The sequence below is a fragment of the Kluyvera sichuanensis genome (genome assembly GCF_040930405.1).
GTDB classification, from domain to species: domain Bacteria; phylum Pseudomonadota; class Gammaproteobacteria; order Enterobacterales; family Enterobacteriaceae; genus Kluyvera; species Kluyvera sichuanensis.
In genome coordinates, this window is the sequence record NZ_CP162271.1 from 4,748,261 (window position 1) to 4,805,931 (window position 57,671).

At 53.7% G+C, this 57,671-nt stretch carries 42 protein-coding genes and 5 pseudogenes (2 of these 47 running past the window's edge); 35 read left to right on the top strand and 12 right to left on the bottom strand.

Going from position 1 to position 57,671, the window contains the following annotated elements; all coding sequences use genetic code 11:
* From tssM to AB2B48_RS22705, 23 genes and pseudogenes are all read left to right on the top strand, one after another.
* A protein-coding gene (gene tssM / locus AB2B48_RS22595) for a type VI secretion system membrane subunit TssM (protein ID WP_368300295.1) crosses the window boundary here: on the top strand, positions 1 to 3,158 show its 3' portion. It extends 712 nt beyond the left edge of the window; only the last 3,158 of its 3,870 coding nucleotides appear in the window; its start codon lies beyond the left edge, outside the window; it ends in the stop codon at positions 3,156 to 3,158.
* Positions 3,158 to 3,931, top strand: a pseudogene (locus tag AB2B48_RS22600) (TagF domain-containing protein). Before tssM ends, AB2B48_RS22600 begins: the two are co-directional and overlap by 1 nt.
* A complete protein-coding gene (locus AB2B48_RS22605; protein WP_368300296.1) occupies positions 3,928 to 4,767 on the top strand; it encodes a hypothetical protein in 840 nt (279 codons plus the stop codon). Before AB2B48_RS22600 ends, AB2B48_RS22605 begins: the two are co-directional and overlap by 4 nt.
* Complete coding sequence (locus AB2B48_RS22610; RefSeq protein WP_368300298.1) at positions 4,757 to 5,017, top strand: hypothetical protein; 261 nt, start codon at positions 4,757 to 4,759, stop codon at positions 5,015 to 5,017. Before AB2B48_RS22605 ends, AB2B48_RS22610 begins: the two co-directional genes overlap by 11 nt.
* Positions 5,018 to 5,630: 613 nt before the next feature.
* A pseudogene (locus tag AB2B48_RS22615) lies at positions 5,631 to 7,541 on the top strand (type VI secretion system Vgr family protein); the annotation flags it as partial.
* A gap of 14 nt (positions 7,542 to 7,555) precedes the next feature.
* On the top strand, positions 7,556 to 7,999 hold the full coding sequence (locus AB2B48_RS22620) for a DcrB-related protein (protein ID WP_368300300.1): 444 nt from the start codon (positions 7,556 to 7,558) through the stop codon (positions 7,997 to 7,999).
* Between the two features lie 21 nt (positions 8,000 to 8,020).
* Complete coding sequence (locus tag AB2B48_RS22625) at positions 8,021 to 12,061, top strand: RHS repeat-associated core domain-containing protein (RefSeq protein ID WP_368300301.1); 4,041 nt, start codon at positions 8,021 to 8,023, stop codon at positions 12,059 to 12,061.
* Between the two features lie 405 nt (positions 12,062 to 12,466).
* Positions 12,467 to 13,720: pseudogene (locus AB2B48_RS22630) on the top strand (RHS repeat-associated core domain-containing protein); the annotation flags it as partial.
* 320 nt (positions 13,721 to 14,040) lie between these two features.
* The gene (locus AB2B48_RS22635; protein WP_368300303.1) at positions 14,041 to 14,652 is read left to right on the top strand and encodes a hypothetical protein; all 612 of its coding nucleotides are present in this window, start codon (positions 14,041 to 14,043) and stop codon (positions 14,650 to 14,652) included.
* A gap of 144 nt (positions 14,653 to 14,796) precedes the next feature.
* Positions 14,797 to 14,877, top strand: a pseudogene (locus AB2B48_RS22640) (RHS repeat-associated core domain-containing protein); the annotation flags it as partial.
* A 33-nt stretch (positions 14,878 to 14,910) separates the two neighbouring features.
* Entirely contained in the window at positions 14,911 to 15,153 is a 243-nt protein-coding gene (locus AB2B48_RS22645; RefSeq protein ID WP_368300305.1) for a hypothetical protein, read from the top strand.
* The gene (locus tag AB2B48_RS22650; RefSeq protein WP_368300306.1) at positions 15,125 to 15,742 is read left to right on the top strand and encodes a hypothetical protein; all 618 of its coding nucleotides are present in this window, start codon (positions 15,125 to 15,127) and stop codon (positions 15,740 to 15,742) included. The genes AB2B48_RS22645 and AB2B48_RS22650 overlap by 29 nt, the downstream gene beginning before the upstream one ends.
* A 519-nt stretch (positions 15,743 to 16,261) precedes the next feature.
* A complete protein-coding gene (locus tag AB2B48_RS22655) occupies positions 16,262 to 16,465 on the top strand; it encodes a TNT domain-containing protein (protein WP_368300307.1) in 204 nt (67 codons plus the stop codon).
* A 258-nt stretch (positions 16,466 to 16,723) separates the two neighbouring features.
* A complete protein-coding gene (locus AB2B48_RS22660; RefSeq protein ID WP_368300309.1) occupies positions 16,724 to 18,313 on the top strand; it encodes an RHS repeat domain-containing protein in 1,590 nt (529 codons plus the stop codon).
* Between the two features lie 11 nt (positions 18,314 to 18,324).
* Positions 18,325 to 18,588, top strand: coding sequence for a hypothetical protein (locus AB2B48_RS22665; RefSeq protein WP_368300311.1), 264 nt, complete (start codon positions 18,325 to 18,327; stop codon positions 18,586 to 18,588).
* A 171-nt stretch (positions 18,589 to 18,759) separates the two neighbouring features.
* A pseudogene (locus AB2B48_RS22670) lies at positions 18,760 to 19,776 on the top strand (RHS repeat domain-containing protein); the annotation flags it as partial.
* A 323-nt stretch (positions 19,777 to 20,099) separates the two neighbouring features.
* Positions 20,100 to 20,477, top strand: coding sequence for a hypothetical protein (locus tag AB2B48_RS22675; protein ID WP_368300313.1), 378 nt, complete (start codon positions 20,100 to 20,102; stop codon positions 20,475 to 20,477).
* A gap of 239 nt (positions 20,478 to 20,716) precedes the next feature.
* The gene (locus AB2B48_RS22680) at positions 20,717 to 21,055 is read left to right on the top strand and encodes a hypothetical protein (RefSeq protein ID WP_368301996.1); all 339 of its coding nucleotides are present in this window, start codon (positions 20,717 to 20,719) and stop codon (positions 21,053 to 21,055) included.
* A 33-nt stretch (positions 21,056 to 21,088) separates the two neighbouring features.
* A complete protein-coding gene (locus AB2B48_RS22685; RefSeq protein WP_368300315.1) occupies positions 21,089 to 21,403 on the top strand; it encodes a hypothetical protein in 315 nt (104 codons plus the stop codon).
* Positions 21,404 to 21,997: 594 nt separating this feature from the next.
* On the top strand, positions 21,998 to 22,369 hold the full coding sequence (locus AB2B48_RS22690; RefSeq protein WP_368300317.1) for a hypothetical protein: 372 nt from the start codon (positions 21,998 to 22,000) through the stop codon (positions 22,367 to 22,369).
* A gap of 93 nt (positions 22,370 to 22,462) precedes the next feature.
* On the top strand, positions 22,463 to 23,065 hold the full coding sequence (locus tag AB2B48_RS22695; protein ID WP_126851095.1) for a hypothetical protein: 603 nt from the start codon (positions 22,463 to 22,465) through the stop codon (positions 23,063 to 23,065).
* A complete protein-coding gene (locus tag AB2B48_RS22700; protein WP_368300319.1) occupies positions 23,062 to 24,045 on the top strand; it encodes a hypothetical protein in 984 nt (327 codons plus the stop codon). The genes AB2B48_RS22695 and AB2B48_RS22700 overlap by 4 nt, the downstream gene beginning before the upstream one ends.
* Before the next feature lie 30 nt (positions 24,046 to 24,075).
* Positions 24,076 to 26,022, top strand: a complete 1,947-nt coding sequence (locus AB2B48_RS22705) for a toll/interleukin-1 receptor domain-containing protein (protein ID WP_368300320.1) — start codon at positions 24,076 to 24,078, stop codon at positions 26,020 to 26,022.
* A gap of 192 nt (positions 26,023 to 26,214) precedes the next feature.
* Here the strand turns inward: AB2B48_RS22705 and AB2B48_RS22710 are convergent, their stop codons facing one another.
* The gene (locus tag AB2B48_RS22710) at positions 26,215 to 26,967 is read right to left on the bottom strand and encodes a DeoR/GlpR family DNA-binding transcription regulator (RefSeq protein ID WP_368300321.1); all 753 of its coding nucleotides are present in this window, start codon (positions 26,965 to 26,967) and stop codon (positions 26,215 to 26,217) included.
* A gap of 82 nt (positions 26,968 to 27,049) precedes the next feature.
* Between AB2B48_RS22710 and AB2B48_RS22715 the strand changes: the two genes are divergently transcribed.
* On the top strand, positions 27,050 to 27,637 hold the full coding sequence (locus tag AB2B48_RS22715; RefSeq protein WP_368300322.1) for an NUDIX domain-containing protein: 588 nt from the start codon (positions 27,050 to 27,052) through the stop codon (positions 27,635 to 27,637).
* Between the two features lie 151 nt (positions 27,638 to 27,788).
* Here AB2B48_RS22715 and AB2B48_RS22720 read toward each other — a convergent pair whose 3' ends face one another.
* The 9 genes from AB2B48_RS22720 to AB2B48_RS22760 all read right to left on the bottom strand — a co-directional run bounded on the left by AB2B48_RS22720 (position 27,789) and on the right by AB2B48_RS22760 (position 39,202).
* A complete protein-coding gene (locus AB2B48_RS22720; protein WP_126851100.1) occupies positions 27,789 to 28,133 on the bottom strand; it encodes a hypothetical protein in 345 nt (114 codons plus the stop codon).
* Between the two features lie 69 nt (positions 28,134 to 28,202).
* Positions 28,203 to 29,420: a hypothetical protein gene (locus tag AB2B48_RS22725; RefSeq protein ID WP_368300324.1), complete on the bottom strand. Its 1,218-nt coding sequence runs from the start codon at positions 29,418 to 29,420 to the stop codon at positions 28,203 to 28,205.
* 598 nt (positions 29,421 to 30,018) lie between these two features.
* Positions 30,019 to 32,313: a formate C-acetyltransferase gene (gene pflB / locus AB2B48_RS22730; protein WP_333010046.1), complete on the bottom strand. Its 2,295-nt coding sequence runs from the start codon at positions 32,311 to 32,313 to the stop codon at positions 30,019 to 30,021.
* A gap of 29 nt (positions 32,314 to 32,342) precedes the next feature.
* Entirely contained in the window at positions 32,343 to 33,551 is a 1,209-nt protein-coding gene (gene tdcD, locus AB2B48_RS22735) for a propionate kinase (RefSeq protein WP_368300326.1), read from the bottom strand.
* A gap of 26 nt (positions 33,552 to 33,577) precedes the next feature.
* Complete coding sequence (tdcC, locus tag AB2B48_RS22740) at positions 33,578 to 34,909, bottom strand: threonine/serine transporter TdcC (protein WP_185667244.1); 1,332 nt, start codon at positions 34,907 to 34,909, stop codon at positions 33,578 to 33,580.
* 31 nt (positions 34,910 to 34,940) lie between these two features.
* Positions 34,941 to 35,930 (bottom strand): bifunctional threonine ammonia-lyase/L-serine ammonia-lyase TdcB, encoded by a 990-nt coding sequence (tdcB, locus tag AB2B48_RS22745; RefSeq protein ID WP_185667243.1) that lies wholly within the window; start codon positions 35,928 to 35,930, stop codon positions 34,941 to 34,943.
* Positions 35,931 to 36,029: 99 nt separating this feature from the next.
* Complete coding sequence (gene tdcA, locus AB2B48_RS22750) at positions 36,030 to 36,968, bottom strand: transcriptional regulator TdcA (protein ID WP_185667242.1); 939 nt, start codon at positions 36,966 to 36,968, stop codon at positions 36,030 to 36,032.
* Positions 36,969 to 37,643: 675 nt separating this feature from the next.
* Positions 37,644 to 38,270, bottom strand: a complete 627-nt coding sequence (locus AB2B48_RS22755; RefSeq protein WP_185667241.1) for a LysE family transporter — start codon at positions 38,268 to 38,270, stop codon at positions 37,644 to 37,646.
* Between the two features lie 95 nt (positions 38,271 to 38,365).
* Positions 38,366 to 39,202: a LysR family transcriptional regulator gene (locus AB2B48_RS22760; protein WP_368300329.1), complete on the bottom strand. Its 837-nt coding sequence runs from the start codon at positions 39,200 to 39,202 to the stop codon at positions 38,366 to 38,368.
* Positions 39,203 to 39,298: 96 nt separating this feature from the next.
* Here AB2B48_RS22760 and AB2B48_RS22765 point away from each other — a divergent pair, with 96 nt between their 5' ends.
* From AB2B48_RS22765 to urtA, 5 genes are all read left to right on the top strand, one after another.
* Positions 39,299 to 40,033: an SDR family oxidoreductase gene (locus AB2B48_RS22765; protein ID WP_185667239.1), complete on the top strand. Its 735-nt coding sequence runs from the start codon at positions 39,299 to 39,301 to the stop codon at positions 40,031 to 40,033.
* A gap of 271 nt (positions 40,034 to 40,304) precedes the next feature.
* Positions 40,305 to 42,107: an allophanate hydrolase gene (gene atzF, locus AB2B48_RS22770; protein ID WP_368300331.1), complete on the top strand. Its 1,803-nt coding sequence runs from the start codon at positions 40,305 to 40,307 to the stop codon at positions 42,105 to 42,107.
* Positions 42,100 to 45,717, top strand: coding sequence for an urea carboxylase (gene uca, locus AB2B48_RS22775; RefSeq protein WP_368300333.1), 3,618 nt, complete (start codon positions 42,100 to 42,102; stop codon positions 45,715 to 45,717). The genes atzF and uca overlap by 8 nt, the downstream gene beginning before the upstream one ends.
* A gap of 10 nt (positions 45,718 to 45,727) precedes the next feature.
* Positions 45,728 to 46,426 (top strand): GntR family transcriptional regulator, encoded by a 699-nt coding sequence (locus AB2B48_RS22780; protein ID WP_333498935.1) that lies wholly within the window; start codon positions 45,728 to 45,730, stop codon positions 46,424 to 46,426.
* A 65-nt stretch (positions 46,427 to 46,491) separates the two neighbouring features.
* A complete protein-coding gene (gene urtA / locus AB2B48_RS22785; RefSeq protein WP_185667235.1) occupies positions 46,492 to 47,763 on the top strand; it encodes an urea ABC transporter substrate-binding protein in 1,272 nt (423 codons plus the stop codon).
* A 159-nt stretch (positions 47,764 to 47,922) separates the two neighbouring features.
* Here the strand turns inward: urtA and iutA are convergent, their stop codons facing one another.
* Complete coding sequence (gene iutA, locus AB2B48_RS22790; RefSeq protein WP_368301997.1) at positions 47,923 to 50,133, bottom strand: ferric aerobactin receptor IutA; 2,211 nt, start codon at positions 50,131 to 50,133, stop codon at positions 47,923 to 47,925.
* Between the two features lie 445 nt (positions 50,134 to 50,578).
* Here iutA and urtB point away from each other — a divergent pair, with 445 nt between their 5' ends.
* From urtB to urtE, 4 genes are read left to right on the top strand one after another with little or no spacing between them, the layout of a single operon-like run.
* Positions 50,579 to 52,168 (top strand): urea ABC transporter permease subunit UrtB, encoded by a 1,590-nt coding sequence (urtB, locus tag AB2B48_RS22795; RefSeq protein ID WP_185667322.1) that lies wholly within the window; start codon positions 50,579 to 50,581, stop codon positions 52,166 to 52,168.
* Positions 52,168 to 53,244 carry an urea ABC transporter permease subunit UrtC gene (urtC, locus tag AB2B48_RS22800; protein WP_185667234.1) on the top strand — a complete coding sequence of 359 codons (1,077 nt, stop codon included), beginning with the start codon at positions 52,168 to 52,170 and terminating at the stop codon, positions 53,242 to 53,244. The genes urtB and urtC overlap by 1 nt, the downstream gene beginning before the upstream one ends.
* Complete coding sequence (gene urtD, locus AB2B48_RS22805; RefSeq protein ID WP_185667233.1) at positions 53,237 to 54,028, top strand: urea ABC transporter ATP-binding protein UrtD; 792 nt, start codon at positions 53,237 to 53,239, stop codon at positions 54,026 to 54,028. The genes urtC and urtD overlap by 8 nt, the downstream gene beginning before the upstream one ends.
* A gap of 1 nt (position 54,029) precedes the next feature.
* A complete protein-coding gene (gene urtE / locus AB2B48_RS22810) occupies positions 54,030 to 54,728 on the top strand; it encodes an urea ABC transporter ATP-binding subunit UrtE (protein WP_368300336.1) in 699 nt (232 codons plus the stop codon).
* A 58-nt stretch (positions 54,729 to 54,786) separates the two neighbouring features.
* Here the strand turns inward: urtE and AB2B48_RS22815 are convergent, their stop codons facing one another.
* The gene (locus AB2B48_RS22815; RefSeq protein ID WP_368300338.1) at positions 54,787 to 55,695 is read right to left on the bottom strand and encodes a LysR substrate-binding domain-containing protein; all 909 of its coding nucleotides are present in this window, start codon (positions 55,693 to 55,695) and stop codon (positions 54,787 to 54,789) included.
* A gap of 136 nt (positions 55,696 to 55,831) precedes the next feature.
* On the opposite strand from AB2B48_RS22815, the gene AB2B48_RS22820 reads away from it, so the two are divergent.
* Positions 55,832 to 57,025, top strand: coding sequence for an MFS transporter (locus AB2B48_RS22820; RefSeq protein ID WP_220440520.1), 1,194 nt, complete (start codon positions 55,832 to 55,834; stop codon positions 57,023 to 57,025).
* A 12-nt stretch (positions 57,026 to 57,037) separates the two neighbouring features.
* On the top strand, positions 57,038 to 57,671 hold the 5' portion of the coding sequence (locus AB2B48_RS22825; protein WP_368300341.1) for an amidohydrolase. Its footprint extends 548 nt past the window's final position; the window shows 634 of its 1,182 coding nt (coding positions 1-634); it begins with the start codon at positions 57,038 to 57,040; the stop codon falls past the right edge of the window.

Genomic DNA, 57,671 nt, shown 5'->3' on the forward strand with positions numbered 1-57,671 from the left:
GGTTTACCAATGAAGCGGTGTTGATTGACACCGCCGGACGCTATGCCCGCCACGATGACGGCGGTGAAGCGAGTGCGGTGCAGCGCAACGCTGGAGAGTGGCAGGGGTTTCTCGGCCTGCTGCGCAAACACCGCCCCGCCGCGCCGCTTAACGGTGTGATCCTGACGCTCAACGTGGCGGATTTAACCGCGCAGTCAGCGGCGGAACGCCTGGCGGCCTGCGCGGCCTTGCGTGCTCGGCTAGCCGATTTGCGCGAGACGTTGGGCATTCGCTTTCCGGTGTATCTGGTGGTCACCAAAATGGATCTGTTGCCGGGCTTTAGCGAGTATTTTCGTACGCTGAACAGCCATCTTCGCGCACAAATCTGGGGATTTACACTGCCGTATAACCGCAGGAGAAAAGCGGGTGACCCACAGGCGCTGCACGCTGCCTGTGAGCAGGAACTGGCGCGCTTGACACAGCGGTTGGATCAGGGCCTGGATACTCGGTTACAGGAAGAATATGACCTTAAAAGCCGCCAGCGACTGTACATCTTCCCGCGCGAATTCGCCGCCCTTGGCGCACCGCTACTGGAGGCCATTGAGCAGGTTTTCCTCGATTCGAAATTCGATGCTACGCAATTGAACAATACGCTGCGCGGCGTGTTCTTCACCAGTGCCGCCCAGGCCCAGGCGGATGCTGTGGCTGACCAGTTGAGTATCTGGCAGCGTTTTGCCAGGGCGATAAAAACGGCTCGCGGCGAATCCTCCGCTTCCCGCCCGCCTGTGTTGCCGGATGGTAACCGCAGCTATTTTCTGCATGACCTGCTGACGCAGTTTATTTTCCGTGAAGCGCATCTGGTTGAACCCAATCTCCAGTGGGCCTGGCGTTATCGCCTACTGCGCCTGAGTGGGCACCTGCTGGTGCTGGTGATGGCCTTCTGGCTGTGGCAGGGGATGCAAACCAGTCAGCACACCAACGGTGACTATCTAAATGAAATTAGCGCCCGCACGGCCCGACTGGACGGTGAAGTGAAAGCCTACATCAGTAAACCGGCGATGGCCCCGGTACCACCGCTGCTGGACAGCGCAAGAGAACTGTCCGCCTGGCCGGAGCTGGATCCGGATGCGCCGCCGCTGAGTTGGCGTTACGGTCTGTACAGCGTACCACCGGTAACCGACAGCGTGGCGTCGCTGTACAATCGCCTGCTGGATCAACTTCTGCTGCCGCCGCTGGTGAAACGGATGGAGTATGTGCTGGCGGACGCCATTGCTCGTCAGGATAGCAAATCTGCGTATGATGCCCTGCGCGTCTATCTGCTGCTTAATCTTGATAAAGATCAGGAAGATAAATACAACGCGGCGGAGATTCTGTCGTGGGTGGTGAACGATCTGGGGAACCGCGACAGCGTGGCCGGGTTCGGCGGGCGTGCCGCCGTGCTGACGCATATCGAAGCACTGTTTGACGGCAGCCGGGTAGAACATTCACCGTATGAGAAAGATGATGCGTTGATCCGCCAGGCACGGGCATTCCTTGACGGTCATACCAGTACCGAGCGTATCTATGCGCGGGCGCTGGCGGCGATGGAGAGTGAAGCGCCGCAGGAGTTCACGCTGGTGCGTGCCGTCGGCGCGGATGCGGGAACGGTGTTTGTGCGCAGCAACGGCGCGCCGTTGGATCGGGGCGTGCCGGGTATTTTTACCCGTGAAGGTTATCGGGATTTGTTCGACAAACGACTGCCGGAATTTGTGGCGGCGGCGACGATGAACGATGACTGGGTGATGGGACGGGAGAGTACGCCAAAAAAGCGGACTGACAGCCTGCGCAGCCAGATACCGGGGCAAGAACAGTCTGTCGCCCGCGAAGTCCGGCGTTTGTACCTGACGGAATATACCCGCCGCTGGCAAGATTTTCTGGACAGCATCCATAGCATCAACAGTGCCGGGGAAGAAGGGGGCGTTGGGCTGGCGTATGACTTACAGGTGCTGCGCACCCTGGCTTCACCGGACTCGCCGCTTATGCGACTGGGAAAGGTAGTGGTGGAGCAAACCACGCTGGTGTCACCGCTGGATCCGCAGGCAAAACAGAAGCAACTGGCGCAGCGTACAGCAGTCAGCGCGGAAAAGGCGCTACAGACGGCGAAGCTATTCCAGGATATTCACCCGGAAGAGCGGCTGGAAAAAACGCTGGTGGATGACCGTTTCGCTGCGTTGCGCGAAGTGATTTCCGGGCGGTCAGACGGTGGGCAGAGCGGTAATGGCACAATGCAGATCAATTCTCTGCTGACGGTGCTCAATGAATATTATACCCAACTTACCATTGCCGATACGGCGCTGGCAGGAGGGGCGTTACCCGCACGCATAACTGCCGCAGACAAACTGCAACTGGAGGCGGCGAAACTGCCCGCGCCGCTGAAAAATATCCTGCTGGATCTGACGAAGCAAGGAACGCGCAAAATCAACGCCGGAACCGGCAACGTACTGAATGCCCAGATGGAGGCAATGATTGGCGACGACTGTCGCGATGCCATTGACGGGCGCTACCCATTCAGCAACAGTCCGCAGGAGGTTAGTGCGGAGGACTTTAACCGCATCTTCGCCAGCGGCGGCATACTGGATGTCTTCTGGAACAAACAACTGGCCCCGTTGGCGGACACCGCCAGCGACCCGTGGCGCTACAAACCAACCGAAGGCAACATGGCATTGCAGGGGCCGGATTTAACGCCGTTCCAGCGGGCGAAACACATTCGCAGCGTATTTTTTAACGGCGAGGGCGGGAAAAAATTTTCCTGGTCGGTGCTGGTTAGCGTGGTGGACATGGACCCGGCTATCACGGAACTGGTGATTGATATTGACGGTCAGGTGTTGCGCTACGCTCATGGCCCGGACCGGCCAATGAAAGTGAGCTGGCCGGGGCCACGCAATGGCTCGATGGCGGAAATTACCGCCAGTCCACGTATCCGCCAGAATACCTCGACGCTGCTGACCGGCGGGCCGTGGGCGCTGTTCCATCTGCTGGACGCCGGAGAGGTGCAGGAAACGGCGGTGCGGGGGGAGCAACTGGTTGAATACCGTTTTGACGGTCGGCGGGTGGTACTGAAAATCACCGCCGGGCGGGATTTCAACCCGGTCAGCCGGGAGCTGTTGCAGGATTTCAGTTGCCCAGAGAGGGCGCTGTAATGCGCCGGGCGGTGACGGTATCGGCTCCGGCGATGTTTGGCAGACTGCCGGACCAGCGTGACTACGTGCGCTGGCGGGTGAGTGCAGATGAGGGGCAAATATGGCAGGACTGGCTGAATCGCCAGACGTGGGTGGGCAGTGGGCGGCATATCGTATCGCCGGAAGGCCAGTTCGTCGACGAAGAGTGTGATGGCTGGATGCGCCTGACGCCGCCGGAAACGCAAACACCAGAGCACCATCCGCTGCCGTGGAATTTCGTGATGTCGCCGGGTTTTTTGCCCATGGGGAGGAAGAATGACTGGCTGGCGGGAGTGCTGATGGCGTCTCGTGACAGCGTGGGACGCCCGTGGCCACTGGTGATCTACCAGCGCTGCAGCCAGGAGTGGCTGGATGAAAGCTTGCAGGAGACGCAGGGTTGGCTGTACTGGCTGGCGCAACTGGCGGCGTAGCATATCACTCCGGACACGATGCGACGCGGGCGACTGACGGAGCAGGTGGAACACCTATGGGGGATATGGCAACCGGGACCGTGGTGGTTGAAGTGGCTTTGTGAATTACAGCGTACTTCGCAGCGCAGTCGGGAACTGACCGGGCAGACAGATGACGCGCCGCTGATAGAATTACCGGGCGTGCGTTATCTGCCGTGGCCAGGCTGGCCGGGTAAGGCGTTGGCGCAGGCAACATCGGGGCAGGGCTGGTTCTGGCAGCAGAACAGCGAAGGGCGGTATGTGGATGCGTTGCGGTTGGTGGAGAATAACAGGAGGGAAGAGTGAAAGACTTATGGCAGACAGCACTGAATACGCAAGAACAGAATAATTTCGCTGCAACCTGTAAACCAGAAGATAATTTGCTGTTGAATGGCGTGTTTCTATGGGTTGAAACCAGGGGGGTAGGCCATGCTTTTGTCTCAGTACATATGAACAATTCGGTTTATCTGTATACGTATGGGCGATATGGACGAACTGACTCCAGCGCGACAGTCGGGGATGGTATTTTGAATTTCTTTGAAGATGAAGATGCCCGTTCTTACTATCGCTATGAACTATATGAGCAGGAAGGTCATGTGTTTAAAATAAATGATGCGAATCCGATACTGGTGCGTGAGTTTTTTGAAAAATTATGGAATGCGGCAAAACCCGCTGTCCCTACAACTTCAATGACAGACAGGATAAAACGACGGGGACGTGCAATTGATATTTATGACGTAACGGGCAATAATTGCACGACTCACTCCGTTGAGGGGATTAAATATTCTGGCTCAAAGATATTTGAGACAAAATATATATTACCTGTCACACCGTTACCATCCGGGATATCTGCCTCACCGCAGTCAATTATTGACACTGAGATAGATTTCACTATCCCTTTTTCATTACACAAATATCTTGTCGAGAAAAGCGCTGATTTTTCATCAATGTTAGTGATGGATATGACCGGTGAATTCAGACAACAGTATTATAATCTTGGGGATAAAAGTGCATCGGCACTGGGGTCGAGTGCTGTATTGATGGGCGTGGGGGCAGAAAGTTCTGCTTCATCAGGAAGTCCGTCACCGTATTCTGGTGGCTCATTCGGCGGTTCACTGGGGAGTTCATATAATGAAAAATAAATTCTGTATACGCTGGGGTATTATCTTATTTATATGTGCTATTTATTTAATTGTTGATTTGTACTTTAATTTTATATTTGCATTGGACTATTCAGAAACGGCGAGCATGGGCGGTGGTTTTACTTCGTCTCAGTGTGACTGGTTTGCTAAGCAGTTATTAATGGATCATAACCGTGTGGCAATTGTTTCAATTTTAGGCTTTTTAATCTGCGTGCCACTTATCTTACTAGTCTTTAAAAAAGTAAGATAATATTTCCATTCTGCTTTACATGATTATTTAAAATCAAGGAGTGTATTGTGTTTATTTTAAATGTATCTGCGCCAGTGGAGATATTTCTGGGTTGTGGTGGAAAGGCTAAATGAAATGTTTGTTGATACCACTTTTTCTCTTGAGGGCTTGAAATAATGAGATGCGGTTTTATTTTTTTTCTTTCTGCTCTGGAGTGTGACTTCAGTATGTATTTCTCACACTTTTGAATCACCTCTCAATTTTGAATACTACAATAATCGAAATGAGGTGAAGTTAGGCGATAGCGAAAGCATTCTTGTGGGGGAATATGGTAACCCTGAACATCAATTTATAAATCCCCGACATGAATTTGTTGGTGTTTATTATAGGGGGATAGAACGAGTTTATCCTTCAAAAAATCCTGAGTATAAAAATATCTCCATTAAAGAAATGTTCTGGCACCTGAAATATGATCTAAATTTAACATGTTGGTTGCATTACAAAGACGGAGAGTGGATCGTTATTTCTTATGTTTTCTGGCCGCCTGGATCTGTATTTTAATTCAGAATTAAAGGAGCTGGCATCATGAATTTTGTTTCCATGAGCAAAAACTCCGATATAGGAGGAGATCATGCATAATGTTACCGTCAGCGGTAGCGCCGTGCCGCCGCAGATGCTGTTGTTCGCAGGTCTGAAAGGTTCGGAAGAGCTTGGGTATCTGTTTTCTTACACCGTACAGCTTAAAACTCCAGACAGCCTGAATCTGGGTTATGTTTCTCCCGCTGCCAATCTGTCGCTCAAAGATATGGTGGGAAAAGATCTGTGCGTTAACATCGAACTGGATGATGGCGGCACACGGTACATCAGCGGGCTGGTGACGGCCGCACGGGTGCTGGGCCAACAGGGGCGTTCAGTCACCTATGAACTGCGCATGGAGCCGTGGCTTAAATTGCTGACCCACACCAGCGATTACAAAGCATTCCAGAACAAAACCGTGGTGGATATTCTTGATGAAGTCCTGGCGGAATACCCCTACCCGGTAGAGAAGCGGCTGGTGGAAAACTACCCGGTACGCGCCTGGCAGGTGCAGTATGGTGAAACCGATTTTGATTTCCTCCAGCGACTGATGCAGGAGTGGGGGGTCTACTGGTGGTTTGAGCACAGCGAGGACAGCCACAAACTGGTGTTGGCGGATGCCATCGGTGTCCATCGCGCCTGCCCGAATTCGCCGATAGTGGAGTGGCACCAGGAAGGGCTGAAGCTGGATAAAGAATTTATCCATACCATTATCGCTAATGAAAGTCTGCGAACCGGGCAGTGGGTACTGGATGACTTCGACTTTACAAAGCCACGTTCATTGCTGACAAACACGGTGGCGGACCCGCGTGAAACGGGTCATGCCAGCTACGAGCATTATGAATGGCCGGGCGATTACTTCAACAAAGGCGAAGGCGAAATGCTGACGCGTCTCCGTATGGAGGCGCAGCGCAGTCCGGGTAGCCGGGTTCACGGCGCGGGCAATATTCGCACACTGATGACGGGATATTCTTTCACGCTGACAAATCACCCGACCGCCGAAGTTAACCAGGAATACTTGCTGGTACAGACCACGCTATTTCTACAGGACAATGCACAGCACAGTGGGCAGAGCCAGCGATTTAGCTTTTCCACCAGTTTTGAGCTTCACCCCACCCGCGAGGCGTACCGCCCGCAGCGAACCATAAGCAAACCTCACACCAAAGGCCCACAGAGCGCCATCGTTACCGGCCCAGCGGGCCAGGAAATCTGGACGGATAAATATGGGCGGGTCAAGGTCCAGTTTGGTTGGGATCGCTACGGCAAAATGGATGAGAACAGCTCCTGCTGGCTGCGTGTCAGCCAGCCCTGGGCAGGCAAGGGCTTTGGTGGGATACAGATCCCGCGTATCGGCCAGGAAGTGTTGGTGGACTTTAAAAATGGCGATCCTGATATGCCGATCATCGTCGGGCGGGTCTATAACCAGGACACCATGCCGCCGTGGGGCCTACCGGGCGCGGCGTCGCAAAGCGGTATCTTCAGCCACTCGCTGTACGGCGGGCCGACGAATGGCAACATGCTGCGGTTTGATGACAAAACGGGTGCGGAGGAAGTGAAGTTTCACGCGGAAAAAGACCTGAACACCACGGTGAAGAATAACGAAACGCATACGGTAATGGTGGATCGGAGCAAAACCATTATAAAGAACGAAACCAACAGTATTGGTGAAGACCGGGTCACGACGATAACAAAAAATGATGGTCTTTCCGTAAAGCTGGCGCAGACGATCAATATTGGCACCACTTATCGTTTAGACGCTGGTGAACAATTGACGCTTCGTTGCGGCAATGCGGCGCTTGTTTTACATCAGGACGGCGCCATTGAGTTTTGCGGCAAGCAGCTGCTGCTGCTGCACACCAGCGATGCCATGCAATTGATTGGTAAAGGCATTGATATGAACCCGGATGGCGGCACAGCGATAGCAGCCGATGATATTGCGCCTTTCCCCGCGCCGGAAAGTGCTGAATAAGAAAAGGAATTCTCATGACCCGAGCATACCGTATACAGGAAGGGAGCTTTATCCTGCCGGAGAGCTTTATCGATCGCAGCGTTAATATTTTCGTCTCTGAGAGCAATGAACGGGCATCGCCCGGTATGAATATTTCCCGCGATACGCTCAAACCCGATGAAGACCTGGCCAGCTATATTGATCGCCAGATTGTACTGATGAAAAAAAACCTCGGTCAGTATCGGTTATTGTCGCGAACGCCGGCACAGGCAGGAACGGGCAACGACGCCCTTGCGGGGGAACAAATTGCCGCCACGCATAAATCCGGGAAAACCGAAGCGTATCAGCGTCAGGCCGGGTTTATTGTCGCCCCTGGCAGAGTGCTGGTATTCACGCTGACCAGTCCCCGCCCTTTTGATGAAAAAACGGAACGGCTCTGGAACGTCTGGCTGGCGGGTTTTCAGCCGGATAAACGCTAACCGCCACACGGAGGTGTGACCATGTATGAAGCTGCCCGTGTGGATGATCCCATCTACCACACCAGTGCGCTCGCCGGGTTTCTTATCGGCGCCCTCATTGGCATTGCCATTATCGCGTTTATCGCTTTTGCTTCTGTTTCCTGCGGTTTTTTTGCCGGGTTTTTTCTGGGGCTTATGAGCGGCCAGATAGCTTCCGGGGTGCTGCAACTGGGCGAGGCCATCGGGCGCTCAATCCGCCACACGGCGGGAAAAATTCTGACCGGCTCGGAAAATGTCAGCATCAACAGTCGCCCGGCGGCGCGTGCGGTACTGAGTACGGTAAAATGCGATGACCACATCGCGGAAAAGCGTATCGCCCAGGGATCGGGAAATATCTACATTAACAGCCAGCCCGCCGCCCGCAAGGACGATCATACCGAATGTGATGCGGTGATTGACGATGGCTCGCCGGATGTGTTTCTTGGCGGCGGCACACAGACGGTGCTGGAAATCAGTTCTGAAATTCCGGACTGGCTGCGCAGCGTGGTGGATGTGCTGTTTGTGGTGGCTGGCCTGCTCGGCGGGCTGGCGGGCACCTGGGCGAGGGCGGGATCATTCGGCATGAAGTGCGCCGCCAGGTTCATCGGCGGGGAGCTGGTGGGAATAGGCGTCAGTGAGGCCATCAGCGGGATGTTCGGCAATCCGGTGGATGTGACCACCGGGCAGAAAATTCTGCTGCCGGAAACGGACTTCACCCTGCCTGGCCGCCTGCCGATCGCCTGCTCGCGGTTTTATGCCAGCCATCTGGAGACGGCGGGGTTGCTGGGGCGGGGCTGGCGGCTGAACTGGGAAATCAGCCTGCGGGAAGATGATGAACATATCACCCTGATCGGGGCTCAGGGGCGGGAGCTGAGTTACCTGAAAACGATGCTGGCGCCCGGCCACCAGATATTTGACCCGGAAGAACAGTTATACCTCAGCCGCCTGCATGACGGGCGTTACGTGCTGCATTACAGCGACCGCAGCTATTACGTGTTTGGGGATGTCGACCGCGACGGTATGGCTCACCTGCTGTTTATGGAAACGCCGCACCGGCAGCGCATTGTCTTCGGGCGTGAGGAGGGCCGGCTGGTCCGGGTGGCGTCCAGCAGCGGGCATCACCTGTTGCTGCACCGCACGCAGACCCCCGGCGGGGAGCGAGTATCGCGTATTGAACAGGTGCAGGGGGGCACCCGGGGTAACCTGGTGGAGTACCGCTACGATGATAACGGGCAGCTGTGCAGTGTGATAAACCGCGCGGGGACAGCGGTGCGGCAGTTTGCTTATGAAAACGGACTGATGACGTCGCACAGCAACGCGGCGGGGTTCACCTGCCGCTACCGCTGGGAAACGGTCGGGGGTGTGCCGCGCGTGGTGGCACACGACACCAGCGACGGGGAGCATTACCGTTTCGACTACGACTTTGCCGCAGGCTGCGCCACCGTCACCGGCAGGCAGGGTGCACAATGGCAGTGGTGGTTCGACAGGGAGACGTACATCACCGCGCACCGGACGCCGGGGGGCGGGATGTACCGCTTCACGTATAACGAAGACCATTTCCCGGTGACTATCGAACTGCCGGGCGGGCGTATTGTGGCGTATGAATACGATACCCAGAACCGGGTGGTGAAGACGACGGACCCGGAAGGCCGGATGACGCAGACGCAGTGGAACGGCGAGTTCGATGAAATCACGCGTACGGCGCTGGATGACGCTATCTGGAAAACGCAGTATAACGCCCACGGCCAGCCGGTGCAGGAGACGGACCCGGAAGGGCGGGTGACGCAGTACGCTTACGATGAGCGGGGTCTGATGCGCAGCCGGACGGATGCGGCTGGCGGCACGGTGGTGACGGCATTCGACGACCGGGGGCAGATAACGCGATATACCGACTGCTCAGGGAGCAGCACTGACTATCAATACAATGAGGACGGCCATCTGACGCGGGTGACGGACGCGGAGGGAAAAGCGGTACGCATCAGCTATAACCGTCAGGGGCTGCCGGAGACGGTGAATCATCCGGGGCAACAGCAGGACCGTTACACCTGGAATGCGCTGGGTCTGATGACCAGTCGCCGTCGCCTGACGGGGTGCGTGGAGAGCTGGCGGTATACGTCGCGGGGTCTGCTGGCGGTGCACACCGATGAAGAGAAGCGTGAGACACGCCGGGAGTACACGCCGGAAGGGCGGATAGTCGGGCTGACCAACGGTAACGGGGCGCAGTACCGCTTTACCCACGATGCGGACGGCAGGCTGGTGCGGGAAGTGCGTCCGGATGGGCTGAGCCGCCGCTTCATCCTGAACGCCAGCGGTTTTCTGGCGGCGATACAGACTGTGGGGACGCAGGGCGGCGTGCGCCAGGAAACGCAGCAGCGCGACGCGCTGGGCCGACTGCTGCAGACGGAGAATGAGCACAGCCAGCGGACGTTCAGCTATAACCGGCTAGACCAGATAACGGAGGTCACGCTGACGCCGACGGAGTCGGGTGAGCAACAGCACGGTATGCAGGCAGATACGGTGCGTTTTGAATACGACCGCAGCGGCTGGCTGACGGCGGAGCATGCAGAGCACGGCAGTCTGCGGTATCAGCGTGATGCGCTGGGGAACCCGGTAACCCTGACGCTGCCGGACGGTCAGACGCTCAGTCACCTGTACTACGGGAGCGGGCATCTGCTACAGACGGTGCTGGACAGTATCACGGTGAGCGAGTATGAGCGCGACAGCCTGCACCGTCAGGTGATGCGCACGCAGGGGCAGCTGGCGACCTTCAGCGGCTATAACGAGGACGGGCTGCTGAGCTGGCAGCGCAGTCTGACAACGGCATCCGGCACCGGCAGTGACCTTGCTCCTCCCGGTCATCGGCCATCGCGGCAGGACTGTGTGACGTCAAGAGACTATTACTGGAACCACCACGGCGAGATTGGCACGATTGACGACAGACTGCGCGGCAGCCTGGTGTACAGCTATGACGGCAGCGGTTACCTGACGGGGCGTTCGGGTCAGATGTATGACCACGACCATTATTATTACGATAAAGCGGGTAACCTGCGGGATAACGAACGGCAGGGCGCGGTGATGAGCAACCGTCTGCCGGGCTATGGCCGCGACCGTTACGGCTATAACGAGTGGGGCGAACTGACCACACGGCGGGGGCAGGAACTGGAGTGGAACGCGCAGGGGCAGCTGACGCGGGTTATCAGCAGCAACACGGAGACGCGCTACGGTTACGATGCGCTGGGGAGACGAACCCGGAAGGTGACGTATACGCGGCACACGGGCTATGCGTACAAGGAACAAAGCCGCAGGGAGTTTGTGTGGGAGGGGTTCAGGCTGTTGCAGGAGAGTGAGGCGCAGGGATGGCGGACTTACCTTTATGATGCGGAACAGCCGTACACGCCGGTGGCGTGCGTGACGGGAAAAGGAGCGGGCAGGAAGGTATGGTATTACCACACGGACGTCGCGGGCACGCCGCAGGAGGTGACGGCGGGTGACGGTAGTCTGGTGTGGGCGGGTTATATAAAGGGTTTTGGCGAGAATGCAGGGGATATCAGCAACAGCGGAGCGTACTTTCACCAGCCGCTGCGGCTGGCGGGGCAGTATTTTGACGATGAGACGGGGCTGCATTACAATCTGTTCAGGTATTATGCGCCGGAGTGTGGGCGGTTTGTCAGTCAGGATCCGATAGGGCTAAATGGAGGAATCAACCTCTATGCTTATGGGCCAAACCCTCTCACATGGATCGATCCTTTAGGATTATCTAACAATCCTATTTCTGGAACTCCTCTAGGCGATATATTAGGAACAGTATCAGCAAGGACAGGGAAAACATATCAAGGGCAGCAAATCTTTAAAATAACATCGAAAACAAATGTTGGCGGAATAAAAATTAAACCAGGTGATTATTATTATCTTGATGGTATGCACAAAGATCATATTGAGCTTTTTGCCAAAGATAATTCAGCTAAAGGTGTATTTAATTTAGATGGTTCGCTGAACGAGGCGAAGGCAGCAAAGGCAAGTGGCAGAAGAGGTCCGGGGTGTTAAATATGATAATTGATAAAATATTAAATAACAGAAATGACCTTATTGAAGATACTTTTTGTTATGAATTGTTTGAAAATAAAAAATTTAATGACTTTCTTTTCACCGAGTTAATAAAAAACATTGAGTCTAGTTTAATCAAGAAAAGTTCCCTAAAGGAAGATGATGTCAATAGATTATTGGATTTTATAATATGGTTCGTGATGAATACAATGCATTGTATAATATGTCACAATGATAAGAATGATTCCTATTTTATCGAAAATATGGATATGAATTTATGGTATGAAAATTATGAGAGTATGTTGCGTGATATACTTAGCGTAACATTAAAGAATAAGTAATTATTGTATGCCGGGAATTATTAAATCTTCCCGGCTTTTTATTATTTAATCTCGTTAGCACGGTATGCAGGCAGATACGGTGCGTTTTGAATACGACCGCAGCGGCTGGCTGACGGCGGAGCATGCAGGGCACGGCAGTCTGCGGTATCAGCGTGATGTGCTGGGGAACCCGATAACCCTGACGCTGCCGGACGGTCAGACGCTCAGCCACCTGTACTACGGGAGCGGGCATCTGCTACAGACGGTGCTGGACGGTATCACGGTGAGCGAGTATGAGCGCGACAGCCTGCACCGTCAGGTGATGCGCACGCAGGGGCAGCTGACGACCTTCAGCGGCTATAACGAGGACGGGCTGCTGAGCTGGCAGCGCAGTCTGACAACGGCATCCGGCACCGGCAGTGACCTTGCTCCTCCCGGTCATCGGCCATCGCGGCAGGACTGTGTGACGTCAAGAGACTATTACTGGAACCACCACGGCGAGATTGGCACGATTGACGACAGACTGCGCGGCAGCCTGGTGTACAGCTATGACGGCAGCGGTTACCTGACGGGGCGTTCGGGTCAGATGTATGACCACGACCACTATTATTACGATAAAGCGGGTAACCTGCGGGATAACGAACGGCAGGGCGCGGTGATGAGCAACCGTCTGCCGGGCTATGGTCGCGACCGTTACGGCTATAACGAGTGGGGCGAACTGACCACACGGCGGGGGCAGGAACTGGAGTGGAACGCGCAGGGGCAGCTGACGCGGGTTATCAGCAGCAACACGGAGACGCGCTACGGTTACGATGCGCTGGGGAGACGAACCCGGAAGGTGACGTATACGCGGCACACGGGCTATGCGTACAAGGAACAAAGCCGCAGGGAGTTTGTGTGGGAGGGATTCAGGCTGTTGCAGGAGAGTGAGGCGCAGGGATGGCGGACTTACCTTTATGATGCGGAACAGCCGTACACGCCGGTAGCGTGCGTGACGGGAAAAGGAGAGGGCAGGAAGGTATGGTATTACCACACGGACGTCGCGGGCACACCGCAGGAGGTGACAGCGGGTGACGGTAGTCTGGTGTGGGCGGGTTATATAAAGGGTTTTGGCGAGAATGCAGGGGATATCAGCAACAGCGGAGCGTACTTTGACCAGCCGCTGCGGCTGGCGGGGCAGTATTTTGACGATGAGACGGGGCTGCATTACAATCTGTTCAGGTATTATGCGCCGGAGTGTGGGCGGTTTGTCAGTCAGGATCCGATAGGGCTGAGGGGCGGGTTAAACCTGTATGCTTATGCACCGAACCCGTTGAGTTGGATCGATCCGTTAGGCCTTAAGTGTGGCGAGATCGTCAAAGCCAAAAGTCGAAATGATGCTTTGAGACAAGCCAAACAACATGCTCAAGTGCCGCGAATATCGCGTGGTGGTGAAAATATTGGTCTGGATGATTTAAATCCAAGCAGTCGTGACGTTAACTGGGGAAAAATGAAAGCCGAAGGCGGACAATCATTAGGTCGACGTAACCCCAATGGGAAAAATCAGTGGTTTGAACACCCTGATGGTCATCCTGACGCCGGTCAGTCAGGAATTCCTGAACATCATTCGGGCGGTCATATACATGCAATAGATCCTAAGGGTAATGAGGTCATTTTTACATGGTGATTAACGCAAATGAAAAATTGATTAAGTTTCCCATATCTGAATGGATGCTTAAAGCAAGTGGTTTCACAAAAGAATTACCATCATCAACTTATTGTGTTTGCTATCAATATGATATCGACGATAATGGTTTTGGCCCATATGGGTTTTCTACTATAGCGTCTGATAAGTTATTGTCTTCTTTATTTCCTAATATTGTATTTTTTGATAAGAATGAAAATAAACTAGATCTTTGTTCAAAGATTGATAAACGAGGTGTCTATTTTTATGGAAATAACAAAGTGGGAATCTGTAGGCAAATAAATGAATATAATAAATTAATTTTAAAAAATAAATTAAAAATTAACAGAGGGTTACCTGAAGAGACTCACACTGAGAAACCGTTGTTATTTGAACTCTATAGTGACAACAAAATAGAAGTAGGTGTAGTAAACGAAATCATAAATAATGAATTTGATTTTTTATTTAACTTTATTTTTACACCAATGGCAGGGCAGACTTTAATTTTATTTAATGATGAAATATGGGATAAAGCGATAGAATATTGTAAAGGTAATAACATTAAAACACAAGAAGTTGGTTCAATAGATAGTTTAAATGCATGGTGAACGCTAATGACTTTATGATAGTTGTCAGATAGACTGAATTAGTCTAATAATGCAAGCGTAAAAACGACCATGACGTGACTATTTCAAATAGTGTACAAACTGAACTGATAGTATGACACTCGATTGAGGTAAATTCCCTATCTCGATCCTATAGGGCTTAGGGGCAGGCTGAACTTATATGCTTATGCGCCGAATCCATTAAGTTGGATCGATCCATTAGGTCTTGCAAAATGTCACTTGGATAATCCCAGGAAGAAGGTGAATAGTGCTGAAATAGGAGATATTCTCAGGACTCCATCATCTCATCCTGAAGATTTTGTAAAAGTCAAAGGTGGTAATTACAAGAATAAACATACAGATGAAGTCTGGAGTAAAAGCAATACATCTCATAGTGATAAGCAAGGCGAGTGGAAGGTAGGTATAGGTAAAGCTGAACCGAAACCAAGGCATAAAATAACTATAGGCATGAGTGATGGAAAAGTCATTAAAGTTGACAAATAGTTTTTCATTAAATGATATTAATTTCAGTGGGTTCAGTACCTCAGAAAACTGGGTGGGATACTTTGAAAGAAATAAAAAATTTTCATTTTTATTAATTGAAGAAGCAATATCTTTATTTGATGATTTTTTTAAAGGAAAAGATGAAAACATAATAGTTCTTACCGCCCTGTCTTATGATGATCAGAGAGAAAATGATGAGGAAGTGATAAGGAAATATAATTCTCTGTATGAAAAAATGAAAAGTAAGAGGTTACTCTTGCCAATGACCGAGAATTATGAGAACTATCTCTATGGTGACTCTGTTCTATCAGCAGATGCCCTTAATTTCAGTTTTGCCAGAAGTGACTTTGTAGATATTTCAAAATTGATGATGTGTTATGCAGGAGTGATTGGTCAAGTATGTTTTTATATTAACCCATCACTGAATTTGGCTATATACCCTCATGATGATGTCGGCTTTGGATGTATTTCGCTTAATGCTGATAATAATTCGGCCCAAGATTTTTTACGTTATTGCTCAAAAAATAAAAACTTTAATGTTTTTATAAACGATAGTAAGGGGTTAATCAAACTAGAGAGTTTGAACTAGGGGTGGGAATGAAAATATATCAAGCGAATGTGAGAAATATCTAGGATAAAGCCTGTCTAACCAATTACATATTACTGTTAAATGTAAGCTTTTTCGTAGTGATGATAATGTAGTCAACTTTGATAATCATACTGTGTTTTTATGTTTAACTTTATAATTAAATAGAAAAATAGTTTTATTTGGCTAGCTAAATAATAGAGTGTAACAATATTAATTTATTACGACGACAAAGTTTCAGAAAGGTACGAACAAAACTGCTAGTGTGTTTCGGCGAGTGGGTAGATTTGTCACTCTAACCCGATAGGGTTGGCAGGGGGATTAAACCTCTATAGTTACAGTCCGAATCCACTTACATGGATAGATCCATTAGGATTAAGTAATCTACCTGTGACTTACTGGCCACCTAATAATGGTGCATTTGGAAATGTGGAAAATGTAACACTGAAGCCAAGTATGTAAATTGATAGATATGGATATCCCAGAGGAAAATACCTTTCTCCCGTTAATACACCATATTCAATGGGAGTCCTGCCTCTAGGAACAAATGAATCACCGTACACTGTTTATAAGGTTATGAAACCAATAGAAAACATTTCCAAGAGTAAAATCGCCCCGTGGTTTGGCGAGATGGGAATGGGAACACAATATAAATTAGATAACTCCGTTCAAAGTTATCTTGATTCAGGTCACTTGAAAAAAGTCAAAGGTTCTAAATGTGGATAGTCGATCTCTTGTTAATTTTCTGATTAGTAATAGTTATCCGAAAGATAGTTACTCAGTGTTTGATGTAAAAAATGAATCCTTAAGTTTAATAAAAGAAAATGAAACATGGATCATATTTTATAGTGAGCGGGGACAACGAAGCGATCCCAAATATTATTCAAACGAGGATGATGCCTGCCATGTTTTTATTATTGAGCTTAACCATATATTGAGACATTTATAACCTCATAAACAGAGGGAATGTCCTCCCCTGTTGGTATGTTAAATCAGCGCGTCTTTAATCCCCTTAACCACTTGTTTAGCCTGATAAAGCTGCTCGTGCAACTCCTGCATCTCGTTGTTGTCAGCGATGATGGTCAGGCACCCCTCTGTAATCTTCACCATCGCACATGGTCGGGTGCAGAACGACTGTCGGGAAGTCATGACAGCGTGGCGTCGTGGCGACCGCTGGGTGAGCACCGCTACGCGTGGGATAAATCGGGTCGCCTGACAGGGCATGAGGCGTGGTCGAAAACGCACAAGGAGCGGGAAACCCGCTACCGCTATGACAGTCGCGACCAGATAACGAACGTGCTGCGGATGAACGCAGACGGCCCGGTGGAGGAAGAACGCTACCGCTACACCATTAATGAGCAAATTGCAGAAAGCCGGATAAACGGGATTCTCTCACAGCACGACTACCGCAACGAGTGCGTGACGCAGATGGGAGACAGTCGGTACGAATACGATATCTGCGGGCGTGTTATCCGCCGCACGGAACAAAAACGCGGCTTTCGCCTGCAGGAATGGCGCTATCGCTGGGATGATTTTGACCGTCTTCGTGAAGTGAGGACGCCGGACGGTGAGGTGTGGCAGTACGGCTATGATGCGTTTGGGCGCAGAACGGTGAAGCGCAATATTATCCGTGCGGCGTGGAAACTGCATCAGCACGGCATCAGTGAAGTACAGTATCAGTGGCAGGGGATGGCGCTGTCGGCGAGCGAGAAACGCTATGCGGACGGGAGTCCGGCACGGCGTGAGCAGTGGCACTACCGGGAGGATTTTGAGCTGCTGGCGAAGGAAGCGAGGGCGGCGAACGACGAGCGCAGCCACTTTTACCCCATCCTTGGGGGGCCGGATGGTGCGCCGCAGGAGATGTACAGCGCGAACGGTCAGAAGGTGTGGACGCGGCAGCGCAGCCTGTGGGGAGTGGCTGCAGCAAACGGCGCATCGGGTAACGGGCGTGAAGGCTGCGATGCGGGTTTTATGGGTCAGTGGGAGGATGAAGAGAGCGGGTTGTGGTACAATCTGCATAGGTACTATGATGCGGGAACGGGGCGGTATCTGAGTGCGGACCCGATAGGGCTGAGAGGCGGGTTAAATCTCTATCAGTATGCGCCTAATCCATTAAATTATATTGATCCGCTAGGTCTTTCTACTTGTGGATTAAGGGGGAGTGACGGGCGGTTCAGAAGTGCCCAAAATATACAGGAAGAAATATCTGGATTACCTAATTTCACAAATAGAACGCCTGGACAAATACGTCAGACTTTACGTAATCGAGGTTATTCGTCGGTGCAAGCACATAGTGGGGGGGAAGTTTGGACAAAAGGCTTACCAGATGGAAATACTGTTGCCGTGAGAATTGATCCGGCGAATCCTCGTTCACCTTCAAACTATGCTGATGCTGTACCTCATGTTCATATTGAAACAGTCCCAACATCCAGTGTCTCTAATGGAAATTATCGCCCACGAGACGTGGCTGGCAGGCATACTGCCACAGGTGGAGTTTCTGACCGAGGAACTAATCCGAATCATAACGCTGATGTTCACATTCCGATGTCTCCGGGACGCTTCCCGTATAATTAATGTGAGGTTATATGGATATCCGACATCAATATAATGAAGCTTTAAATAAGTTTGAAGCAGATGTTAATGGTGGCCTGAGGGATTTAATAAATATATATTGCGTGGCTATTGATTCGTTTGAAAATGACATTGTTGATTCTATTGCTTTATACGTGATTGATATGGGTAATAAAGATACTTGTCGATATCTAGAAGAGATATTATCAGTAAATAAAGATCCTTATTTAGTAAAAGAATTTAATGAATGGATAAAAGAAATCAAGAATAAAACTTGAGATAAATAAAAGCCGGAAGGATCCTCAAATCTTCCCGGCTTTTTTATTATTTAACCCTCGTTCAGTCTACTAAACAAGCACATCCTTAATCCCCTTAACCACCTGTTTAGCCTGATAAAGCTGCTCGTTACCGTCTGCCATCAGCACGATGCACCCGCCCGCACATGGTCGGGTGCAGAACGACTGTCGGGAAGTCATGACAGCGTGGCGTCGTGGCGACCGCTGGGTGAGCACCGCTACGCGTGGGATAAATCGGGTCGCCTGACAGGGCATGAGGCGTGGTCGAAAACGCGCAAGGAGCGGGAAACCCGCTACCGCTATGATAGTCGCGACCAGATAACGAACGTGCTGCGGGTGAACGCAGACGGCCCGGTGGAGGAAGAACGCTACCGCTACACCATTAATGAGCAAATTGCAGAAAGCCGGATAAACGGGATTCTCTCACAGCACGACTACCGCAACGAGTGCGTGACGCAGGTGGGAGACAGTCGGTACGAATACGATATCTGCGGGCGTGTTATCCGCCGCACGGAACAAAAACGCGGCTTTCGCCTGCAGGAATGGCGCTATCGCTGGGATGATTTTGACCGTCTTCGTGAAGTGAGGACGCCGGACGGTGAGGTGTGGCAGTACGGCTATGATGCGTTTGGGCGCAGAACGGTGAAGCGCAATATTATCCGTGCGGCGTGGAAACTGCATCAGCACGGCATCAGTGAAGTACAGTATCAGTGGCAGGGGATGGCGCTGTCGGCGAGCGAGAAACGCTATGCGGACGGGAGTCCGGCACGGCGTGAGCAGTGGCACTACCGGGAGGGTTTTGAGCTGCTGGCGAAGGAAGCGAGGGCGGCGAACGACGAGCGCAGCCACTTTTACCCCATCCTTGGGGGACCGGACGGTGCGCCGCAGGAGATGTACAGCGCAAATGGTCGGAAGGTGTGGACGCGGCAGCGCAGCCTGTGGGGAGTGGCAGCAGCAAACGACGCATCGGGTAACGGGCGTGAAGGCTGCGATGCGGGTTTTATGGGTCAGTGGGAGGATGAAGAGAGCGGGTTGTGGTACAATCTGCATCGGTACTATGATGCGGGAACGGGGCGGTATCTGAGTGCGGACCCGATAGGGCTAATAGGGGGGTTAAATCTTTATAGTTACGTTCCGAATCCGTTAAGCTGGATCGATCCATTGGGGCTGTGTAAAACTGGCCCAAATGAAAATACAGGTCAAGGGTATCATAATGAGACTTATGCTCCAAAACCGGTAAAACCCAAAGATGCGGTAGATCGATGGGATGAGTTCCTCGGTCCTAGCCCGCATACAAATATCCATCCAAGGACAGGACTTCCTGATCCAGACAGAATAGTTTCAGCGGATGGTATGCGAAGTATTCGTTACGGTAATCATGAAATGAATAGTGGACCAACCAAACATCATTATCATGAAGAAACTTGGACATATGACCCTGTCAATAATGTAATGAATGTCGATAATAGTGTCGTAAGGGTACCTTTTTTAAAATGAAAAATATAACTTTAACTGAATTTAATGGCTCATTTGTTAAATTTCGCTCCCACATAGGGAATGGTGTTGCAATTTGGTGTGGTGACGAATCGCCTCCGGAATTTTGTTATGAATCTGAGTTGGACATAGACGATTCGTTCCAGTGGGGGGTGAATATACATTATGTAAATGAAAGCAATATTAGTATTGAAACAGTTGATGATAAGGTCTTTTTTACTGCGAAGGTATTGTCATGTGAAAAAGATGGAATATTAACAATTTCACTAGATGGAGATGTGATTTTCATTGAAGTGTCGCTAACTTCCATTATAGATGGCTATGTTTTATTTTTTACAACACCTAATAAGATTAAATTGTATCCAGTTGCATTATAATAAAACACTGGGGTAGGTTCATCACCCCATTTTTATAAAATGGTCAAATTGTCTGGAATGGCAAGCCGTAACTCTGGGGTCGGGAAGAAAGCCTGATCGAAGAAAACACCTCGCCTATTACCTGCGCTTCCGGATTAGTACGAGGATGAGAAATCCGGATTACACCATAACCGGTTCCGGTACTATGATGCAAAGACGGGCAATATGTTTCGCCTGATCCGATAGGACTGGCGGGGGGAATAAACCTCTACCAGTATGTACCAAATCCTCTCTCGTGGATCGAACCTTTAGGTCTTAAATGTGGTGGGGTTAATCGGCGTCAGGCTTTAAACGAAGCAAAATATCTTGCTGGTATTCCTCGTTCTCAACAGCCGAATAGGCAATGGACGGTTGGTAATAATCCAATGAGAAGAGGACAAACGAATTATAAATACTCGGAAGGTCTTGGTTCACATGGACGATGTTATGAATATACAGATGCCCGAGGGCACCATGACCACATACTCATACAGGGCAATCTAAACCTGGCGCAGACCCCAGAACCTATGATTTTAAAAATGATAGATACCAAAATATAAATAATCCTTCAACCAATGATTGCCATATTTATTATGATTACTAAAGTTGAAGGTAAATTACTCCTGCTTAGAGCAAGGAACTTTTCTGATAATCTTGAAGGACTTGAATCATTCTCTATCTCTTTGTTGGAAAAAGATGCTTTTTTATGGCATAGAGGTGAGTTGAAAATGGCCAATGCTATTGATAACAAGAATGAGAGGGTTTGCTTTAAAAAACCTGTAGCGGAAGACAAATTAATTGATTCTGTAACTTCCTTATTGAATATAGGCGAGCATTTTTTTGTTGGCTTGTTTATGATGGCAGATGCGGAATATTTATTCGCGGGAATGATTTTCACTTATTTTTAGTTAGCATATTTATATTAAATAATACGTATGATGTATCACTAATATTTGAATCGCCTGATAGAGTAATTACTATAAGTGATAACGAGTATGATGTTGATATTTATCATAAACTAAAATAGTACCTGAAAAGCCGGGGAGATATTAAATCTCCCCGACTTTTTTATTTCCAACTGAAAACCACATCCTGTGGGCGTGGTCATCAACTGGTTTTGGCTATGCCTTATTGTCTTTGGATTTAAATCTTACTGAATTGGCAGAGACTTCTTTTTAAGGGTTTTGGTACGCCCTTCTAGGGCGTAATCAATGCAGCCTTCTATGAAGGCTGATTTTTACTATTCAAGTATTGTTCAATCCACTAAACCAGTACGTCCTTAATCTCCTTGACCATCTGTTTAGCCTGATAAAACTGCTCGCGCAACTCCCGTACTTCGTTATTATTCGCCATCAGCACATACACCCGCCTGTAATCTTCACCGCTACGCGTGGGATAAATCGGGTCGCCTGACAGGGCATGAGGCGTGGTCGAAAACGCGCAAGGAGCGGGAAACCCGCTACCGCTATGATAGTCGCGACCAGATAACAAACGTGCTGCGGGTGAACGCAGACGGCCCGGTGGAGGAAGAACGCTACCGCTACACCATTAATGAGCAAATTGCAGAAAGCCGGATAAACGGGATTCTCTCACAGCACGACTACCGCAACGAGTGCGTGACGCAGGTGGGAGACAGTCGGTACGAATACGATATCTGCGGGCGTGTTATCCGACTCACGGAACAAAAACGCGGCTTTCGCCTGCAGGAATGGCGCTATCGCTGGGATGATTTTGACCGTCTTCGTGAGGTGAGGACGCCGGACGGTGAGGTGTGGCAGTACGGCTATGATGCGTTTGGGCGCAGAACGGTGAAGCGCAATATTATCCGTGCGGCGTGGAAACCTCAGTCCGTGACGAGGCATAACACGTCATAATTCAGATAAAAACTATTGACTTTGGCACTTGTAATGCCAAAGGCATCCTGTAATCTGTTATGGGAATGACCTAATTAAGACAAGGGGCACCGTATGTCCGCTGAGAAAATGTCAGTTTGGGGAATTACCGGCCATCGGCGCATATTGCACCCTGATAATCTATTTCAAATGCTATTACGCCAGGGTGAGATATTACTTGCGAGCGGTAACGAGGTATGTGGATTAACGCCACTTGCAGAAGGTGCGGACCGTATTTTTGCCCGGGTGTTAGTTCAGTTAGGTATCCCTTACAGCGTGCCGCTTCCCCTTGTGCAACAGAATTATGAATGTGATTTTCCTGATACCCTCGGAGAATTTCAAATGCTGCTGGAAAAGGCGCAAACTGTTTTTACGCTGCCCCGCTGCCCCTGGCTCACCGAGAACGATGTGCAACCAGATGCTCCAGGCCGTAACTTTCAATACCTTAGCGTAGGTGTTTACATTACAAATCAGTCTGATGTGCTTTTCTCCGCATGGGATGGTCAACCGGCTCGGGGGATGGGCGGTACCGCGCAGATTACACAGCTGTTTCAGGATTTCACTTCGTTGAAAACTTCAGTCAATGAAGAACAATATCGTTATTTTCAGGCATTAGGCAAAAGAAATACGACAGCTAAACGTAAATTAATATCTTTGGACGTGGTACAGGATAAATGAACCCTTTGCATTTTGCGCTTAAACATATTTCAATTCGGCATAACGCTTATTTAAAGAAACACAGCAAACCACAGGAAGATGCTCATCAGGAAGAGGCTCATGAGGAGAAAGACCCTACTCTCAATACCGAAGAGTGGCACGATCTGAGCTGGCATGAGGAGCGGTCACATCATTACAGTTGCTTATTCCGTGGCGGCGTTCTGCTGAGTTATACCCTGGGGTTCCTCGCAGTGGTATTCGCTGTTATCCCTATTTCTGGAATGTTAGGGGAAGGGGCGATCCATCATTATGGCTTTATATTTGTATTACTTGAGCTTTTCGCGATTGCGTTGATCATCACCATTTATGTCTCTGGAATGGCGAATAAAGATAATAAGCCTGGTCGTGTCCTTTTTCAGGACTGGCGGGGTCACTGGCAGCGGCATCGTACTATAAGTGAAATCTTGCGTTATCAGGATGCGATCGTATGGCTTAAGCCAGATAATGTGATCGATAAGTATCAGATCCCTGAGTCCATACTGGCCGCCACGATGCCTTGCGCTGAAACGATGCTGCGTCGTTTGCAGGTACTGCTGGCCGGGCAGCAGGCTTATAATGCGCAAAAAGCACGCGAATATCATTTTATCCAGCATCGTCTTCACGCCATTGCCAAATGGAGCTTCATTCTGACGCTGGTCTGCTGTCTGGCACATTTTTTTGTTCACTCCGCGGCGCTCTCTGCGCTTTCCGCCATTCTTCCGGCATTAGGCTCATGTTGCCACGGCATTGCCTCTACTGCTGAATATGAAAAACTCGCGCAGCAGTGTCACCAAACAAAACGTTTACTGGATAACTTCGCGCAAAGTTTGGTTGCTAACGAGCAGCGCTTGCTGGTTGATGATGCTGCGCTGCGCCATGAAGTTAAGACGTTCCTTGATATCGTGTTAGACGATAGGGATAAGTGGTTCATCTTCACCAGTTCAAGCAAATTGCCGTTATGACTTTATTTTGATTTCAGGAAAGAGATAGACATGTCATCACCTATTTTTATTAGCCACTCCTCCCGTGACCGGGACTGGGCATATCGACTGATTAACGACCTTGAAAAACGCGGCGTTGCTTGCTGGATCAGTTCCCGTGATATTGAGCCTGGCGCTGATTATCAGAAATCAATCGTTGATGCGCTTGAAGCGGCCCCGGCGATGGTGTTGTTGTTTAGCGATCACGCCAATAACTCCAAAGAAATTCCGCGTGAGATGGCCATTGCCAGCGTCAAAAGCAAACCGATGATTCCGGTGCGGATTGAGGATGTCGTCCCGCGTAATGCGCTGGAATATAGCCTGACGAACGCCCAGTTCCTTGATTTATTCGCTAACTATGAAGAGACCATGGCCCGGTTGGCGGAATCGCTTTTGCGCCAGATTGCCGCCAGTAAGCTGAATGTGTCCAGTGCGAAACCTGCTACCGTGGTCGATAAACCGGCCCCGGCGCAACCGAAGAGCGGAAAAGGCCCAACAATTCCCCCTCGCGCTGAAAAGCCTCAGTCTATGCCGCCACTGAAGTCGAAGTCCAATAACAAAGTCTATATGGGCGTCGGTGCCGTGGCGCTGTTAGCGGTCGCTGGTGTGTTTGTCTTTACCTCACAGGATGATGCGACTCAGGTGCAGACCGTGCAGTCAATACCGGCCCCGCAAGCAGCGCCTCCGGTTGCTAAACCCGCGCCAGCGAGTGTCGAACAACCGCCGAAAAACGAAGCGAAAAAGGTCACTCCGCCGCCTGCGCCTGCGGTTTCTACGGCACCTGAAAAAGAGGTCGCGCCTGCGGTCTCTGCTGCACCTGAAGAGAGTGCTCCTGCGGGGGGCATTGATGCACTGGTCGCGAGTACTAAACAGCTGCGTGCGAGTGACCGCGTTGAGGCATTACAAAAAAGCCCTCTCATAGAAAGTCAGAAGATGAGCGCCGGACAAATGCTGTCGCTATTGAGCGGCACCAGCAACAGTGAGCGTAGCCGGTTGATCGAGCGTTTGCTGCCTTTCACGGCGCAACCTATTGTCGTCGCCGACGCGCTGAAATTACTGAATTTAACCGGAGATAGCTGGGACTCTACCGTGATAACGCTGAATCCTGCGTTACCCGATAATCTTCAAGACGAGGAGATTCTGGCGCTGCTGGGAACCACGGCGTCTTCAAGTCGTGCGCGAGTCCTTGAGTCGCTGGCCCCGAAAGGCGTGGCGCCTTTTGATATGGCCGTTGTTGAAAAAATTCTCAGGCCGATGAACGACAGCCGCAGCAGTGCGATTCGTACGCTGGTGAATTTACTGCCCCAACCGCTTCCGGAAGACAGTTTCAATATGCTGCTGACTTCCCTCAATGGCAGCACGCGCAACAATACCATTGAAGCGATGCAGCCGGTGCTGGCGAATACGTTGACGGTTTCGGGCGCGCTGAAACTGCTTGAAAACACTAACGATAGTTGGACTTCTGCACTGTCTACGCTTTCGTCAAGACTGCCCGATAACCTTACGGCGGCAGAAGGCGCGCAACTGTTGGGTCGTACGCAAAACAGTTCTCGCTCACGCGGCCTGGAAACGGTTGCGCCGCACCTGGCCTCCGGCCTTAAGGGAAGCGATGCCGAATCCATGTTAAGAGGCATGAATGATTCGTGGTACACCGGCGTCTATTCTCTGGTCCCGCGCCTTGCCAAAGCCCAGGATAACGCCTCGATTTTGACGTTGCTAGGCACGACGAAGAACAGTACCCGTAATCGCACGATAGAAGCGCTCGCCACCGTTTTACCCGCCAAAATTAGCGTGGATGACGCAGTCAGTATGCTCGATGGCACTGGGGATAGTCGGTTATCGACCGCGATTTTCTTACTGCCCTATTTGCCGCGACTCAGCCAACAGGACCTGGATAATCTGGCCGGAAATATAAGCACTTCCGATCGGCAAAGATTGGCAGAGGCCACCAAAAGGTAATTGCGGTCATTGCCAGAATGGCGGAATGTTGGATGGTTCCGCCCTCAATACAACGTGATGCCAATCTCCACGAAAGCAGGGCGGTTGCGGCCGTCCCTGCGCAGAAAAGCGTCATCCGAAAGCCTGTTATGCGAAAATACGCACCTTCCCCGGGTCAACGTCGTCGCAAAGATTAAGCTCATTCGCGCCGCGTTACGCGATAACCGACACGCCATTGCTGGCTAAGGCCGTCGTCAGCGGCGCATCCAGTTCGCCGTCGATAATCAGGGTGCTGGCGAGATTCAGCCCGCCAATCGCAAAGGCGGAAGCGGCGTTAATTTTCTCCTGCGAGGCCATCACGATAGTCTCCGAGGCCCGCTCGCTGAGCAGGCGCTTGACGGCCGCCTCTTCAAAGCTGCCGGTGGTAAAGCCTGCGCGGTGGTGTACCCCGGTCACGCCCATAAAAAACAGATCCGCGTTAATGCGGCTGGCCGCTTCGCTCATGGCCGAACCGGTGGTGACGACGGAGTGCTTGAACAGTGTGCCGCCCAGCAAAATCACCTCAATCGCCGGGTAATCAATCAGCCCAACCGCAATGCTCGGGCTATGGGTGACAACGGTGAAGTGCAAGTCGTGCGGCAGCAGTTTGATCATTTCAGTGGTGGTCGTGCCGCCATCAATGATCACGACCTGTCCTGCGCCAATCAGCGAAACGGCTTTCTGGGCAATGGTTTTCTTTGCGTCTATTTGCACGTTTTTTCTTGCTTCAAATGGCGCAATGGCGGCAGAGACCGGCAGCGCGCCGCCGTGGACGCGCTGGAGTAATCCGGCGGCGGCAAGCTCCCTGAGGTCGCGGCGGATAGAGTCTTCCGAAACCTGAAACTGCTGGCTGAGCTCGGTGGAGTGGACCTGTTTATCCCGGGCGAGAATCGCCAGGATCTGCTGCTTTCGTTGGCTGGCTAACATGTTTTTTCTCATGCGTGTTTTTTCTTGATGTCGCACGATTATGCGTGATAGTTTGCAAAATGTCATCGACAGGAGAGAAAAAATGAGCGCTATTGAGCCGTTAGTGAAAAATATTCAGTCGCAGCTGCTTTCTGACGACTGGTACACCCTGAAAAAATACACCTTCGACCTGCGCCGCCGCGACGGCACGTGGCAGCGGCAGAGCCGCGAAGCCTACGATCGCGGGCACGGCGCGGTGGTGCTGCTGTACAACCGCCGTAAGCAGACGGTGGTGCTGACCCGCCAGTTCAGGATGCCGGTATACCTTCATGACGGCTGCGGGATGCTCATCGAGGCGGCAGCGGGCCTGCTGGACAGCGCCTCTCCGGAGGCGCGCATTATCGCCGAAGCGGAAGAGGAAACTGGCTTTCGCATAATGCAAATCGAGCCGGTATTCAGGGCCTTTATGAGCCCCGGTTCGGTGACCGAGAAGCTGTGGTTCTTTATCGCGGAGTACCAGGATGAGGATCGCGTCAGCCGTGGCGGCGGCGTGGAAGAAGAGGGCGAAGATATTGAGGTGCTGGAGTGGCCGCTCCAGCACGCGCTGCAGGCGGTGGCCAGCGGTGAGATTATGGATGCCAAGACCATTATGCTGCTGCAGTATCTGGCGCTGAATCAGCGGTTGGGATAAAGCGCGCCGCCTGCCTGTGGCATTTCTGCTGCTGCACCCTTCCCTTAATATTATGCCCGCAAACTGACTGCGGGCATGCTCGCAGGTTACACGCAAAGCCTTGGCCCATTGTCCGCGGGTAGCTTATGCCAGATAACTCTGGGGGGCTGGATTACTCCATGACCAACCATTTTCCGCTGTCATTGATGACGTTAATCGTCGTGACGCTTTTATTGCGCCCAATAAGCGGAGAGGTGATATCGACCTCGACTTTACAATTGTATTGCTTGCTATTACCGGACTCATCACAGGATATTTTTCGTATTGAGTTTAGCGTTGTCAGCATACCATCAGTATTTACGCCATATTTTCCCATCATCTGACTTGCTCGGGCATTACCTTCATCGAGCTTATTTTGCAGTGCTTTCTGAATGTCACTTTCAGATGGCTCGCTGTTACATCCGGCAAGCGTTGCCGTGACGATAGCAAGAATAAACATTCTAGTGAAAAGTTTCATTTACCGTTCTCATCAATGCCATTTTGTAAAATGGCGTCTTACTCAAAGCAAAACGCCATCACTGAACACCTATTTTAAAGTGAAGTTGAGTAGTGGCGATTTATCATTTAAGGCATCAACAGCATGCCGGAATATAGAGATATCCTCGCGGACTAATACGGTATTAACGAGAGCCTTATTCGGCTCATAGCCCGTCACCATCAGATAAGCTGTGCCTTCGGCACCGAAGTTATTATCAGGGATATTCGACAGTACGCCTGAAATGCTTCGAGCTTCATCCTCATTTGCTGGAGTAATTTTGCACTGAATGATGCTTTTCTCCAGCATGATGCTGATGTTCTGACGCGAGCGATAGAATGTGGCTGGACCAAATTCCAGTGACGACCCGCATCCTGCGACGTCTATCGGGAATATTTTATTCGTGAAGTCATAGCCTTGTGGCTTACTAATGCTCAGATAAGCATCGGTAATGATCTCTTTTTTGACGCTCTCTTGTCGCCTGTTCAGACGGGATAGCATTTTGCTTACCTTAATATATTTAACACCTTTAAACTTAGCGATCTCCTCATTGGCTTTAGCCAACTCGTCTTGCTTCATATCATTTCGTTTAAAGGGATCGTTTTCCGCATTCCAGCGATTGCTGAGTAAACCTAACTTCTCGTCATCGGTCACTTTACGTGCAGAGTTAGCCAGGAACAGTAACATCAGGTCATCCTCATTGATGGCCTTAAAGTCGCTATCTGGAATCGCCTGAGCTGCTGCAATTTGTTTCTCTGCTTCTGCTTTTTTGGCCGCTTCTTCAGCCTTACGTGCCTCTTCCTGACGGGCTTGTTCTGCTTTGGCTTTTTCCTGTGCTTCACGCCATTCCTTTTGTTCTGGCGTTTCATCAATCTTTATCGTTTTGAAGTTATCAAGATTTAAGCCAAGACGTACGGAGTCAGCATCAAGCTTAACTTTACCATCGGCTCCCTTATTCAGTTCGTAATGGAAAGAGCCCGCCATCGCCTGTCCTGATTGTTGCGAATCGACAAGCGTGGCCGTAGCGGTACATTGTGCAGAGGTCTCTGTTGCGCGTTCATTATCCTGTGCGAAGTCTTTAAACGTGACTTTGAGTTGTTTTAGCAGATCTGGGGTACTTCTATCGCCGCCACCTTCCAGCACCATGGCTGAAATTAGTCGATGGATGAGGTCATTCTGAACTGATGAATCTCCACAATCGATGTCATTTTTGTTACAGCCACTGAGCGCGATGGCCGAAGCACATAACAGGGCGAACTTGTATTTCATTGTTCCTTTCCTCTAAATGCATAAATAAGAGCATATGGTAATTTAAGAAAGGAAAACACTTTAGATGACACTTAATCTAAATTTGCATTTATTATAAGATTGAGTGTTTTCAGTTCTTTTTAGATAATGTTTATATATATATCATATATCCATGGCGCCTTCCTTTACTTCAGTTTGTGAACTATTAAATTTAGGGGTGCTGGAACGTAATGTAATATAGATATTAGCTGGCTTAACGTTATTCAACTATTAGAAATGGTGGTTTGCTACCGCGTTTATCTGCAGGGTAAAAACGTGTCTTGTGAAAAAAGTAGCAGCTATTCTTATGGGCGTCGATTATTTTCACCGTGAAGGTTTTTCGGAAGGGGCGCAGGGTCTGCTTTGCGAGCAACAAGGTACATTTCTGGAAAGCGATACATTAGCGCTGAAACGGTATTATTCAATACAAAAGCCATAGCGGAAATCTGGTCTCCCAAAAAAAAGGTGCACAGAGGTGCACCAAAGGAGAGACAAACACACTTTTTTGTCAACAACACATCGCTTAACTGGCCGCACGTTGCCGCGCGGCCAGCCATACTATTTCACGGGGCTTCCAGCGTTACAGCGCCTGGGTGAACGTCCGCGAAATCACATCCTGCTGCTGCTCGCGGGTCAGCGCGTTAAAGCGCACCGCGTAGCCAGAAACGCGGATCGTCAGGTTCGGATAGTTCTCCGGATGTTGAATGGCATCCAGCAGCATCTCCCGGTTCAGCACGTTAACGTTCAGGTGCTGTCCGCCCTCGACATGCGCCTCGTGGTGGAAGTAACCATCGAGCAGCCCGACGAGGTTAGTTTTCCGTACGCCATCCTCTTTGCCCAGCGCCGCCGGTACGATAGAGAAGGTGTAGGAGATCCCATCTTTGGCATAGGTGAACGGCAGTTTCGCCACTGAGGTTAGCGAGGCGACGGCGCCTTTGCGATCGCGGCCGTGCATCGGGTTAGCCCCTGGTGCAAACGGTGTGCCGCCACGGCGACCATCCGGCGTGTTACCCGTTTTCTGGCCGTACACCACGTTAGAGGTGATGGTCAGGATGGACTGCGTTGGCACGGCGTCACGATAGGTTGGCAGCACCTGAATTTTCTTCATAAAGCGCTCAACCAAATCGCAGGCAATGCTGTCCACGCGCTCATCGTTGTTGCCGTACTGCGGATACTCCCCTTCAATCACAAAGTCGACCGCCAGCCCGGTATGGTCGCGCACCGGTTTCACCTGCGCGTATTTGATAGCCGAAAGGGAATCCGCCGCCACCGACAGCCCGGCAATGCCGCAGGCCATGGTGCGATAAACGTCGCGGTCATGCAGCGCCATCAGCGAGGCTTCGTAGCTGTATTTATCGTGCATGAAGTGGATGATGTTCAGCGCGCTGATGTACTGCACCGCCAGCCAATCCATAAAGTGGTCGAGGCTCTCCATCACCGTATCGTAGTCGAGTACCTCATCCATCAGCGGTGCCGTTTTCGGGCCGACCTGAATCTTCAGCTTCTCATCCACGCCGCCGTTAATTGCGTACAGCAACGTTTTGGCGAGGTTGGCGCGTGCGCCGAAGAACTGCATCTGCTTACCGATGACCATCGGGCTGACGCAGCAGGCAATGGCGTAATCGTCGCTGTTGAAGTCGGCGCGCATCAGATCGTCGTTCTCGTACTGCAGCGAGGAGGTGACGATAGACACCTGGGCGGCGTACTTTTTAAAGGCCACCGGCAGCGCTTCTGACCACAGCACCGTCAGATTCGGCTCCGGCGCTGGCCCCATGGTGTGCAGGGTATGCAGATAGCGGAACGCGTTCTTAGTGACCAGCGTGCGCCCGTCCATTCCCATCCCGCCGATCACTTCGGTCGCCCAGATAGGGTCGCCGGAGAACAGGGTGTCGAACTCCGGCGTACGCAGGAAGCGCACCATGCGGATCTTCATGATGAAGTGGTCAATCAGCTCCTGCGCCTGCTGCTCGGTCAGCAAGCCGGCTTTAAAATCGCGCTCAATATAGACGTCGAGGAACGACGCGGTACGGCCGAGCGACATCGCGCCGCCGTTCTGCGATTTCACCGCGGCGAGGTAGGCAAAGTAGAGCCACTGCACCGCTTCCTGGGCGTTACGCGCCGGGCGGGAGATATCGCAGCCGTACTTCGCCGCCATCTCCTGCATTTGCAGCAGCGCGCGGCGGTGTTCCGACAGCTCTTCGCGCAGGCGAATGGTGGCTTCGAGGTTCTCACCGCGTTGCAGGTTGGACTGGAGGTCGGCGAACTGCTGTTCGCGTTCGCGCACCAGATACTGAATGCCGTACAGCGCCACGCGGCGGTAGTCGCCGATGATACGCCCACGGCCGTAACCGTCCGGCAGACCGGTCAGCACGCCGGATTTGCGGCAGCGCAGCATGTCCGGGGAGTAGGCATCAAACACGCCCTGGTTGTGGGTTTTACGCAGCTCGGTGAACAGATATTCGAAGTTCGGGTCCATCTCACGACCGTAGGCATCGAACGAGCTCTTGATCATGTTGACGCCGCCGTAAGGGTGCAGCGCGCGCTTCAGCGGCTTGTCGGTTTGCAGGCCGACGATCTTTTCCAGACTCTGGTCGATATAGCCCGCGTCGTGAGCGGTAATGGTGGTGGCAATATTGGTATCGAAGTCGACCGGTGCGTGCGTGGCGTTCTCGATGCGAATGCCCGCCATCACCTTCTCCCAGAGGGCGAGGGTGGCCGATGTCGCTTCAGCAAGGAAGGATTCATCGCCTTCATACGGCGTGTAGTTATGCTGAATAAAATCGCGGACGTTAATACTCTCTTTCCAGTCCGTGCCGTTAAATCCCTGCCATGCTTCGGCGTACAGCTTATCGCCGGTATCGATATTTACCTTCATGGATATTCTCTCTGCTGACTAACCGTTAATTACGCGTATTCGACGCTGGCGCTAATTTCGCCTAAATGAATCGCATCGAGGGCAATCATTTTTTCTTCATTGGTTGGAATAACGCTGCACACCACGCGGGCATCGTGGGTGGAAATAATTCGCTCGCCGTAGGCGTTCGGTAAATTATTTCGCTCGCTGTCGATATTCACCCCCAGCACGGCGAGGTGCTCAATCACCAGGCGGCGAATTAAAACCGAGTTCTCACCAATACCGCCGGTGAAAATAATTCCATCGAGGCGATGCAGCGAAGCCGCGTGCCCGGCAATATGGCGGGCGATGCGATGGACGAAGGTTTTAATCGCCAGTTGGGCGCGTTCATGCCCTTCATGCCATGCTTTTTCCAGCACCCGCAGGTCAGAGGAGAGGCCGGAAATGCCGAGCAGACCAGACTCCTTATTCACCACGCGCTCCAGGTCAGCGAGCGTCTGCTGGGTTTCACCGGCAACCCACGCCATAGCGCCGAAGTCCACGTCGCCGCTGCGGGTGCCCATCATCAGCCCTTCGAGCGGGGTCATACCCATGGAGGTATCCACGCTCTGACCGTTACGCACCGCACAGATAGAGGCACCGTTACCGAGGTGAGCAACCACCAGGCCGGAGTCCTGCTCTGGCAGGCTAAGCAGGTCGTGGGCGCGCTGAGAGACGTAGCGATGCGACGTGCCGTGGAAACCGTAGCGACGTACGCCCAACTCTTCAAAATATTTCCACGGCAGGCCGTAGAGATAGGCTTCTGGCGGTAATGTCTGGTGGAAGCTGGTATCAAATACCGCCACCTGCGTGACGCCTGGGAACAGTTGCTGGGCAGATTCAATACCGCTGAGGTTGGCGTAATTATGCAGCGGGGCCAGCGGGGATACTCTGCGGATATTCTCGATGACTTCATCAGTAATAATGGCGGATTCAGTAAAGATATTTCCGCCGTGGGCAATACGGTGGCCAATTAAGGCCACGCTGTCATTTAAATCACGCTTTTCGAGTTCAAAGGCAATCGCCTTTAATGCGCCTTCGTAGCTGTGGTGAGCCAGCGTGGCTGGCTCACCTCCATTTACGGATAAGAACGCATTTTCAGTATTAATACCATCAGCAATACCCGCCATTAATACATCGCAGTTGGTTGCATCCAGTACTGAAAACTTAATTGAAGATGATCCACAGTTAATCACTAATACGACCGGGAATTCATTCATTTTACGACTCATCCTGAGCTTACAGATTAAAACAGTTTGTACACGATGTTGAGAATGGTCAGCAGACCAATAATGGTGACAAACACGTTATCCAGACGACCACGGTATTTCGCCAGAGATGGCGCTTTACGGATGGCGTACATCGGTAACAGGCACAGCAGGGAAGCGATAATCGGCGCACCCATGGCTTCAATCAGGTCCAGAATGTTCGGGTTGGCATAAGCGACGACCCAGGTGGAGCCCATGATGAAGATCATGCTGATGGTGTTCAGTTTCCCGGAGGAGACCTTGGTTTTATCGCCTTTGTAGCCAAACTTCAGTACCAGGCCGTTCAGCCCTTCCAGCGTGCCGAGGTAGTGGCCGAAGAAGGATTTAAAGATAGCCACCAGGGCGATGATAGAGGCACCGTACTCCAGCGTGGTGGCGAAGGTCGACTTCGAACCAGACATAGAGGCAAAGTGGTTTGCCAGGTAAGAGAGCACCGGAATGTTCTGCGCTTTAGCTTCCGCCATGTTCTGCGGAGAGAGCGTAAACAGGCAGCTGAAGGCGAAGAACATCACCACGGCAACCATCAGTACGCTGGCGCGGGAGATAATCTGCGAACATTTCTGCTCGGTGAATTCACGGCCGAAGTCCTTCTCATACTCTTCGCGCTTGGAGACCACGAAGGAAGAGACGATTGGCGAGAAGTTAAAGGAGAACACCATGATGGAGATACCCAGCCATACGGTCACCAGGATACCGTCGTGCCCGGTCATCGCGATATTGCTGAGATCGACCTGATCGATAGCGGCAGAGTTCCAGTAAGGGATCAGCGACAGCGAAATCAGCACCAGGCAGGCAATGAACGGCCAGACCAGGTAGCTCATCACTTTAACCATCAGGTCTTTACCAAACCAGATAACGAATGCCATCAGCAGCAGCAGGAACAGGGCGACAAAGCCACGGTTCAGCGCTGGCATCTGCAGCTGGTTTTCCCAGAAGGTCATAAAGGTGTTGGTAATGGTGACGCCATAAATCCACAGCAGCGGGCAGATGGCGAAGAAGTACAGGAAGGTGATTACCACGCCGCCCGTCTTACCAAAATGCTCCTCTACCGTTTCGGTGATGTTGCCGGAGGGGTTAGACCCTGACAGGCACAGACGCGCCAGCGCGCGGTGGCAGTAGAAGGCAATTGGGTAAGCCAACAGCAGCATCAGCAGAATGGGGATTAGCCCACCAAACCCGGCGCGAATCGGGAAGAACAATACCCCGGCGCCGATGGCGGTGCCGAATAAACCCAGGGTCCACGTAGTATCTGATTTACGCCAGACAGATTGTTTGGTCTGACTGGATATAATGCTTTCAGTAGTACTCATATCCTATCCTCAGCGAAGTGTAATAGTAGAATTAAGCGTCAACTAAACCGGTAATTTGTGATACGCGAGATAAGTCGATATTCCCGCCAGAAATAATGCTGACCGTTTTTCTGTTTTGGATATAGCTATCTAATTTGCCGCTTAATAATGCCGCACAGGCCAGGGCACCAGCACCTTCGGTCACGACTTTATTACGCTGAATAAGGGCGATCATGCTTTTACGAATTTCATCTTCGTTGACCAGCACAATATCATCGACGAGGTCACGAACGATTTCATAGGTTAAATTACCCGGGCGAGAGACGTCACAGCCGTCTGCCAGGGTGCCGGTCGTTCGGTGCGTGGTTATATTTCCGGCATAGTAAGAGGCCGCCATGCCGTGAACGTTTTCCGATTGAACGCCGATCACTTTAATCGTTGGGTTAATTGATTTAATGGCGATAGCAATACCGGCAATTAAACCGCCGCCGCCGATGGGCACAATCACGTTATCGACATCATAGAGGTCTTCGAGAATTTCCAGACCAATGGTGCCTTGCCCGGCAATCACTTTCGGGTCGTCATACGGAGGGATAAAAATACGGCCTTCCATTTCAACAATTTCGCTTACCTTGGCGATGGTATCGTTGAAGTTATCGCCGTGCAGAACCACTTCCGCAGAGTAGTCGCAGGTGGCGGCCACTTTAGATTTCGGCGCGCCTTTTGGCATCACCACTTTGCCGTCAATGCCCAGCATGGCGCAGGAGAGCGAAACGCCCTGCGCATGGTTGCCCGCCGAGCAAGCCACCACGCCTTTGCGTCTTTCGGCTTCGGTCAGGGAGCTGAGTTTATTAAAGGCGCCACGGATTTTAAACGAACCCGTACGTTGCATATTTTCGAACTTCAGGAAGATATCGCCTTTGCATTGCTCACTAAAATAGTTTGAGCGCGGCATACCGGTTTTATAAATTTTACCTGCCAGGCGTTTTTTGGCCTCAATAATATCTTCAATTGCAACCGGGAGATCGTATGTAATATGCATGATAACCTCATAACCTAAGTATTAGGGTAATAGATGTCCGTCACCACTGACCGATAAATAGATCGGTGGTATTTGTACTGGGTTTTTAAAACTACTGGGCTATTTAATATTCATTATTTGTTTTTGCCTGCGTCCATTGCAGGCCGAGTATTCCTTTGCTAATTGCACCAGAATTGATGCGGCTTTTTTTATTCGATAATTCTTTGACCACACGGCGGCGTAGCGCGCCACGGGAAGTACTTCTTCAACCTCGAGAGTAATAAACTGATCTGAGCCAAAAGGGGCGGTCATATCGCAAGGAATCACCGTCAGAAAATCGGCATTGAGAACAAGATTATAAATAGTGACCACCGAGTCGGTCTTAACAATGTTTTCAATGCTGATGCCATTTCGTTGTAGCGTAATAAGCAGTTCGCTGTAGTAGCCCATATTAGTTTGTGGTAACACCCACTGTGCGTCTTTCAGCGAAGCCAGCGTGGGGTTACCGCTGCATGTTCGGGATTTGTTTGCCACCACCACAAACTCTGACTCGAAAAGCGGCTCAACGTGCAGGTCCTGCAGCTTCATCTCATCGCTTAAAGTGCCAATCGCGAAATCCAGGCGACCATCGCGCAGGGCGGGCAGGAACGAGGAGAGCTGTGCTTCGAACATTGAGATCTGTACCTTCGGGAACACCTCTTTAAATTTTTGAATCATGTCAGACATAAAGGTGAAGCCAATCAGCGACGGAAAGCCGAATGAGACGTCTACGGCCGCATCGTCGGTCATGCTGTTCATCTCATTCACCATGTTGGTCATCTCACGGGTGATGGATTCCGACCAGGAGAGCAGCACCTGGCCTGGGTGAGTCAGCGTGACGCCGGTATTCTTGCGAACGATAAGCTCGGCACCAAAGTAAGTTTCAATATCGCTTATGATTTTACTGACTGCGGGCTGCGTTAACCCCAGCTCTTTTGCCGCAGAACCAATAGAACCACTACGGATCACTTCCTGAAAGACCACCAGATTCTGTATTTTAGGGAGAATAAATGTGTTCATAACAATCCGTGTTAATTACTTTGTTGACGGAAATAAGTGTAACAAATTAACCGGTTGGGGATTTGTGCGAGCACTCACAAATTGTCTTTTGATGAATTTCAGTACGCTGAGGTTTGCTTAATAAATTTAGCAATATCAATAATTTATATGTTTTAATATAACGATTTGTCCTGATTTTAATCAAAAAATTATGGGGGGATAACAATATTTTATGGCGATAACGATGGCCATTTTTTTGCGGCACTAATAATCGCCATCTGGCGATCTTTCAAGCAATTATCGGGTAATTAACGGTCAATAAATGGCTTAAATTTAATGTGTAATTTATCAACTTAAATTTTAAATGAATCATTATTCTTATTAAAGAATGTTGGGTATCACATTTTTCACCCGCGATTGTGCTGAAAGATACGTATTAGTTATTAACTCTAAAAATATTATCTACAATTTATTATCATATATAACATTTATTTAACTATGGTTTTTTGCCCATTTTTTGGGTGTTCATTTTGGTTATGAAATCGGTTGCTTTTGTTTTGTGTTGTGAAAAGTTTGATGGGTAGTGTTTTGTGTTGATGCTCACAGATCTGCATTCTTCTTTGCGAGGAGGGAAAGCGGGGGATGATAACGCGAAGAGAAAAGGGTAACCCGATGGGCTACCCCAATAGCTGAATATCAGCTCAGCGCCACCTTAATGCCCAGCGCAATCAGCAGCCCACCCAGCATCTTATCAATAATTTTCTGTGCTTTTGCCAGCCCACGACGTACCGGCGCGCTCTGGATAAGCACCACCAGCATTGGCCACCAGATGACGGAAACGGTGAGGATCACCCCGGCGTACCACAGTTTCTCCGGGAAACCGGATTTCACGTTCAGTACCTGAGTGAAAATAGAGAGGAAGAACAGCGTGGCTTTCGGGTTCAGCAGATTACACAGATAGCCTTGCAAAAACGCTTTTTTTAGCGTGGTTTCCTGCTGAACAACGCCGGTCATGTCCATGCTTTTATGCCCGCGCGCCAGCAGCGCCAGCAGACCCACCCAGATAAGATAGGCTGCGCCCGCGTACTTCAGAATATCGAATAGCCATGGCGTGGTGGTGATCACTACCGCCAGACCGGCCACGCAGTAAGACATATGCGTCAGCACGCCGCAGGTGATGCCAAAGGCGGTCATCATGGCGGGCAGTCGGCGATAGCGCGCGGCGTTTTTAATGACCATAAAGAAGTCCGGGCCGGGTGACAAAATGCCGAGCGTGGCAATAGACGCAACGAACGCCGTTGCACCAATAGAAGGTATGAACATTAGGGTGGTCTCTTATCAGGAAGGCGAATAAATTAGAGCGGGATCACAAAACCCACTATGACCGGAATCAAGGTTTCCGCGTAATTATCCGCGCTTTATCCTGCAAGCGTCGCCGTCTCGTTGAGCTGCTCCAGCAACTGATTGACCGCCGGGTTCTCCACCGCCTGAACCGCATAGCAAATGCCAATTCGCCGTAGTAACGGATACCCCGGCAGCGCCCGGGCGCTGAGGTCGCAGCGGGCTTCAATCAGCGAGCGTGGCGCAATCGCCAGACCAAACCCCGCCTCGACCAGATCCAGCGCCAACGTAAAGCTACCCGCATTGGCGCTGGGCGCTCCGGCCGCCGTGCCGTAAAACGGCAGGAAGCGCTGATGAGAATCGTGGGCCGGATACATCACCCAAGGGTAGCTATAGAGCTGCTCAAGCGTCAGCTCCGCCACCTGCGCCAGCGGATGGTCGCAGGGGAACGCCAGCATATAGTGCTCGTCGAACAGCGGCATAAACAGCTCGTCTTCGCAGCGCAGGCTCTCGCAGCCGAGACGAATATCCCCGGTACAGCCAGGGTCGAGCGTGACCAGCGTGTCCGGCATCTCAAGACTAATGCGCTGTAGTAGTGAGGCCAGACACGGCGAGGCGATGTCCTGCTCGACGCCGATATTCAGCGGCGCGCGGTCCTGGCGTTTACGAAAGCGCGAGGTGAGGGTCGCCATCTCCTGAAGCATACGGCAGGCGTGCGGATAGAGCGCGCGCGCATCTTCCGTCACCTCCACGCCGCGGGGCTTACGTACAAAGAGTTGCGTACCGAGTTCCTCTTCCAGTGCTTTCACGGTGGCAGAGAGCGCAGGCTGTGTCAGACTTAACTGTTCAGCCGCGCGGGTAATATTGCGCTCTTCAAATACGCAGATGAAGGCGCTGAGCTGTCGCTTATCCATAGATTTATTTTATGGCTGTGAAAAAAACAAACCATTTTTCACCATTCTCATCCGGATTTAAAGTAGCGCCATCAATTTTATTTATGAGGAATACCAATGAACGCTGCATCTAAACCATTAGTCGTGATTACCGGTGCCAGCTCCGGGATTGGCCTGGCCACGGCAAAACTGCTGTCAGAACGCGGACATGCGCTGCTGCTGCTGGCGCGTCGTGTGGATCGCATGACCGCGCTGAACTTGCCGCGCACTCTGTGCCGTTCGGTAGACGTCACCAACCGTCAGGCGGTGGCCGACGCCATTGCCGAGGCGGAACAGCAATTTGGGCCGGTTGATGCGATGGTCAACAACGCGGGCGTGATGCTGCTGGGCAATATCGACGATCAAAACCCGGACGAGTGGGAACAGATGATCGACGTTAACGTCAAAGGGTTGCTGAACGGGGTTCACGCGGTGACGAAAGGGATGATTGAGCGCAAAGCGGGCACCATCATCAATATCAGCTCCATTGCCGGGCGCAAAACCTTCCCGAACCACGTGGTCTACGTCGGCACCAAGTTTGCGGTGCACGGCCTGTCCGAAAACCTGCGTGAAGAGCTGTCGCCGCACAACGTGCGCGTGGTGGTGATTGCACCGGGGGCGGTGGAAACCGAACTGCTGAGCCACACGACCAGCGACGACATTAAAGCCGGTTATCAGAGCTGGAAGCAGGATATGGGCGGTAAAGTGCTGAGCCCGGAAGACGTGGCGCATGCCATCGAGTACGCCTATTCCCAGCCGCAGTACGTTTGTATCCGTGAAATTGTGCTAGCGGCGACCCGTCAGGGCGCATAATTTATCGTGAAATAAAAAATAGATAGCCACATTTATAACATTATTATTTATGTGGCTATCTTCATAATAGATTATTCTGACCCGATTCTACGTTATTTATTTTTCCTATGACCTGCTGCACTGTTATTGCGCCTGATGTACTTTTACGGTGCGTGCTAATTTTATGACTACGTCATTATTTATTTAAAAAATCTATAAAAACAGTCTGTTAAATATCTGGCACGTGCCTTGCTAATTGAATTCCATCTTGTATACCAACAGGAATTCAACGATGGCATTAATGACAGGACAAACGCTGGCCGCATGGCGTCAGCAAATCAGTCAGGACAGCGACTCCGTTCTTACGCTTTTAATTGAACATATTAATACCTTCTCCGCAGAGGATAACGCGTGGCTGGCGATCGCCAGCGAAGCGCAGTTGAAGGCACAATTAGCCGCGTTAATTCCGCTGTATCAAAATAACCCGCAAGCCCTGCCATTATTTGGTATTCCGTTTGCGGTCAAAGACAATGTGGACGTGGCGGGATGGCCTACCACCGCGGCCTGTCCGGCGTTTGAATATATTGCCGAGCAGGATGCCACGGCGGTTGCCCGACTAAAAGCCGCCGGGGCGATTGTGGTGGGCAAAACCAACCTCGATCAGTTCGCCACCGGGCTGGTGGGTACGCGCTCTCCCTACGGTGCGGTGGTCAATACGTTCAACCCCGATTACGTCAGCGGCGGCTCCAGCTCCGGCTCGGCCTCCGTGGTGGCGCGTGGCCTGGTGCCGTTCGCCTTTGGCACCGACACCGCCGGTTCCGGGCGCGTGCCCGCCGGGTTTAACAATATCGTCGGCCTTAAACCGACCAAAGGCTGGCTCTCAGCCAAAGGCGTAGTCCCGGCCTGCCGACTCAATGACACCCTGTCAGTATTTGCCCTGACGGTAGACGACGCCTTTTATATCGCCTCGCTGGCGGGCGGCACGGATGCTGAGGATGCTTACTCGCGCGCCAACCCGGGGACGGCACCCGCTACGCTTGCACCGAACCCAACCTTTGCCGTGCCGGAGACGCTGAACTTCTTCGGCGACGTGCAGGCGCAGGCGGCGTGGGAACAGGCTATTGATGCGCTGTGTGCAAGTGGCGTCACGCTAAAACCTATCGATTTCTCCGTCTTTACCCAGCTTGCTGAACAGCTCTATCAGGGCCCGTGGGTCGCTGAGCGCACGGCGGCGGTGGGCGACATGCTCCAGCACCCCGAACAGATGGACCCGACCGTTTACACCATCGTCTCTGCGGGCCTGAATTACAGCGCGGTCGATGCCTATAACGCTGAATACCTGCGCGCCGAGCTGGCGCAAAAAATCCAGCAGACGCTGGGCGAGGTCGACGCGCTGGTGGTGCCAACGTCGCCGACCATTCATACCCTGAAGGAGATGGAGCAGGAGCCGATTCGCTTCAACTCCCAATTCGGTACCTACACCAACTTCACCAACCTTGCTGACCTTAGCGCGCTGGCGCTGCCCGCGCCGTTCCGCGCCGATGGCCTGCCGGCAGGTATCACCCTGCTTGCTCCCGCGTGGCACGACCGGGCGCTGGCCGATTTTGGTCAACGCTGGCAGCAACAGCTGGCGCTGCCATTAGGGGGCACCGGGCTGCCGTTCACGCCAAACGCCACCGCGCTGCCGCCGTCCCCGCATCACGTGCGCATTGCCGTGGTCGGCGCGCACCTGCGCGGTATGCCGCTCAACTTCCAGCTCACCACCCGTCATGCCGTCTTTGTGGAAGCCACGCAGACGGCAGCGACCTATCGGCTGTACGCGCTGGCCAATACCCAGCCGCAAAAGCCGGGGCTGGCCCGTGATGCCTCCGGCGCGGCGATTGAGGTTGAGCTGTGGGATATCCCGTTGGCGCGCTTTGGCGAGTTCGTGGCGGAAATTCCGTCGCCGCTGGGCATTGGCTCGCTGGAACTCGGCGATGGCCGCTGGGTGAAAGGCTTTATCTGTGAACCGGCGGCGCTGAACGATGCCGTGGACATTACCGAATTCAAGGGCTGGCGGCACTGGGTTGCCCGTAAGGAGAGCCACCATGTTTAACACCGTGCTGATTGCTAACCGTGGCGAAATTGCCTGCCGCGCTATCCGAACCCTGAAGCGTCTCGGTATCACCAGCGTGGCGGTCTACTCCGACGCCGATAAAAATGCCGAACACGTTAAGCAGGCTGATATTGCATTGGCGCTGGGCGGCGAAAAGGCCAGCGACAGCTACCTGAAAATTGACGCGATTATTGCCGCTGCGCGGGAAAGCGGCGCCCAGGCTATCTGGCCGGGCTACGGTTTTCTCTCGGAAAGCCTGCCGTTTGCCGACGCCTGTGACAAGGCGGGCATTGTGTTTATCGGCCCTACCGCGCAGCAGATTGGCGAGTTTGGCCTGAAGCACCGCGCTCGCGAGCTGGCTGCCGAAGCGGGCGTACCGATGACGCCGGGGACCGGGTTGCTTAATTCGCTCGACGAGGCGCTGAATGCGGCGCAGAACATTGGCTACCCGGTGATGCTGAAAAGCACGGCGGGCGGCGGTGGGATTGGTCTGACGCGCTGTGCCGACGCACAGGCTCTGGCGCAGGGTTGGGAGAGCGTGCGTCGTCTGGGCGAGCAGTTCTTTAGCGATGCCGGGGTGTTTGTTGAGCGCTGCGTGGATCGTGCGCGCCATATCGAAGTGCAGATTTTTGGCGACGGCAAAGGCAACGTGGTGGCGCTCGGTGAGCGCGACTGTTCGCTCCAGCGCCGCAACCAGAAGGTGGTGGAAGAGACGCCTGCACCGAATCTGCCTGCGGCGACCCGCAAAGCGATTCTCGATGCCGCGGTACAGCTCGGTAAGCTGGTCAGCTACCGCAGTGCCGGGACGGTGGAGTTTATCTACGATGCCGCGCTGGACGCGTTTTATTTCCTCGAAGTGAATACCCGTCTTCAGGTTGAGCACCCGGTGACCGAATGCGTTACCGGGCTGGATCTGGTGGAGTGTATGCTGCGCGTGGCGGCCGATGAGCCTATCGACTGGGCGCGTCTGGCAAAAGCGCCGCAGGGGGCGGCGATTGAAGTGCGTCTTTATGCTGAAAGCCCGCTAAAAAACTTCCAGCCGAGCCCCGGCGTCCTGACCGAAGTGGTCTTCCCGGACGATGTGCGCATTGATACCGGTGTGACCACCGGCAGCGAAGTCTCCGCGTTTTACGACCCGATGATCGCCAAGCTGATTGTCCATGCGCCAACCCGCGCGGCGGCGCTGGCAAAACTGGCGACGGCGCTTGACGCCACGCGACTGCACGGCATCGCCACTAACCTCGACTACCTGCGGCAGATTACCGCCAGCGAGGCGTTTGTCAGCGGCACCGCCTGGACGCGGATGCTCGACAGCGTGGTGGCGCAGTCGCCGATGATTGAAGTCTTGCTGCCCGGCACCTGGAGCAGCGTGCAGGATTATCCGGGCCGTCAGGGCTACTGGGATATCGGCGTGCCGCCGTCCGGCCCGATGGATGATTTTGCCTTCCGCCTGGCGAACCGCATTGTCGGTAACCACGAATCGGCGGCCGGACTGGAGTTCACCCTTCAGGGGCCGGTGCTGCAGTTCCATGCCGATGCGCTGATTGCCCTGACCGGGGCCGATTGTCAGGCGAAGCTGGACGATGAAGCGGTGCCGATGTGGCAGCCGGTAGCGGTGAAAGCAGGGCAAACCCTGAGCTTGGGCCGCGCGCAACGCGGCTGTCGGGGGTATCTGGCGGTGCGTAACGGTCTTGATGTGCCGGTCTATCTCGGCAGCCGTTCCACCTTCGCGCTGGGACAGTTTGGCGGCCACGCGGGGCGCACGCTGAAGGTTGCGGACCTGCTGCCAATCTCACGTCCTGAGCTGGCGGCCTGCACGACGCCCGCGCCTATTTCCGAGCCGAAGGCACTCTCGACGGCGCTGATCCCCGAATACGGTGAAGTCTGGCGCATTGGCGTGCTCTACGGGCCGCACGGCGCGCCGGACTTTTTCACCCAGGAGGCTATCGACGAGTTCTTCGCCAGCGACTGGCAGGTGCACTACAACTCCAACCGCCTCGGCGTGCGCTTAGTCGGCCCTAAACCGAGCTGGACGCGCCCGAACGGCGGTGAGGCGGGGCTGCATCCGTCGAACGTGCATGACTGCGAATACGCCATTGGCGCGATTAACTTTACCGGCGACTTCCCGGTGATCCTCACCCGCGACGGCCCAAGCCTCGGCGGCTTTGTCTGCCCGGTGACCATCGCCAAAGCGGAGCTGTGGAAAGTCGGGCAGGTGAAGCCGGGCGACCGCATTCGCTTCTACCCGATCAGCGTGGAAGATGCGGTGGCGCGGGAAAACGCCATGGACCGCAGCGTGGACACCCTGCAAACCACCGCGCTGCCGGAATTTGCCATGCCGTCGCTTGCCGACCGCGACGGCGTTTCCGCCACCGGGCTGGTGTCGCTGCCTGCGACCTTCAGCACCCCGGCGATTGTTTATCGTCAGGCGGGCGATAACTACATCCTGATTGAGTACGGCGAGAACGTGCTGGATCTGGCGCTGCGCCTGCGTGTTCACGTGCTGATGGAGCAGCTGCGCGAACGGGCGCATCCGGGCATTAAAGAGCTGTCTCCCGGCGTGCGTTCGCTGCAGGTGCGCTACGACAGCCGTGAAATCAGCCAGGCCGCGCTGGTGGCGCTGTTGCTGGAACAGGAGGCGCGCATCGGTGATGTCACCCGCATGAAGGTGCCGTCACGCATCGTTCATCTGCCGATGGCCTTTGAAGACAGCGCCACGCTGGACGCCGTCAGCCGCTACGCCGATACCGTGCGCGCGACCGCGCCGTGGCTGCCGAACAACGTCGACTTTATCCAGCGCATTAACGGCCTGCCGACCCGTGAAGCGGTGATGGAGACCCTGTTTGATGCCAGCTATCTGATTCTGGGGCTGGGCGACGTTTACCTCGGCGCGCCGTGTGCGGTGCCGGTGGATCCACGTCATCGCCTGCTGAGCTCCAAGTACAACCCGGCGCGTACCTTCACCGCCGAAGGCACGGTGGGCATCGGCGGCATGTACATGTGCATCTACGGCATGGACTCGCCGGGCGGCTATCAACTGGTGGGGCGCACGCTGCCCATCTGGAACAAATTCCTCAAAAACGCGCAGTTCAGCGAGGGTGAGCCGTGGCTACTGCGTTTCTTCGACCAGGTGCGTTTCTACCCGGTGAGCGAAGCGGAGCTGACCCTGCTGCGCGATGATTTCCGCGAAGGCCGCGCGGCGGTGCGTATTGAAGAGACGGTGTTCGACTTTGCCGAGCACCTGCAGTTCCTCGATGACAACGCCGACGATATCGCCCGTTTCCGTCAGCTGCAGTCTGCGGCGTTTGAAGCGGAGGTGGATCGCTGGCATCTGGACGACCAGGAGGCCGACGTTGAAAGCCTGTTGCCGACGCAGGAAGAGGCCATCGACGACGGCGCGCTGCCGGTGACCGCCGATATGAACGGCAATATCTGGAAGGTGCTGGTCGCGCCTGGCGAGGCGGTGGAAGCCGGTCAGACGCTGGTCATCGTGGAAGCGATGAAAATGGAGCTGGCGATTCACGCCCCGCAGGCGGGCATCGTTAAACGCATCGGCTGCCAGCCGGGCCGCCCGGTGAGCCCGGGTGACGCGCTGCTGTGGCTGGAATAGGGAGAAGCAGATGACGGAAGCGAACGGCAAAAAGCGCACGGTGGGGCTGGCGGAGCGTATCTATCTGGCGCTGAAAAACGACATTTTTGATTTCCGCCTGATGCCCGGCGAGCACTTTAGCGAAAACGAAATCTCCGAGCGCATGGCGGCCAGCCGCACGCCGGTGCGCCAGGCGCTGTTCTGGCTGGAGCACGAAGGCTATGTGCAGGTTTACTCGCGCAGCGGCTGGCAGGTGAAACCGTTCGACTTCACCTATTTCGAGGCGCTATACGACTTCCGCATCGTGCTGGAAATGGAGGCGGTGAAGCGTCTGTGCGCCATGCCATCGCAGGAGCGCGCGGCCCATCTCGCGCCGCTGCTCGCCTTCTGGTGCGATGCGCCGCAGATGCCGCCGGGTAAGGAACTCTCGCGGCACGATGAGGCGTTTCATACCGCACTGGTGAGCGCCACCGGCAACGGCGAGATGGCGCGCGTGCATGTCGAGTTGACGGAGAAAATGCGCATTATTCGCCACCTCGACTTCACCCGCGAGGACCGCGTGGACGCGACCTACAGCGAACACGCACAGGTGCTTCGCGCCATAGTGCAGCAGCAAACTGAAGAGGCGCAGCGGATCCTCACTGCGCATATTTCACAGAGTAAGGCCGAGGTCAGAAAAATAACCCTACATCGGCTACAGCAGGCTCGTTTACAACCCGTTTCACCGTAGTTGCGGCATCCGCCCCATCCCAGTGGGGAACTTTTATCACTCAATATCGTTTAGGGGTTTTGGTCATGAAAAGACGTTCTTTACTGAAAGCATTTGCCCTGTCGGCCACCTTTTTGAGCATGGGCTTCTCTTTGCAGGCGTACGCAGCAGACACCATTAAAATCGGCATTATGCATTCGCTCTCCGGCACCATGGCGATTTCCGAAACGCCGCTGAAGGACGTGGCGCTGATGACCATCGATGAGATCAACGCCAAGGGTGGCGTGCTGGGCAAAAAGCTCGAGCCGGTAGTGGTTGACCCAGCCTCTAACTGGCCGCTGTTCGCGGAGAAAGCGCGCCAATTGCTGACCCAGGATAAAGTGGCGGCGGTGTTCGGCTGCTGGACCTCGGTATCGCGTAAATCCGTGCTGCCGGTGTTTGAAGAGCTGAACGGCCTGCTGTTCTACCCGGTGCAGTATGAAGGCGAAGAGATGTCGCCAAACGTCTTCTACACCGGCGCGGCGCCAAACCAGCAGGCGATTCCGGCGGTGGAATATATGATGAGCGAAGACGGCGGCAGCGCGAAGCGCTTCTTCCTGCTTGGCACCGACTATGTCTACCCGCGCACCACCAACAAGATCCTGCGCGCCTTCCTGCACTCGAAAGGGGTTCAGGATAAAGATATCGAAGAGGTCTACACGCCGTTTGGCTACAGCGACTACCAGACCATCGTGGCGAACATCAAAAAATTCTCCGCGGGCGGTAAAACGGCGGTGATCTCCACCATCAACGGCGACTCTAACGTGCCGTTCTACAAAGAGCTGGCCAACCAGGGCATTAAAGCCACCGATGTGCCGGTGGTGGCGTTCTCCGTTGGTGAAGAAGAGCTGCGCGGCATTGATACCAAACCGCTGGTGGGGCATCTGGCGGCATGGAACTACTTTGAGTCGGTGAGTAACCCGGTGAACGAGAAGTTTGTCGCGGATTACCGCGCTTATGCCAAAGCGCACAAGCTACCGAACGCCGATACCGTGGTCACCAACGACCCGATGGAAGCAACCTACGTCGGCATTCATATGTGGGCGCAGGCGGTGGAGAAGGCGGGAACGACCGACGTGGATAAGGTGCGTGCGGCGATGGCCGGGCAGACCTTTGCGGCGCCGAGCGGCTTTACGTTGACCATGGACGCGACCAACCACCATCTGCATAAGCCGGTGATGATCGGCGAAATTGAAGAGAACGGTCAGTTTAACGTGGTGTGGAACACCGATAAGCCGGTACGCGCGCAGCCGTGGAGCCCGTATATTCCAGGGAATGATAAGAAGCCGGATACGCCGGTGAAAACGGGTGGGAAGTAAGGTTTGATTGGGGGTGAGGGTGCTAGTCCCCCTCACCCTAGCCCTCTCCCCAAGGGGAGAGGGGACCGTTAGGTGCACCATTTTTGTTCTGGCACAATCTACTCCCTCTCCCTTTTTAAGGGAGAGGGTTGGGGTGAGGGTTAATGCACGGTGCAACTATCAGAACAGCACCGAATAGTTCAGCCCAAACGTCCGTCCACGACCTTTATAGTCATACAGCGACGCCGGGCCATAGCCAGGGCTGTAGTACATCGGCGCACGCTGACCCCACACGGTGGTGTAATCACGGTCGAAGAGGTTTTCGACGCTAAAGCTCAGCTTACCAACCGGCAGAGCGTAGCTGCCGAGCAGGTCGATAGTGGTGTAACCGTCAATCTCATTGCCCGCTTCGTCACGCAGCTTAAACGACGTTGTACTCTGCACGCGCAGGCTCCACGGGTCCGGTGCCCAGCCGATATAGGCGGTAGCTTTCGACGGGCTGGCAACCTTCACGTCATATTTTTCCCAGTTGCCGTTCACCTTCGACTCGGTTTTCAACACGTTAAAGTTGCCGCCGGTGCTCCAGTTGGTGTCTGGAATAAAGTAGTCCACCGCGCCTTCCACGCCGTAAATACGACGTTTATCGTCGATTACGCTGATGGTCAGATCTTTATTCGCCTTCACGTTCTTATCGGACAGCGAGTAGTAAGCCGCGATTTGAGTACGCAGGTTATCGCCGGTGTAGCGCCAGCCAAGCTCATAAGAGTTGACCTTGATCCCCTCCAGTTTGCTGTCATCGACGTTAACGCTGTTGACGAGCGGCAGATGCCCGTTGACCGCTGGGCCATATTTCCCTCGGCCATAGTATTTCCCCGGATCGGGTAACTCCACGCCCTGAGAGAAGTTAAACCACGTCTGCTGCCGCTCGGTGATGTGCATCAGTAGCCCGGCATTAAACAGGAAGTTGTCGTAATCGGTAGACCCGCCCGGTATCGCATCGGCCGAGGTGGCCGTGCCGTCAGCAATCTTCTGCTGCTCGCCATAACCGACAAAATCATCGATCTTATTCTCGGTGTACTGGTAACGCACGCCGCCGCTGAGGGTGAAGACCTCGTTGATGTCGTAGCTTGACTGTAAAAATGCCGCCAGGTTGCTGATGTCGTAGGAAGGGTAGCGCCCGGTGGTGTAAATCTGCTGGTTGTTCATCCCGCCGGAAGCGTTCGCCAGATCCTTATTGAAGTACATCTGGTTGGAGGTAAAGCGTTCGTGATCGGCATCCAGTCCATAGGTGAGCTGCCAGCCATCCAGCGGCGTACTGTTCAGGGTGAGCTTAGCGCCGTACTGGTTGGTTTTTTGCTGTGAGGCAGAGAAACTCGACATGGTGTTGATATCGTTGATTTTTGTGACCGTCGGGAAAGGATAGAACTTCAACGATTCATCACGATAGTAAACCTGACCAACCAGTTCCTGACCAAGGAAGTCGCTGTTGGAATACTGCAGGCTTATCAGGTGACGCTCAGTGCCAGGAATACGATCCGAGTTCAGCCCGCTGCTGACGTACGGTTTAGATGTACCGTTCAGCGCCGAGAAATCTTTCCCCAGATTCAGGCCATAATCATCATCGCCCTGACTTTTATAATATTGGCTGACCAGTTGTAGCTGCTGATTTTCATCAATGTTCAGCGTCCCGGTGCCCATCAGATCCAGACGGTCGGAATACTGTAGCCCGGTCTGAGTGTTATCGAGCAGGGTGGCGTCGCCGTTGCCGTCGTACCAGCCGCCAAACTTCTGATAGGCCACCGACATGCGCCCTGAGATATGCTCGTTACCGCCGGAGACGGCGCTGGCAATACGCTCGTCGTGATCTTTACTGCTGTTGAAGCCGCTTTTGGTGCCCGCTTCGAACTCGACCTGGGTTTCCGGCTGGCCTTTTTTGGTCACGATATTGATAAGCCCGCCGGTACTGCCGCCGCCGTACAGCGAAGTCGCGCCGGAGATCACTTCAATGTGTTCGATGTTGAATGGGTCGATGGAGTCCAACTGGCGGCTGTCGGTACGTGAGGAGTTGAGGCGCACGCCGTCAATCAGCACGACCAGCGGGCGACCGCGCACGTTCATGCCGTAGTTGGTGCGGCTCTGGCTGCTGACGTCCAGGCCGGGAATCAGTTGGGCCAGCGCGTCTTTTAGCTCTTTACCGCCCTGAATCTGTTGTTCCAGTTCGGCATTTTCGATAACCCAGGTGGTTTGTGCCATCTCGGCTACGGTGCGGTTGTTACGACTGGCGGAGATCACCATATTTTCGTCATCGCTTTGTTGAGCGACGGCGGGCGCCATCATGGCAAGCAGCAAGGGGTTTAGCGCCCAGAGAGTATATTTCTTATTAATCATCATCATTCCTGCGCACGGGCAGACAACGATCGGCCCAAAGATGCGCGTAGTGAGTTAAAGAAGCAGCGTGGTGCTACATGAAAAAATGCAAATGCGAATTTTGTGTATAACGTTTCTCATTATCAATAACCGATTTTGATAGTTGCATATTCCTTCACACTTTGAATAATTTTTTTTCGTCCTGAAATAACCGCGTAAATAACATGGAATAAGAGAGGCGAGAGATATAAATAATTATTTTGACCCACGATTAAATCTATTTATTTTCCCTATGACGAACTGCGCTATTACCGTGCGCAGATGTGCTGTGGCGGTGCGATAGAATATGGAATAAAGATATTGTTTTTATTTTATTTCTAATGAAATCAGTTTGTTATATATTTGGCATGCGCATTGCTAATTGAATTCCATCTTGTATACCAACAGGAATTCAACGATGAACATAATGATGAGACAACGCGCGGCGCTGTACTTCCCCGCCTTGCTCTTTCTCTTTTTAAGCGGCCTGTTGACCAGTCTTCCTGCGCGGGCCGGTGCGGCGGCCGATTACGGTCATGCCAGCCGTACCGAGCAGGCGCAGCTGCTTCAGGCGTGGGCTGCCGCCCCGCAGGCTGACCGTCTGCCACTGTTGCAGGCGCTGAGCCAGGAATCGGTGGTCAGCGATGCTGAGGGCCAGCTGTTTACGGAAAAAAATGGCCAGCTAACACCGCTGGAAGGGAGCGCTGCGCCTGCTGGCAGCACCAAAAAAGTGTTTATGAATAACCGCATTCGCGGACTGGTGGCCAGCGCGTTAGCCTCGCATCAACTGGTCAGCAACGACGTGAAGGTGCGCCTGAACGCGGCGCTGACCTTGCAAAACAGCGCCCAGCAGGACCAACTGCCGATGCTCAGCCAGCGTCTGGCAGTCGAAGCGGATACCGGTGTGCACACCGCGCTGGCGATTGCCGTCGCCAATTTACAGCTCTCCGATAGCCGTGCAGACCAGCGCCTCAACGCCGTGAAGCTGTTGGGTGAAGCCAGCGACCCGCAGGTGCAGGCGAGCCTCAGCCGACTGACGCAGCCGCAAAATGAACCCGACCCGGCGGTACGCGCCGCCGCCGCCGAAAGCCTGAAGCAGGTGCAGCAGCGCCTGAAGTGGGGCGACTGGCTGGGGCAGGCGTTTAGCGGTATTTCCCTCGGTTCCATTCTGCTGCTTGCCGCGCTGGGGCTGGCGATCACCTACGGCCTGCTGGGCGTTATCAATATGGCTCACGGCGAGATGCTAATGCTTGGCGCCTATGCTACCTGGATGGTGCAGGACGCGTTCCAACGCCTGGCGCCGGAGTGGCTGGCGCTTTATCCGCTGGTGGCGCTGCCGGTGGCCTTCTTTATGACTGCGGCGATTGGGATGTTGCTGGAGCGCACTATTATTCGCCACCTGTATGGTCGCCCGCTGGAGACGCTGCTGGCCACCTGGGGCATCAGTCTGATGCTGATCCAACTGGTGCGCGTGCTGTTTGGCACGCAGAACCTTGAGGTGGCGAACCCCTCCTGGCTCTCCGGCGGCTGGAACGTACTGCCAAACCTGGTGCTGCCGTACAACCGCATTGCGGTGATCCTCTTCGTGATTGGCGTATTAGCGCTGACCTGGCTGCTGCTCAACAAAACCCGTCTCGGTATGAACGTGCGGGCGGTAACGCAAAACCGCCGCATGGCGGACTGCTGCGGGGTGCCCACCGGGCGCGTGGATATGCTGGCGTTTGGCCTCGGTTCCGGCATTGCCGGGCTGGGCGGCGTGGCGCTGTCGCAGCTTGGCAACGTCGGCCCGGAGCTGGGGCAGGGGTACATCATCGACTCCTTCCTGGTGGTGGTGACCGGCGGCGTGGGGCAACTGGCTGGCACCGTCGTGGCCGCGCTGGGGCTGGGCGTGCTGAACAAAGTGCTGGAGCCGCAGATTGGCGCGGTGCTGGGCAAAATTGCCATTCTGGTCCTGATTGTGCTGTTTATTCAGAAACGGCCGCAGGGGTTGTTCGCATTCAAAGGGCGGGTAATTGACTGATGAGCCAACCTATTACGTTAACTCTCGCGCGGCGTGCGCCGCGACTGACCTGCTCGCTGGCGGCGCTGGCGCTGATGGTTCTGCTGGTGCTGCCGTTTCTGGCGCTGCTACCAGCGGATAATCCGCTGGCTATCTCCACCTACACGCTGACGCTGCTGGGTAAGATCCTCTGCTATGCGGTCGTGGCGGTAGCGCTGGATCTGGTCTGGGGCTACGCCGGGCTGCTGTCGCTGGGGCACGGGCTGTTCTTTGCCCTCGGCGGCTACGCGATGGGCATGTACCTGATGCGCCAGGCGTCCGGCGACGGCCTGCCAGCGTTTATGTCGTTCCTGTCGTGGAGCGAGCTGCCGTGGTTCTGGGCGGGCACCCAACATTTTGCCTGGGCGCTGTGTCTGATTATCCTCGTCCCCGGCCTGCTGGCGCTGGTGTTTGGCTACTTTGCCTTCCGCTCGCGCATTAAGGATGTCTACTTCTCGATCATGACTCAGGCGCTGACCTACGCCGGGATGCTGCTGTTTTTCCGCAACGAAACGGGCTTTGGTGGCAACAACGGCTTTACCGGTTTCACCACGCTGCTGGGCTTTCCGGTCTCGGCGACCGGCACGCGTATTGCGTTGTTTGTCGCCACCGTGCTGCTGCTGGCGGGCTCACTGGCGATTGGCCTGATGCTCACCCGCAGCAAGTTTGGTCGGGTGCTGACCGCCGTGCGCGATGCGGAAAACCGCCTGATGTTCTGCGGCTACGATCCAAAAGGCTTCAAGCTGTTCGTCTGGACGCTCTCCGCCGTGCTGTGCGGGCTGGCGGGGGCGCTGTACGTGCCGCAGGTGGGGATTATTAACCCCAGCGAAATGTCGCCAACCAACTCGATTGAAGCCGCTATCTGGGTGGCGCTCGGTGGGCGCGGCACGCTGATTGGCCCAATCCTCGGCGCGGGGATCGTCAACGGGGCGAAAAGCTTCTTCACCGTCGCCTTCCCGGACTTCTGGCTCTTTTTCCTCGGCCTGATGTTTATTCTCGTCACCCTGTTCCTGCCGCGCGGCGTGATTGGCCTGCTCAAAAGGAGAAAGCATGACTGATTCCCTGTTCACCCAGCCGCAGCCCCAGGACCGCTATCGCGACACCACCGACCCGGTGCTGCAACTGGAAAATATCAACGTTAGCTTCGACTCGTTTCGCGCGCTGACCGACCTGTCGCTGTCGATTGGCGTCGGCGAACTGCGCTGTGTGATTGGCCCCAACGGTGCGGGAAAAACCACGCTGATGGATGTGATCACCGGCAAAACGCGGCCGGACAGCGGCAAAGTTACCTACGACCAGAACGTCGACCTGATGGGGTTGTCGTCGGTGGAGATTGCCCGCGCGGGCATTGGCCGCAAGTTCCAGAAGCCGACGGTGTTTGAGGCGCTGAGCGTGATGGAAAACCTCGAAATCGCCCTGAAGATGGATAAATCGGTCTGGACCTGCCTGCGCGCCACGCTTAATGGCAGCCAGCGGGATCGCATTGACGAAGTGCTGGAGCTGCTGCGGCTGACCGCGCATCGCCATCGCCCGTCTGGGCTGCTTTCCCACGGGCAAAAGCAGTTTCTGGAAATCGGCATGCTGCTGGTGCAGGAGCCGCACCTGCTGCTGCTTGATGAACCCGCCGCCGGGCTGACCGATGCGGAAACGGACTATATTGCTGAGCTGTTTCGCGGGCTGGCGGGCAAGCACTCGTTGATGGTGGTGGAGCACGATATGGGCTTTGTTGAGACTATCGCCGACCACGTCACCGTGCTGCATCAGGGGCAGGTGTTGGCCGAGGGCTCGCTGCGCGAGGTGCAGGCCAACGAGCAGGTTATCGACGTCTATCTGGGGCGCTAATATGTTACAGGTAAATGATTTAAATCAGTATTACGGCGGCAGCCATATTCTGCGCGGCCTGTCGTTTGAGACCACGCCGGGCGAGATTACCTGCCTGCTGGGGCGTAACGGCGTGGGCAAAACCACGCTGCTGAAATGCCTGATGGGCATCATCCCGGCGAAATCCGGCACCCTGCACTGGCAGGGCAAGCTGATTAACCACTGCAAGCCGCACCAGCGGGTGCAGCAGGGGATTGCCTACGTGCCGCAGGGGCGCGAAATTTTTCCGCGCCTGACGGTCGAAGAGAACCTGCTGATGGGGCTGTCGCGCTTTTCTGGTTCGCAGGCCAAAAGCGTGCCGGATGAGATCTACCAACTGTTCCCGGTGCTGCGCGAAATGAAGCAGCGGCGGGGTGGGGATCTGTCTGGCGGGCAGCAACAGCAGCTGGCGATCGGCCGGGCGCTGGCGTGTAAGCCGCAACTGTTGATCCTCGACGAGCCCACCGAGGGGATCCAGCCGTCGGTGATCAAAGAGATCGGCGCGGTGATCCGCAGCCTTGCCAATCGGGGGGATATGGCGATCCTGCTGGTGGAGCAGTTTTATGATTTTGCCGCCGAACTGGCGGACAGCTATCTGGTGATGTCGCGCGGCACCATCGTGCAGCGTGGGCGCGGTGACGACATGGAGGCACAGGGTGTGCGTCAGTTAGTGGCGATATAACACCGGAATAAGGGAAAGGTCGCCCGGCCAAGCGAAGCACCGCCGGGATGGCGGCGAGCTACCAGCTATACCCCTGACACGCCCCGCGCAGCCGCGATAAAAACTGCTGGGCGTTAGCCGTAAGCGCCGATTTCTGCGACCAGACGGCACAATACTGCGCGGCGGGAAGGGTAGAGACCGGCAGCGTGACGATTTTCCCCTCCAGTTTAAGCGGCTGGCTCATGGCGCGGGCGACGATGGTCAGGTAATCGGATTCCAGCACCATATTCAGCCCGGTTATCACCGAATCGGTACGCAGCGGCGCAATGGCCAGCTGGCGATAGAAGTGGGCGAGTTCATTCTGTAGCTGCTGGTAGTAGCCCATCGGCGACTCCGGCAGCAGCCATTTTGCCCGCCGCAGCGCCATCAAATCCCCCTCATTGGCCAGCGGATGCCCATGGCGCGCCACCACGCAAAACGGTGTGGTGAACAGCGGCTCAATCATCACCCCTTCCGGCGGGTGCATCGGGTCGATGGAGCCGACAGCCAGGTCTATCTCACCGCTGCGCACGCCGGGCAACAGCGAAGAGAGCTGCCCCTCTTTGAGGGTGAGCGCCACCTGCGGCAGCGCCTGCTTAAAGGCGTCGGCGACGGCGGGAAAAACCGTTAGCGCAATGAGCGACGAGTAGCCGATGGTCAGCCGCCCGTGAGTGGCATGGTTTATCTGCTGTACCTCATCGGCAGCGCGCCGCAACTCCTCCAGCACCCACTCCGCGCGCTGCGAAAACGCGCAGCCTGCTTCAGTCAGGGTGATGCCTTCTTTGCTGCGCAGTAAAAGTTGCGTCCCCAGGGTTTGCTCCAGCTCACGCAACGTGCGGCTGAGCGCGGGCTGAGACTGCCCTAATTCGCGGGCGGCCGCACGGATGCTGCCGCTGCGCGCCACCTGCTTTAGCGCCTGCAGCTGGTTCACTTTTGGTAAATATTTCACCGCTTACCCCTATCAGAAAAAAGCATCACCTATAGAAAAATTACATCTTCCCGCCTTTCGGGTAAAGGGCCAGGATACGTAGGGGCAATCGTCCTCACACAACATCTATCCTCATGAGACACAAGGCGGAAAAATAATGAAAAGTCAGTCTCAAATGATCTTTTTGCTGTTTATTGGCTACGTATTTGTCTACATCGACAAGACCGTGACCGGCTTTGCTTTACTGCCGATCGAAAAAGAGTTTGGCCTTAACGCTGAGCAACTGGGCTATATCACCGGGATCTTCTTCCTCGCCTATTCACTGTTTCAGGTGCCTGCCGGCTGGCTGAACGACCGCATTGGTTACAAAACCATGCTGGTGCTGTCGCTGGCGGCGCTGGGCATTTTTGCCCTCTGCTTCGGTGCGCTGGGGGCGAGTTTCGGCCTGCTGCTGCTGTTTCGTTTTCTGGCGGGGGTGGGCCATTCCGGCTACCCGTGCTCCTGCGCCAAGGCGGTGGTCAGTAATTTCAGCGTCGAGAAGCGCACCTTTGCCCAGTCGATTTTGCTCTCTTCGGCAGGGCTGGCGATGACCATCGGGCCGATTATCGCGGTGAACGCGCTGGCGATGATGGGCTGGCACACCTCATTTACCGTACTGGGGGTGATGGTCTGCGTGATTGCCGCGCTGATTGCCCTGCGCGTCCCGCGCCAGCAGGTGACGCCGAGCGTGAAAAAGCAGTCCGTCTCCGGCGCGGCGCTGTGGCGTAACCCGACGGTTATCCTGCTGTTTCTGTCGATTTTCTGCGTCAACATTCCCAGCTACGGCCTGATGGCGTGGCTACCGAAATTTTTCGTCCAGCATATGGGGATGTCGCTATCGGCTTCCGGCTATGTGGTGGCGGCAGGCGGTCTTGGGATCTGGATCTCTTCGCTCGGTACCGGTTGGCTGGTGGGCAAATATTTCCTCAATCGTGAACCGCTGGTGATTGCCATCAGCGCGCTGCTGAGCGCCGTAGCGATTTTCGCCATCTTCCATGCTGCGACGCCGCTGACCGCCAGCCTGCTGCTGTTCGTCGGTGAAGTCTTCCTGATGGCGACGTTTGTCACCGCCTTTACGCTGCCGATGAAGCGGCTGCCGGAAAATATGATGGGCTCGGCGATTGGCCTGATTAATACCGGCGGCACGCTGGGCGGTTTTGTCTCACCTATCGTGATTGGCTACCTGGTGGAGAACACCCACGGTTACGCCAGCGCGTTTACGTTTCTGTCACTGGCGATGGTCTGCTCCGCCCTGGCGGTGCTGCCGCTGATGAAGCGCCGTACCGTCGCCAGCCTGCCTGTTGTTGAGTAGAAGGAAAATCTGATGAATCACACCACTGAACAGTTAATCTCCGCGGCCTTTGAAGATGCGCTGCGCTGGCGTCGCCATATTCACGCCCACCCGGATTTATCGTTTCAGGAGAAGCCAACGGCGGACTATATCGCCCGCGAGCTGGCGTCGTTTGCCGGCCTGGAAATCAGCCGCCCGGTGGAGAATTGCGTGATTGCCGTGCTGCGCGGCGCGCATCCGGGGCCGATGTGGGCGCTGCGCGCCGATATCGATGCCCTGCCGCTACAGGAAGAGAGCGGGGAAAGCTTCTGTTCAACCGTGCCCGGCGTGATGCACGCCTGCGGTCACGATGCCCATGCGGCGATGTTGATGGGGGCGGTCAAGGTGCTATGTCAGCTGCGTGACCGGCTGCACGGCAGCATCAAGTTTATCTTCCAGCCTGCCGAAGAGGTGCCGCCGGGCGGCGCGCGCGAGCTGGTTGAACTGGGCGTGGTGGACGATGTGGAGCATATTTTCGGTCTGCACGTTTTCCCGACCAGCCCGGTGGGGACGATCGCCTTAAAAGAGGGCGTTTATGTGGCCTCCAGCGACAACTTTGATATCACCATTCGCGGTAAGGGCGGCCACGGTTCGATGCCGCAGCACTGTATCGACCCGGTAACCATCG

Bases quoted from the DNA above. Each gene is read 5' to 3' on its own strand.
- AB2B48_RS22610 (WP_368300298.1), top strand. From the start codon at position 4,757: ATGAAAAATAAATTCTGTATACGCTGGGGTATTATCTTATTTATATGT.
- AB2B48_RS22620 (WP_368300300.1), top strand. From the start codon at position 7,556: ATGACCCGAGCATACCGTATACAGGAAGGGAGCTTTATCCTGCCGGAG.
- AB2B48_RS22625 (WP_368300301.1), top strand. From the start codon at position 8,021: ATGTATGAAGCTGCCCGTGTGGATGATCCCATCTACCACACCAGTGCG.
- AB2B48_RS22635 (WP_368300303.1), top strand. From the start codon at position 14,041: ATGGTGATTAACGCAAATGAAAAATTGATTAAGTTTCCCATATCTGAA.
- AB2B48_RS22650 (WP_368300306.1), top strand. From the start codon at position 15,125: ATGGAAAAGTCATTAAAGTTGACAAATAGTTTTTCATTAAATGATATT.
- AB2B48_RS22655 (WP_368300307.1), top strand. From the start codon at position 16,262: ATGGGAGTCCTGCCTCTAGGAACAAATGAATCACCGTACACTGTTTAT.
- AB2B48_RS22660 (WP_368300309.1), top strand. From the start codon at position 16,724: ATGTTAAATCAGCGCGTCTTTAATCCCCTTAACCACTTGTTTAGCCTG.
- AB2B48_RS22665 (WP_368300311.1), top strand. From the start codon at position 18,325: ATGGATATCCGACATCAATATAATGAAGCTTTAAATAAGTTTGAAGCA.
- AB2B48_RS22675 (WP_368300313.1), top strand. From the start codon at position 20,100: ATGAAAAATATAACTTTAACTGAATTTAATGGCTCATTTGTTAAATTT.
- AB2B48_RS22685 (WP_368300315.1), top strand. From the start codon at position 21,089: ATGATTACTAAAGTTGAAGGTAAATTACTCCTGCTTAGAGCAAGGAAC.
- AB2B48_RS22695 (WP_126851095.1), top strand. From the start codon at position 22,463: ATGTCCGCTGAGAAAATGTCAGTTTGGGGAATTACCGGCCATCGGCGC.
- AB2B48_RS22700 (WP_368300319.1), top strand. From the start codon at position 23,062: ATGAACCCTTTGCATTTTGCGCTTAAACATATTTCAATTCGGCATAAC.
- AB2B48_RS22705 (WP_368300320.1), top strand. From the start codon at position 24,076: ATGTCATCACCTATTTTTATTAGCCACTCCTCCCGTGACCGGGACTGG.
- AB2B48_RS22710 (WP_368300321.1), bottom strand. From the start codon at position 26,967: ATGTTAGCCAGCCAACGAAAGCAGCAGATCCTGGCGATTCTCGCCCGG.
- AB2B48_RS22715 (WP_368300322.1), top strand. From the start codon at position 27,050: ATGAGCGCTATTGAGCCGTTAGTGAAAAATATTCAGTCGCAGCTGCTT.
- AB2B48_RS22720 (WP_126851100.1), bottom strand. From the start codon at position 28,133: ATGAAACTTTTCACTAGAATGTTTATTCTTGCTATCGTCACGGCAACG.
- AB2B48_RS22725 (WP_368300324.1), bottom strand. From the start codon at position 29,420: ATGAAATACAAGTTCGCCCTGTTATGTGCTTCGGCCATCGCGCTCAGT.
- pflB (WP_333010046.1), bottom strand. From the start codon at position 32,313: ATGAAGGTAAATATCGATACCGGCGATAAGCTGTACGCCGAAGCATGG.
- tdcD (WP_368300326.1), bottom strand. From the start codon at position 33,551: ATGAATGAATTCCCGGTCGTATTAGTGATTAACTGTGGATCATCTTCA.
- tdcC (WP_185667244.1), bottom strand. From the start codon at position 34,909: ATGAGTACTACTGAAAGCATTATATCCAGTCAGACCAAACAATCTGTC.
- tdcB (WP_185667243.1), bottom strand. From the start codon at position 35,930: ATGCATATTACATACGATCTCCCGGTTGCAATTGAAGATATTATTGAG.
- tdcA (WP_185667242.1), bottom strand. From the start codon at position 36,968: ATGAACACATTTATTCTCCCTAAAATACAGAATCTGGTGGTCTTTCAG.
- AB2B48_RS22755 (WP_185667241.1), bottom strand. From the start codon at position 38,270: ATGTTCATACCTTCTATTGGTGCAACGGCGTTCGTTGCGTCTATTGCC.
- AB2B48_RS22760 (WP_368300329.1), bottom strand. From the start codon at position 39,202: ATGGATAAGCGACAGCTCAGCGCCTTCATCTGCGTATTTGAAGAGCGC.
- AB2B48_RS22765 (WP_185667239.1), top strand. From the start codon at position 39,299: ATGAACGCTGCATCTAAACCATTAGTCGTGATTACCGGTGCCAGCTCC.
- atzF (WP_368300331.1), top strand. From the start codon at position 40,305: ATGGCATTAATGACAGGACAAACGCTGGCCGCATGGCGTCAGCAAATC.
- uca (WP_368300333.1), top strand. From the start codon at position 42,100: ATGTTTAACACCGTGCTGATTGCTAACCGTGGCGAAATTGCCTGCCGC.
- AB2B48_RS22780 (WP_333498935.1), top strand. From the start codon at position 45,728: ATGACGGAAGCGAACGGCAAAAAGCGCACGGTGGGGCTGGCGGAGCGT.
- urtA (WP_185667235.1), top strand. From the start codon at position 46,492: ATGAAAAGACGTTCTTTACTGAAAGCATTTGCCCTGTCGGCCACCTTT.
- iutA (WP_368301997.1), bottom strand. From the start codon at position 50,133: ATGATGATTAATAAGAAATATACTCTCTGGGCGCTAAACCCCTTGCTG.
- urtB (WP_185667322.1), top strand. From the start codon at position 50,579: ATGAGACAACGCGCGGCGCTGTACTTCCCCGCCTTGCTCTTTCTCTTT.
- urtC (WP_185667234.1), top strand. From the start codon at position 52,168: ATGAGCCAACCTATTACGTTAACTCTCGCGCGGCGTGCGCCGCGACTG.
- urtD (WP_185667233.1), top strand. From the start codon at position 53,237: ATGACTGATTCCCTGTTCACCCAGCCGCAGCCCCAGGACCGCTATCGC.
- urtE (WP_368300336.1), top strand. From the start codon at position 54,030: ATGTTACAGGTAAATGATTTAAATCAGTATTACGGCGGCAGCCATATT.
- AB2B48_RS22820 (WP_220440520.1), top strand. From the start codon at position 55,832: ATGAAAAGTCAGTCTCAAATGATCTTTTTGCTGTTTATTGGCTACGTA.